This is a genomic window from Streptomyces sp. HD, assembly GCF_028369295.1.
Lineage (GTDB): Bacteria > Actinomycetota > Actinomycetes > Streptomycetales > Streptomycetaceae > Streptomyces.
Genome location: NZ_JAQMYP010000063.1, coordinates 1 through 57026, shown reverse-complemented (window position 1 = coordinate 57026; position 57026 = coordinate 1). Strand labels below are relative to the sequence as shown.

54 protein-coding genes are annotated in these 57026 nt (G+C 70.7%); 35 read left to right on the top strand and 19 right to left on the bottom strand.

The features are described 5' to 3' along the window. Positions 1-108: 108 nt before the first annotated feature. Positions 109-1923: an ABC transporter substrate-binding protein gene (locus tag POF73_RS39990; protein WP_272124309.1), complete on the bottom strand. Its 1815-nt coding sequence runs from the start codon at positions 1921-1923 to the stop codon at positions 109-111. A 253-nt stretch (positions 1924-2176) separates the two neighbouring features. Then, positions 2177-2716: a hypothetical protein gene (locus POF73_RS39985; RefSeq protein ID WP_272124308.1), complete on the bottom strand. Its 540-nt coding sequence runs from the start codon at positions 2714-2716 to the stop codon at positions 2177-2179. A gap of 452 nt (positions 2717-3168) precedes the next feature. On the opposite strand from POF73_RS39985, the gene POF73_RS39980 reads away from it, so the two are divergent. From POF73_RS39980 to POF73_RS39950, 7 genes are all read left to right on the top strand, one after another. Beyond that, the gene (locus POF73_RS39980; RefSeq protein WP_272124307.1) at positions 3169-3477 is read left to right on the top strand and encodes a helix-turn-helix domain-containing protein; all 309 of its coding nucleotides are present in this window, start codon (positions 3169-3171) and stop codon (positions 3475-3477) included. Between the two features lie 165 nt (positions 3478-3642). Beyond that, positions 3643-5268, top strand: a complete 1626-nt coding sequence (locus tag POF73_RS39975; RefSeq protein WP_272124306.1) for a peptide ABC transporter substrate-binding protein — start codon at positions 3643-3645, stop codon at positions 5266-5268. Between the two features lie 7 nt (positions 5269-5275). Further along, a complete protein-coding gene (locus tag POF73_RS39970; RefSeq protein WP_272124305.1) occupies positions 5276-6199 on the top strand; it encodes an ABC transporter permease in 924 nt (307 codons plus the stop codon). Continuing rightward, a complete protein-coding gene (locus tag POF73_RS39965; protein ID WP_272124304.1) occupies positions 6192-7205 on the top strand; it encodes an ABC transporter permease in 1014 nt (337 codons plus the stop codon). Before POF73_RS39970 ends, POF73_RS39965 begins: the two co-directional genes overlap by 8 nt. A gap of 9 nt (positions 7206-7214) precedes the next feature. After that, positions 7215-8189: an ABC transporter ATP-binding protein gene (locus tag POF73_RS39960; protein ID WP_272124303.1), complete on the top strand. Its 975-nt coding sequence runs from the start codon at positions 7215-7217 to the stop codon at positions 8187-8189. After that, on the top strand, positions 8182-9177 hold the full coding sequence (locus POF73_RS39955) for an ABC transporter ATP-binding protein (RefSeq protein WP_272124302.1): 996 nt from the start codon (positions 8182-8184) through the stop codon (positions 9175-9177). Before POF73_RS39960 ends, POF73_RS39955 begins: the two co-directional genes overlap by 8 nt. Positions 9178-9481: 304 nt before the next feature. Then, positions 9482-10057 carry a hypothetical protein gene (locus tag POF73_RS39950; protein ID WP_272124301.1) on the top strand — a complete coding sequence of 192 codons (576 nt, stop codon included), beginning with the start codon at positions 9482-9484 and terminating at the stop codon, positions 10055-10057. Between the two features lie 79 nt (positions 10058-10136). Here POF73_RS39950 and POF73_RS39945 read toward each other — a convergent pair whose 3' ends face one another. Further along, positions 10137-12254, bottom strand: coding sequence for a S9 family peptidase (locus POF73_RS39945; protein WP_272124300.1), 2118 nt, complete (start codon positions 12252-12254; stop codon positions 10137-10139). A 177-nt stretch (positions 12255-12431) separates the two neighbouring features. Between POF73_RS39945 and POF73_RS39940 the strand changes: the two genes are divergently transcribed. From POF73_RS39940 to POF73_RS39905, 8 genes are all read left to right on the top strand, one after another. Beyond that, positions 12432-12626, top strand: coding sequence for a hypothetical protein (locus POF73_RS39940; RefSeq protein ID WP_272124299.1), 195 nt, complete (start codon positions 12432-12434; stop codon positions 12624-12626). Positions 12627-12656: 30 nt separating this feature from the next. Next, positions 12657-13520, top strand: a complete 864-nt coding sequence (mshB, locus tag POF73_RS39935; protein WP_272124298.1) for an N-acetyl-1-D-myo-inositol-2-amino-2-deoxy-alpha-D-glucopyranoside deacetylase — start codon at positions 12657-12659, stop codon at positions 13518-13520. Then, a complete protein-coding gene (locus tag POF73_RS39930; protein ID WP_272124297.1) occupies positions 13517-13918 on the top strand; it encodes a DUF6113 family protein in 402 nt (133 codons plus the stop codon). Before mshB ends, POF73_RS39930 begins: the two co-directional genes overlap by 4 nt. Before the next feature lie 160 nt (positions 13919-14078). After that, positions 14079-16619, top strand: a complete 2541-nt coding sequence (locus POF73_RS39925; protein WP_443049723.1) for a hypothetical protein — start codon at positions 14079-14081, stop codon at positions 16617-16619. Between the two features lie 351 nt (positions 16620-16970). Further along, entirely contained in the window at positions 16971-17900 is a 930-nt protein-coding gene (locus POF73_RS39920; protein ID WP_272124295.1) for an ABC transporter ATP-binding protein, read from the top strand. Then, complete coding sequence (locus POF73_RS39915; protein WP_272124294.1) at positions 17897-18655, top strand: ABC transporter permease; 759 nt, start codon at positions 17897-17899, stop codon at positions 18653-18655. Before POF73_RS39920 ends, POF73_RS39915 begins: the two co-directional genes overlap by 4 nt. Positions 18656-18660: 5 nt before the next feature. Beyond that, the gene (locus POF73_RS39910; protein ID WP_272124312.1) at positions 18661-19884 is read left to right on the top strand and encodes a sensor histidine kinase; all 1224 of its coding nucleotides are present in this window, start codon (positions 18661-18663) and stop codon (positions 19882-19884) included. Continuing rightward, on the top strand, positions 19881-20495 hold the full coding sequence (locus POF73_RS39905) for a response regulator transcription factor (RefSeq protein WP_272124293.1): 615 nt from the start codon (positions 19881-19883) through the stop codon (positions 20493-20495). Before POF73_RS39910 ends, POF73_RS39905 begins: the two co-directional genes overlap by 4 nt. Positions 20496-20584: 89 nt before the next feature. On the opposite strand, the gene POF73_RS39900 is transcribed toward POF73_RS39905, so the two are convergent. Together POF73_RS39900 and POF73_RS39895 are read right to left on the bottom strand one after the other, a co-directional pair. After that, the gene (locus POF73_RS39900; RefSeq protein ID WP_272124292.1) at positions 20585-21436 is read right to left on the bottom strand and encodes a transglutaminase-like domain-containing protein; all 852 of its coding nucleotides are present in this window, start codon (positions 21434-21436) and stop codon (positions 20585-20587) included. A 39-nt stretch (positions 21437-21475) separates the two neighbouring features. Continuing rightward, positions 21476-22468: a GNAT family N-acetyltransferase gene (locus POF73_RS39895; RefSeq protein WP_272124291.1), complete on the bottom strand. Its 993-nt coding sequence runs from the start codon at positions 22466-22468 to the stop codon at positions 21476-21478. Positions 22469-22608: 140 nt separating this feature from the next. Here POF73_RS39895 and fdxA point away from each other — a divergent pair, with 140 nt between their 5' ends. Next, positions 22609-22929 carry a ferredoxin gene (fdxA, locus tag POF73_RS39890; RefSeq protein ID WP_030961637.1) on the top strand — a complete coding sequence of 107 codons (321 nt, stop codon included), beginning with the start codon at positions 22609-22611 and terminating at the stop codon, positions 22927-22929. A gap of 120 nt (positions 22930-23049) precedes the next feature. After that, positions 23050-24192 (top strand): bifunctional succinyldiaminopimelate transaminase/glutamate-prephenate aminotransferase, encoded by a 1143-nt coding sequence (locus POF73_RS39885; RefSeq protein ID WP_272124290.1) that lies wholly within the window; start codon positions 23050-23052, stop codon positions 24190-24192. Between the two features lie 83 nt (positions 24193-24275). Here POF73_RS39885 and POF73_RS39880 read toward each other — a convergent pair whose 3' ends face one another. Then, positions 24276-24749 (bottom strand): ATP-binding protein, encoded by a 474-nt coding sequence (locus tag POF73_RS39880; protein WP_272124289.1) that lies wholly within the window; start codon positions 24747-24749, stop codon positions 24276-24278. Positions 24750-25083: 334 nt separating this feature from the next. Further along, a complete protein-coding gene (locus POF73_RS39875) occupies positions 25084-26064 on the bottom strand; it encodes a heavy metal transporter (RefSeq protein ID WP_443049722.1) in 981 nt (326 codons plus the stop codon). 96 nt (positions 26065-26160) lie between these two features. Between POF73_RS39875 and dapE the strand changes: the two genes are divergently transcribed. Continuing rightward, complete coding sequence (gene dapE / locus POF73_RS39870; RefSeq protein ID WP_272124287.1) at positions 26161-27240, top strand: succinyl-diaminopimelate desuccinylase; 1080 nt, start codon at positions 26161-26163, stop codon at positions 27238-27240. A gap of 216 nt (positions 27241-27456) precedes the next feature. Beyond that, positions 27457-28215, top strand: coding sequence for a TIGR00730 family Rossman fold protein (locus POF73_RS39865; protein WP_272124286.1), 759 nt, complete (start codon positions 27457-27459; stop codon positions 28213-28215). 302 nt (positions 28216-28517) lie between these two features. Here the strand turns inward: POF73_RS39865 and folP are convergent, their stop codons facing one another. After that, entirely contained in the window at positions 28518-29378 is an 861-nt protein-coding gene (gene folP, locus POF73_RS39860) for a dihydropteroate synthase (RefSeq protein ID WP_272124285.1), read from the bottom strand. Positions 29379-29522: 144 nt separating this feature from the next. Between folP and POF73_RS39855 the strand changes: the two genes are divergently transcribed. After that, positions 29523-29912, top strand: a complete 390-nt coding sequence (locus POF73_RS39855) for a DivIVA domain-containing protein (RefSeq protein WP_272124311.1) — start codon at positions 29523-29525, stop codon at positions 29910-29912. Then, the gene (locus tag POF73_RS39850) at positions 29909-30496 is read left to right on the top strand and encodes a DNA-3-methyladenine glycosylase I (RefSeq protein ID WP_272124284.1); all 588 of its coding nucleotides are present in this window, start codon (positions 29909-29911) and stop codon (positions 30494-30496) included. Before POF73_RS39855 ends, POF73_RS39850 begins: the two co-directional genes overlap by 4 nt. A 69-nt stretch (positions 30497-30565) precedes the next feature. Here the strand turns inward: POF73_RS39850 and POF73_RS39845 are convergent, their stop codons facing one another. Continuing rightward, entirely contained in the window at positions 30566-31369 is an 804-nt protein-coding gene (locus POF73_RS39845) for an enoyl-CoA hydratase/isomerase family protein (protein ID WP_272124283.1), read from the bottom strand. 66 nt (positions 31370-31435) lie between these two features. Between POF73_RS39845 and POF73_RS39840 the strand changes: the two genes are divergently transcribed. Together POF73_RS39840 and POF73_RS39835 are read left to right on the top strand one after the other, a co-directional pair. Then, complete coding sequence (locus tag POF73_RS39840; RefSeq protein WP_272124282.1) at positions 31436-31600, top strand: hypothetical protein; 165 nt, start codon at positions 31436-31438, stop codon at positions 31598-31600. A 146-nt stretch (positions 31601-31746) separates the two neighbouring features. After that, on the top strand, positions 31747-31914 hold the full coding sequence (locus POF73_RS39835; RefSeq protein WP_003966491.1) for a DUF3117 domain-containing protein: 168 nt from the start codon (positions 31747-31749) through the stop codon (positions 31912-31914). Between the two features lie 117 nt (positions 31915-32031). On the opposite strand, the gene POF73_RS39830 is transcribed toward POF73_RS39835, so the two are convergent. Beyond that, the gene (locus POF73_RS39830; protein WP_334313662.1) at positions 32032-32730 is read right to left on the bottom strand and encodes an O-methyltransferase; all 699 of its coding nucleotides are present in this window, start codon (positions 32728-32730) and stop codon (positions 32032-32034) included. 235 nt (positions 32731-32965) lie between these two features. Here POF73_RS39830 and sigE point away from each other — a divergent pair, with 235 nt between their 5' ends. From sigE to POF73_RS39805, 5 genes are all read left to right on the top strand, one after another. Further along, entirely contained in the window at positions 32966-33664 is a 699-nt protein-coding gene (gene sigE / locus POF73_RS39825) for an RNA polymerase sigma factor SigE (protein ID WP_107903137.1), read from the top strand. Then, positions 33661-34632, top strand: a complete 972-nt coding sequence (locus POF73_RS39820) for an anti-sigma factor family protein (RefSeq protein ID WP_272124269.1) — start codon at positions 33661-33663, stop codon at positions 34630-34632. Before sigE ends, POF73_RS39820 begins: the two co-directional genes overlap by 4 nt. 1510 nt (positions 34633-36142) lie before the next feature. After that, entirely contained in the window at positions 36143-37885 is a 1743-nt protein-coding gene (locus tag POF73_RS46400) for a trypsin-like peptidase domain-containing protein (protein WP_443049724.1), read from the top strand. Between the two features lie 225 nt (positions 37886-38110). Beyond that, positions 38111-38572 carry a sec-independent translocase gene (locus POF73_RS39810; RefSeq protein WP_272124267.1) on the top strand — a complete coding sequence of 154 codons (462 nt, stop codon included), beginning with the start codon at positions 38111-38113 and terminating at the stop codon, positions 38570-38572. A gap of 239 nt (positions 38573-38811) precedes the next feature. Further along, positions 38812-39480 (top strand): hypothetical protein, encoded by a 669-nt coding sequence (locus POF73_RS39805; RefSeq protein ID WP_272124266.1) that lies wholly within the window; start codon positions 38812-38814, stop codon positions 39478-39480. Positions 39481-39636: 156 nt separating this feature from the next. Here POF73_RS39805 and POF73_RS39800 read toward each other — a convergent pair whose 3' ends face one another. Genes POF73_RS39800 through POF73_RS39790 form a run of 3 tightly spaced genes read right to left on the bottom strand, consistent with a single transcriptional unit; the run spans position 39637 to position 42689 of the window. After that, positions 39637-40770 (bottom strand): Mrp/NBP35 family ATP-binding protein, encoded by a 1134-nt coding sequence (locus POF73_RS39800; protein ID WP_272124265.1) that lies wholly within the window; start codon positions 40768-40770, stop codon positions 39637-39639. Positions 40771-40813: 43 nt separating this feature from the next. Further along, positions 40814-41410, bottom strand: a complete 597-nt coding sequence (locus POF73_RS39795; protein WP_272124264.1) for a DUF1003 domain-containing protein — start codon at positions 41408-41410, stop codon at positions 40814-40816. Then, positions 41400-42689 carry a magnesium transporter MgtE N-terminal domain-containing protein gene (locus POF73_RS39790; RefSeq protein WP_272124263.1) on the bottom strand — a complete coding sequence of 430 codons (1290 nt, stop codon included), beginning with the start codon at positions 42687-42689 and terminating at the stop codon, positions 41400-41402. The genes POF73_RS39795 and POF73_RS39790 overlap by 11 nt, the downstream gene beginning before the upstream one ends. Before the next feature lie 234 nt (positions 42690-42923). Here POF73_RS39790 and POF73_RS39785 point away from each other — a divergent pair, with 234 nt between their 5' ends. Further along, a complete protein-coding gene (locus tag POF73_RS39785) occupies positions 42924-43676 on the top strand; it encodes a hypothetical protein (protein WP_272124262.1) in 753 nt (250 codons plus the stop codon). A gap of 79 nt (positions 43677-43755) precedes the next feature. Here the strand turns inward: POF73_RS39785 and POF73_RS39780 are convergent, their stop codons facing one another. Together POF73_RS39780 and POF73_RS39775 are read right to left on the bottom strand one after the other, a co-directional pair. Then, a complete protein-coding gene (locus POF73_RS39780; protein ID WP_272124260.1) occupies positions 43756-44271 on the bottom strand; it encodes a hypothetical protein in 516 nt (171 codons plus the stop codon). Between the two features lie 32 nt (positions 44272-44303). Next, on the bottom strand, positions 44304-45419 hold the full coding sequence (locus POF73_RS39775) for a magnesium and cobalt transport protein CorA (RefSeq protein WP_272124259.1): 1116 nt from the start codon (positions 45417-45419) through the stop codon (positions 44304-44306). A 507-nt stretch (positions 45420-45926) separates the two neighbouring features. Between POF73_RS39775 and POF73_RS39770 the strand changes: the two genes are divergently transcribed. Continuing rightward, positions 45927-46511, top strand: coding sequence for a suppressor of fused domain protein (locus POF73_RS39770; RefSeq protein WP_272124258.1), 585 nt, complete (start codon positions 45927-45929; stop codon positions 46509-46511). 30 nt (positions 46512-46541) lie between these two features. Here the strand turns inward: POF73_RS39770 and POF73_RS39765 are convergent, their stop codons facing one another. After that, on the bottom strand, positions 46542-47753 hold the full coding sequence (locus POF73_RS39765; RefSeq protein ID WP_272124256.1) for an MFS transporter: 1212 nt from the start codon (positions 47751-47753) through the stop codon (positions 46542-46544). 125 nt (positions 47754-47878) lie between these two features. Here POF73_RS39765 and POF73_RS39760 point away from each other — a divergent pair, with 125 nt between their 5' ends. The 3 genes from POF73_RS39760 to POF73_RS39750 all read left to right on the top strand — a co-directional run bounded on the left by POF73_RS39760 (position 47879) and on the right by POF73_RS39750 (position 50255). Next, on the top strand, positions 47879-48520 hold the full coding sequence (locus tag POF73_RS39760; protein WP_272124254.1) for a DUF6758 family protein: 642 nt from the start codon (positions 47879-47881) through the stop codon (positions 48518-48520). Positions 48521-48734: 214 nt separating this feature from the next. Further along, positions 48735-49592, top strand: coding sequence for a PHP domain-containing protein (locus tag POF73_RS39755; protein WP_272124253.1), 858 nt, complete (start codon positions 48735-48737; stop codon positions 49590-49592). A gap of 57 nt (positions 49593-49649) precedes the next feature. Further along, positions 49650-50255 carry a MarC family protein gene (locus POF73_RS39750; protein WP_272124252.1) on the top strand — a complete coding sequence of 202 codons (606 nt, stop codon included), beginning with the start codon at positions 49650-49652 and terminating at the stop codon, positions 50253-50255. Between the two features lie 77 nt (positions 50256-50332). Here the strand turns inward: POF73_RS39750 and POF73_RS39745 are convergent, their stop codons facing one another. Beyond that, the gene (locus tag POF73_RS39745; protein WP_093906763.1) at positions 50333-50485 is read right to left on the bottom strand and encodes a hypothetical protein; all 153 of its coding nucleotides are present in this window, start codon (positions 50483-50485) and stop codon (positions 50333-50335) included. 206 nt (positions 50486-50691) lie between these two features. Between POF73_RS39745 and POF73_RS39740 the strand changes: the two genes are divergently transcribed. Next, a complete protein-coding gene (locus POF73_RS39740; RefSeq protein WP_272124251.1) occupies positions 50692-51585 on the top strand; it encodes an NYN domain-containing protein in 894 nt (297 codons plus the stop codon). A 9-nt stretch (positions 51586-51594) separates the two neighbouring features. Here POF73_RS39740 and POF73_RS39735 read toward each other — a convergent pair whose 3' ends face one another. Next, positions 51595-52518, bottom strand: a complete 924-nt coding sequence (locus POF73_RS39735; protein WP_272124250.1) for an alpha/beta fold hydrolase — start codon at positions 52516-52518, stop codon at positions 51595-51597. Positions 52519-53123: 605 nt separating this feature from the next. Next, a complete protein-coding gene (locus tag POF73_RS39730; protein ID WP_272124249.1) occupies positions 53124-55724 on the bottom strand; it encodes a DEAD/DEAH box helicase in 2601 nt (866 codons plus the stop codon). Positions 55725-56205: 481 nt separating this feature from the next. Here POF73_RS39730 and POF73_RS39725 point away from each other — a divergent pair, with 481 nt between their 5' ends. After that, on the top strand, positions 56206-56961 hold the full coding sequence (locus tag POF73_RS39725; protein ID WP_272124248.1) for a ferritin-like fold-containing protein: 756 nt from the start codon (positions 56206-56208) through the stop codon (positions 56959-56961). Positions 56962-57026 lie beyond the last annotated feature (65 nt).

Genomic DNA, 57026 nt, shown 5'->3' with positions numbered 1-57026 from the left:
GGGGGGGGGGGGGGGGCGGGGGGGGCCCCCCCCCCCCCCCCCCCCCCCCCCCCCCCCCCCGGCGGCCTCGACGGCCGCGGGGGATGGTGCTTCGGCGGTCATGGGCGGCTACTCGCGGTCCTCTGCGGTGGCCCGGCGGCGCAGCGCGAAGAACACACCCGCGCCGACGAGGACGACGGCACCCGCGACGACCCCGATGACGACGCCCGCCGAGCCGGAGCCGCCGGAGGAGCCGTCGGAGTCCGCCGGGGTCGCCGACCACCAACTCCAGTAGCCGTCCTGCCCGTAGATGTTGCCGGCCTTCGCGGGCATCGTCGTGATCGACTTGATCTGGTCCGTGCGGTAGGCCTCGACCGCGTTCGGGTACGCCATGACGTTCATGTACCCGAGGTCGTAGAGCCGTGACTCCATCTGCTTGACGATGTCCGCCCGTTTGGCGGCGTCGTATTCGGCGAGCTGCTTCGCGTACAGGTCGTCGTACTTCTTGTCGCAGATGAAGTTGTCGGTCGCGCCGGTGTCCTTCGGGGTCGCGGGCAGGGCTGCGCAGGTGTGGATCGACAGCACGAAGTCCGGGTCGGGGTTGACGGACCAGCCGTCGAAGGCGAGGTCGTAGTTGCCCGCGAGCCAGGGATCGCTGACGTTGTCCAGGCAGTCCAGGGTCACGCCGATGCCCAGCTTGCCCCACCACTCCTTCAGGTACTGCCCTATGGCCTTGTCGTTGGAGTCGGTGGCGTGGCACAGGACGCGGTAGTCGATCGGCTTGCCGTCCTTGCCGACGCGCTTGCCGTCGCCGTTCTTCTTGTAGCCCGCCTGGTCGAGGAGTTGGCCGGCCTGGGCGGGGTCGTAGGCGAGTTCCTGCCCGTCCGTCGGCTTCCAGAAGTACGGGGCGAAGCGGGGCGGGATGTACCCGGCGCCCTGCTGCGCGTACCCCTGGAACACCTTGTCGATGATGGTCTTGCGGTCGACCGCCATGAACAGGGCGTGCCGTACCCGCTGGTCCAGCAGGGAGGGGTCGCCGTTGCCCATCTTCTGGCCGTTCCTGGCCTTGGCCCCCGGGTTGACGGCGAGGGCGTAGAAGCGGCGGCCGGGGGCGTCGTTGACGTGGATGTTCTTCTCGCCCTTGAGGGAGGCCGCCTGAGCGGGCGTCAGCGCGGGCGCCCCGGCGACGAAGGAGACCTCACCCTTGCGCAGGGCGGCGACCGCCGCGTCCTGGTCCTTGTAGTAGCGGAAGACCAGCTCGTCGAACTTCGGTGCCCCGCGCCAGAAGTCCTTGTTGGCCTTCAGCCGCACATAGCTGTCGGGCTTGTAGTCGGTGAGGACGAACGGCCCGTTCCCGACGATGGGGAACTTCTTGTCGTTGTTGAACTCCGAGAAGTCGCCGACCTTCTCCCAGACGTGCTTCGGCACGATCGGCACGTCCAGCGCCGTCATCGTGGCCTGCGGCTTCTTCAGCTCGATGACCAGCTCGGTCGGGCTCGGGGCGGTCACCTTGCGGAAGTTGGCGACGAAGCTGCCGTTGGCGGTGGCCGCGTCCTCGTCGGTCATCATCTTGTTGAACGTCCACGCCGCGTCCTCGGCGGTGGCCTGCTGCCCGTCCGACCACTTCGAGTCCTTGCGGATCGTGTACGTCCAGGTCAGCTTGTCCGGCGACGACTTCCACTCGGTCGCCAGGGCCGGGACGGCGTGGCCGTCCCCCGGGTCGTAGTTGGTGAGGTACTCGTACATCAGCCGGTGGACGCTGGTGCTGAGGAGCCGCGACGCCAGGAAGGGGCTCAGCGAGTCGACGCTCTGTGCGACCGCGACGGTGAGCACCTTGTCGCCGTCCGCGGCCGCCGCCTGCTGCGGCACGAGTCCGGCGGACAGCGTCAGGACGGCGGCTCCGGCGGCGGCCAGCCGGGGGATTCGGGGACGTGCTCTGTTCATAGAACGTGACCTCGCGTCATCGCTCGCACCGGGACGGCCAGTTGGGTGAGTGTGTCTACCAGTGGCTGTCTGCACGCGTCAACGACCCTTGAAACCCTTGCGGCCTGCGAAAACGAGATGAAGACGGGAATTGCCCACCTCATTGGCGTAGACCGCTGAAGCGCTGCTGGTGGAGCCCTGACGGTGGTCGGAACAGGTGCCGGTGAGCATGCGAACGGCCCGCCGGGAATTCCGGCGGGCCGTCCTCATCGGGCTAGGCCCACTCCAGGCCCCAGACGCTGTTGTTCTTCTTCACCGGAGCGGTGACCCACCTGGACCACAGGGTCTTCTCGTGGTAGTTGCAGTGGCCGTCGTAGTAGTACGAGTACTTCGTGCCCTTGAACTTCTTGGACTCGTGGAACAGGGTCAGGCGGACCTTGGTCTTGCCTGCCTTGTTCTTGACCGGGAGCGTGTACGTCCAGCTGTCGGTCCAGGTCCAGGACCCGCCGACCGTCACACTGAACGACGTGCTCGCCTTGGCGAGCAGGACGCCGGCCTCGGTCCCGAGACCCGCGGTGCCGCTGACGCTGATGGAGGCCGTCGAGGTGTCGTTGTAGCCGACGGTGCCGCCGCTGTTGTCGTACACCCACTGGCTGTGCAGGCTGGTCGGCTCGCTGACCGTGGACTTGTTGGTGATCCGGTAGCCCGTTCCGGGGCTCGGAGCGCATCCGGCGGAGGCGGGCGCGGCCGCGCCTGCCACCACACCGCCGGCGAGCAGGGTGGAGATGATCGTGGAGCTTACGAGCTTCCGCACGGGAAGAGTCCCCTTCGGTTGGTCAGTCCGTTGGCCATGACGCCGTGGCAAGGGAAGAAACCACGCATCAGACCCCCGTCAGATGTCTCAAGCGGCCCTTGTCGGGTGGCAGCTGAGCCACCCGCGGAGGCGTCGAGCAGAAGATCCACCACGATCCGGTGAGTTGGCAACTGCGATGCGCCATGCCGAGGTGTGCAAATGCTTTGACGGCGCCGTTTTTTGGCGGACAAACCCCCCAAAGAGATGGACTCGGTTCCGTGAATTGCCGGTTGTCAGGTGATTGGTCACCATATTCGGGCTGAGTAATGTGAGGTGGGTCACGAAAAATAGGGGATATGTATTCCGCGGCATAATTGCTGTGTGAATTTTCAAATTTTGCTCAAGAAGGGAACCTCTCCGCGCTTCCGCCTGTCTTTCCGGCGCTGAGGTGTCGAACGGGGAGAGTGAATTGCATGGTCGCGTCGACTGAACGCGGTTCGGGCGCTTCCCGCGGCGGGGATGCCTGGGACCGGCTCGGCAAGCCCCTCGGTGTGGCGGTGCGTACCAGGCGGGTGCAGCTGGGGCTGACGCAGCAACGTCTCGCGGCGCGGGCGGGCATGAGTCAGGGTGCACTGTCGCGGCTTGAGCACGGGAAGGCGGTTCCCACGCTGCCGTTGCTGGAGCGGCTGGCGCGCGTCATGGCGGCGAACCTGCTGATCTCCCTGTCGCCGCACGGTGACGTCCGGGTGGCCTTCGGCTCCGAGGCGGAGCCGGGCTCGTGAGGGGGCCCGGGCATCGACGCCCCTCCTTTGGGTGAGCTCTCCCGCTAACGGGTGCCCTGAAAGTGCTTCAAGTGACCTCTGTGGCGATATTTGCCGGTAATGGATCAGTGCTTCGGCGCTGGCGCCACAGCGCTCACTGACAGCGCACTCACGAGGAGGCACGCCATGCGCGGAGCCACGCACGCCCGATGGGCCGCATGCGCGATGGCGGTCGCGCTCGCCGCGACGGCCTGCGGAGGCGGCGGCGACACCGGCGGTGACACCGGCGCGGTGCTCAGCTCCTCCTGGACCGACCCGCAGAACCCACTGGAGCCGGCCAACACCAACGAGGTGCAGGGCGGCAAGGTGCTCTCCATGATCTTCCGGGGGCTCAAGCAGTACGACCCGAAGACCGGCGAGGCCGAGGACATGCTCGCCGAGCGGATCGAGACCACCGACTCACGGAACTACACCATCACCCTCAAGGACGGCTGGACCTTCAGCGACGGCGAGAAGGTCACCGCCAAGTCCTTCGTGGACGCCTGGAACTACGGGGCGAGCCTGAAGAACAACCAGAAGAACGCCTACTTCTTCGGCTACATCGACGGCTACGACCAGGTCCACCCGGAGCAGGGCGCACAGCGCGCCGAGACGATGAGCGGCCTGAAGGTCGTCGACGACCGCACCTTCACCGTCAGGCTCAGCCAGAAGTTCTCCGGCTTCCCCGACACCCTCGGCTACAACGCCTTCGTGCCGCTGCCCCGGGCGTTCTTCGACGACCACGCCGGCTGGCTCGCCAAGCCCGTCGGCAACGGGCCGTACGCCGTGGAGTCGTACACCAAGGGCTCCGAGATGCGGCTGACGAAATGGGCCGACTACCCGGGTGAGGACGCGGCCCGCAACGCGGGCGTCGCCCTCAAGGTCTACACGGACAACAACACGGCCTACACCGACCTGCTGGCCGGCAACCTCGACCTCGTCGACGACGTACCGGCCCAGCAGCTGAAGAACGTCCGCGGCGATCTCGGCGACCGCTATCTGAACACCCCGGCCGGCATCATCCAGACCCTGGCCTTCCCCTACTACGACAAGAACTGGAACAAGGCGGGCTCGGTCAAGGTCCGCCAGGGCCTGTCCCGGGCGATCGACCGCGAGCAGATCACCGAGACCATCTTTCAGAAGACCCGCACCCCGGCCACCGACTGGACCTCTCCCGTCCTGGGCAAGGACGGTGGCTACAAGGCGGGGCTGTGCGGCCAGTGGTGCCAGTACGACGCCGCCGCGGCCAAGAAGCTGATCAAGGAGGGGGGCGGGCTGCCCGGCGGCCAGGTGAAGATCACGTACAACGCGGACACCGGCTCCCACAAGCTGTGGGTGGACGCCGTCTGCAACTCCATCAACAACGCCCTGGACAACGACCGGGCCTGCGTCGGCAACCCGATCGGCACCTTCGCCGACTTCCGCAGCAAGTCCACGACCCAGAAGCTCTCCGGACCCTTCCGGGCGGGCTGGCAGATGGACTACCCCCTCACCCAGAACTTCCTCCAGCCGCTCTACTACACGGACGCCTCCTCCAACGACGGCAAGTGGTCGAGCCCGGAGTTCGACAAGCTGGTCGACGAGGCGAACGCCGAGACCGACCCCGCGAAGGCCGTGGAGATGTTCCAGAAGGCCGAGGAGGTCGTCCGGGACAACATGGCGGCCATCCCGCTCTGGTACCAGAACGGCAGCGCCGGCTGGTCGGAGCGGCTGTCGAACGTGGCCCTCAACCCGTTCAGCGTGCCGGTCTACGACCAGATCAAGGTCGGCTGAGCCCGCCATGGGGCAGTACGTCGTCCGGCGCCTGCTGCAGATGGTCCCGGTGTTCATCGGGGCGACCCTGCTGATCTTCCTCATGGTGAACGTGATGGGCGACCCCGTCGCGGGCCTGTGCGGCGACCGGCAGTGCGACCCGGCGACGGCCGCCCAGCTGCGCAGGGAGTTCGGCCTCGACAAGCCGGTGTGGCAGCAATACCTGACCTACATGGGGAACGTCTTCACCGGGGACTTCGGTACGGCGTTCAACGGCCAGGAAGTCACCGAGCTGATGTCGACGGCCTTCCCGGTCACCCTCCGCCTCACGATCGTGGCGATCGTCTTCGAGGTCGCCATCGGCATCACGCTGGGCGTCATCACCGGCCTGCGCCGCGGCCGCCCGGTGGACACGGGCGTACTCCTCGCCACCCTGGTGGTGATCTCCGTCCCCACCTTCGTCACCGGCCTGCTGCTCCAGCTGCTGCTCGGCGTCGAATGGGGCTGGATCCGCCCGTCGGTCTCCACGGCCGCCCCCTTCTCGGAACTGCTCCTGCCGGGCCTGGTCCTGGCCTCGGTCTCCCTCGCGTACGTCACCCGGCTGACCCGCACCTCCATCGCGGAGAACCGCCGCTCCGACTACGTCCGTACCGCGATCGCGAAGGGCCTGCCCAGAAGCCGGGTCGTGACGCGGCACCTGCTGCGCAACTCCCTCATCCCGGTCGTCACCTTCATCGGCGCCGACATCGGCTTCCTCATGGGCGGGGCCATCGTCACCGAGCGGATCTTCAACATCCATGGCGTCGGCTACCAGCTCTACCAGGGCATCCTGCGCCAGAACACCCAGACGGTCGTCGGCTTCGTGACGGTCCTGGTCCTCGTCTTCCTCCTCTGCAACCTGGTCGTCGACCTGCTCTACGCCGTACTCGACCCGAGGATCCGCTATGCCTGAGCAGCCGTTCCACTCCGAGGGGGCGCTGGCCGGCAGCGGCACGGGCGCCGCGACGCACCTGACGGCGGGCGAGGCGGAAACAGCCGAACGCCGTGGGCCTGCCCCCTCGGACGTCCTGCCCCCCGCCGAACCGGATCCCACGGCCGCCGCACCGACCGACCGCCCCCGCAGCCTCTGGTCCGACGCCTGGCGGGACCTGCGCCGCAACCCGGTCTTCCTGGTCTCGGCCCTGATCATCCTCTTCCTTCTGGTCATCGCGGTCTTCCCCGCGACGATCGCCTCCGGCAGCCCCCTGAAGTGCGACCTCGCCAAAGCCCAACAGGGCTCCGCGCCGGGCCACCCCTTCGGCTACGACGGCCAGGGCTGCGACGTCTACACGCGCACGGTGTACGGCGCCCGTACGTCCGTCGCGGTCGGAGTCTGCGCGACGCTCGGGGTCGCGGTCCTGGGCTCGGTGCTGGGGGCGCTGGCCGGCTTCTTCGGCGGCCTGTGGGACTCGCTCCTGTCCCGCGTCACCGACGTCTTCTTCGCGATCCCGGTGGTCCTCGGCGGCCTGGTCCTCCTCTCGGTGGTGACCAGCAACTCGGTCTGGCCGGTGATCGGCTTCATCGTGCTGCTCGGCTGGCCGCAGCTCTCCCGCATCGCCCGCGGCGCGGTCATCACGGCCAAACAGAACGACTACGTGCAGGCCGCCCGCGCCCTGGGCGCCTCCAACTCCCGCATCCTGCTCCGCCACATCGCGCCCAACGCGGTGGCCCCGGTGATCGTGGTCGCGACCATCGCGCTGGGCACGTACATCGCGTTGGAGGCGACCCTGTCCTACCTGGGCGTGGGCCTGAAACCCCCGAGCGTCTCCTGGGGCATCGACATCTCGGCGGCCTCCCCGTACATCCGCAACGCCCCCCACGCCCTTCTGTGGCCCTCGGGCGCCCTGGCGGTCACGGTGCTGGCCTTCATCATGCTGGGCGACGCGGTACGGGACGCCCTCGACCCGAAGCTGAGGTGACCCGGCGTCATGCTGCTCGAAGTGCGGGATCTGCAGGTGGAGTTCCGGACCCGGGACGGGGTCGCCAAGGCGGTCAACGGCGTCAGTTACGGCGTGGCGGCCGGGGAGACGCTCGCCGTGCTGGGGGAGTCCGGGTCCGGGAAGTCGGTCACCGCGCAGGCGGTGATGGGGATTCTGGACATGCCGCCGGGGCGGGTCACCGGCGGTGAGGTCCTCTTCCAGGGGCGGGACCTGCTGAAGCTGAAGGAGGACGAGCGGCGCAGGGTCCGTGGCGCCGAGATGGCGATGATCTTTCAGGACGCGCTGTCGTCGCTCAATCCCGTACTGACCGTCGGGGACCAGCTCGGCGAGATGTTCGTCGTGCACCGGGGGATGTCGCGGAAGGACGCCCGCGCGAAGGCCGTCGAGCTGATGGACCGCGTGCGCATCCCGGCCGCCAAGGAACGCGTCGGGCAGTACCCCCACCAGTTCTCCGGCGGTATGCGCCAGCGCATCATGATCGCGATGGCCCTCGCCCTCGAACCGGCCCTCATCATCGCCGACGAGCCCACCACCGCCCTCGACGTCACCGTCCAGGCCCAGGTCATGGATCTGCTCGCGGAGTTGCAGCGCGAGTACAACATGGGCCTCATCCTGATCACCCACGACCTCGGTGTCGTGGCGGACGTCGCCGACCGGATCGCCGTGATGTACGCGGGCCGGATCGTCGAGTCGGCCCCGGTCCACGACATCTACAAGGCGCCCGCCCACCCGTACACCCGGGGCCTGCTGGACTCCATCCCGCGCCTGGACCACAAGGGCCGGGAGCTCTACGCCATCAAGGGCCTGCCACCCAACCTCATGGACATCCCGCGGGGCTGCGCCTTCCACCCCCGCTGCCCGATGGCCCGGGACCTGTGCCGCACCGATGCGCCTGCGCTGTACGAGGTCTCCGAAGTCCGGGGCAGCGCCTGCCACTTCTGGAGGGAGTGCCTGAATGGCTGAGGCGATTCTGCAGGTCAGCGGGCTCGTCAAGCACTACCCGCTCACCCGGGGCATCCTGTTCAGGAAACAGGTCGGCTCCGTGAAGGCCGTCGACGGCGTCGACTTCACCCTGCACCGCGGCGAAACCCTCGGCATCGTCGGCGAGTCCGGCTGCGGCAAGTCGACGGTCGCCAAACTGCTGGTCAACCTGGAGCGCCCGACGGCCGGTTCGATCAAGTACAAGGGCGAGGACATCACCAAGCTGTCCGGGCGTGCGCTGAAGGCGGTCCGCCGGAACATCCAGATGGTGTTCCAGGATCCGTACACCTCGCTCAACCCGCGTATGACGGTGGGCGACATCATCGGGGAGCCGTACGAGATCCACCCCGAGGTGGCTCCGAAGGGGGACCGGCGCCGCAAGGTGCAGGAGCTCCTGGACGTCGTCGGTCTCAACCCGGAGTACATCAACCGCTACCCGCACCAGTTCTCCGGCGGCCAGCGCCAGCGCATCGGCATCGCCAGGGGCTTGGCCCTGCGCCCGGAGGTCATCGTCGCCGACGAGCCGGTCTCCGCGCTGGACGTGTCGGTCCAGGCACAGGTCATCAACCTGATGGAGCGCCTGCAGAACGAGTTCGACCTGTCCTACGTCTTCATCGCCCACGACCTGTCGATCGTCCGGCACATCTCCGACCGGGTCGGCGTGATGTACCTCGGACGGATCGTGGAGATCGGCGGGGACACCGAGATCTACGACCGTCCCACGCACCCCTACACCCAGGCTCTGCTCTCCGCGGTCCCCGTGCCGGACCCCGAGGCCCGCGAGCACCGCAAGCGCCTCATCCTCAGCGGCGACGTGCCGTCCCCGACGAGCATCCCCTCCGGCTGCCGCTTCCGCACCCGCTGCTGGAAGGCCCAGGAGCGCTGCGAACTGGAGGAGCCGGCGCACCTCCCGGTCGGCTCGGCAGCGGGACACCAGTCGGCCTGCCACTTCGCGGAGGTGGCCGCATAGCCGCACAAACAGACATCAACTGCGTTAACACGCAGGCAACTCGGTCGACCCGACACCGATATACGGACGCGTCAGGCTGAACAACGTACGGCCGTGCGGGTGCCGTGAACGAGCCGGGGTGCGCCATGTCACCCCGGCTCGTTGCCGTGTGGACATCATGTGAAGTCACCGCGCCCACTGTGTGTGAACACAAACACGCTTTCTGTTCGATGTGAGAGCTGTTAGGTTCTCCTGTGACTGGCGGGGGGCCTGATAGTTGACCACGTCACCCCCTGTGCATTTACCTACATGGGGGATTTTTCGCATGCGCGCAAAGAACGCGTTCCGCTCTGTCCTGGCCGTTTCCGCTCTGGCGCTGATCGGCACCTCAGTGCCGGGCCAGGCGGTCGCCGCCGCCGACACGACGTCGGCCGTCGCGCCCGCCGCGGCCGTCGTCCAGGCCCACGACCTCACCTTCGCCTCGCAGGCGTCCAAGACCGCCCGCTCCATCGTGTCCGCCAACCCGAAGGCCGCCGCCCGTGCCGCGACGGTGTGCGGCGCGGGTTACACCCAGATCCTGACGGCGAAGCGGCTGCCGAACGACAGCACCCGGTACGCGACCGTCTACGTGTACACCGACGGCTCCACCACCGGTCCCCGCATCTACGACAAGCCGACCTGCGGCGTCCTGCACAACGAGACCGGCTCCGCCCAGTACATGGGCATCCGGCTGAAGGACAACTACACCGACACCCCGCACGACGAGGACTTCGGCACGTTCAGCACCTACGCCGGCCCCGTCCGCCAGAAGAAGGGCTACTGCGGCGAGGTGTACTCGTACATGAAGAAGGGCGGCCGGGTCGTCATCGACAACGTCTCCTCGGTCGGCACCTGCAACTGACCTCCTCCGCAAAAGGATTCACCTTCACCGCGCCGTCGCCGGATGCCCTGGCGACGGCGCGGTCGGCCGTGCCGCCAGTTCAGTTCGGCCCCAGTGACCGCTTCAGGAAGTCCACCTGGAGCAGCAGCAGATTCTCCGCGACCTGCTCCTGCGGGGTCATATGGGTCACCCCGGACAGCGGCAGCACCTCGTGCGGGCGGCCGGCGGCGAGCAGGGCGGAGGACAGGCGCAGGGCGTGGGCGACCACCACGTTGTCGTCGGCCAGGCCGTGCACGATCATCAGCGGCCGGTGCGGCTCGGCGGGGGAGGAGAGCCCGTCGTCGGTGACGAGGGAGCTCTTCGCGTACGACTCCGGCCGCTCGGCGGGGTCGCCCAGGTACCGCTCCGTGTAGTGCGTGTCGTACAGCCGCCAGTCGGCCACCGGTGCGCCCGCGATGCCCGCGCGGAAGACGTCCGGTCGGCGCAGCACCGCGAGCCCGGCCAGCCACCCCCCGTACGACCAGCCGCGGATGGCCACCCTGGAGAGATCCAGGGGGTGGGACTTCGCGAGGTCCTGGAGCGCGTCGATCTGGTCGTCGAGGGAGACGGTGAAGTCCCCGTGGACGGCCTTCTCCCAGGCGGGGGAGCGGCCCGGCGTACCGCGCCCGTCCGCGACGACCACCGCGAACCCCTGGTCGGCGAACCACTGCGAGGTGAGGTGGGCGTTGTGCGCGGCGACCACCCGGGCGCCGTGCGGTCCCCCGTAGGGATCCAGCAAAACCGGCAGCGGGGTGTCACCGGCGTAGTCCCGAGGCATAAGCACAGCGCACGGGATGCGGCGTGCGCCCCCCTCGGTGAGAGTCACGCGCGGGGCCGGACCGGGATCTTCGGCATGGGAATGGACGGTCGCCATCAGCTTTCCGTCGCGCAGGACCTGGACCTCGGCCCCGGGCCGGTCGAGTGCGTAGGACACGAGCACCGTCACACCCCCGGCGCGGACCGCCGAGTGCACACCGGGCTTCTGCGACACGCGCTCCACGCCGAGCTCGTTCACCCGGTACACATGCACTTCGCCGATCTCGGGCTCGGCCGCGGCCTCACCCGCCGACGCCGAGACCAGTACGTCGTCGTCGGAGACGTCCAGCACCGTGCGCACATGCAACTGCGGTCCGGTCAGCGGGCGTTCACCCACCGCCAGTACCCGCGCCCCACCCTCGTCCGCGATGCGCACCAGCTGCCCGGAGGGGCTCCAGCAGGGGACACCGACGAACAGTTCCAGCCATTGTGGATCTTCGTCGGCGTGCACCATCCGCGTCGCCCCCGTCGCCGGGTCCACGGCCAGGAACAACTGGCTGCGTTGATCCCGCGCCTGGACGAGCAGCAGTGGCGCACCCGCCGCTGACCAGTGCACTCGTGCCAGATAGGGGTACCTGGAGCGGTCCCACGCGACCTCGGTGCGGACCCCGTCCAGGCCGATCACGAACAGCCGCACCTCCGCGTTCCCGGTCCCCGCCGCCGGATACGCCACGCGCTGCGGCTCGGCCTCCGGACGCGCCGGATCGGAGATCCACCACCGGCGCACCGGCGTGTCGTCCGCGCGCGCCACGAGCAACCGGTCCGACTCCGGGCCCCACCAAAAGCCCCGATAGCGCCCCATCTCCTCGGCCGCCACGAACTCGGCCAACCCATAGGTGACACCGTCCGACTCCGGCCCGGCGAGCGCACGGTCCCCCTCGCCCTCGGCGCCCACCACCCGCAGGGCGCCCTGTGCGACGTACGCGATGTGCCGCCCGTCGGGGGACGGACGCGGGTCGATCACCGGCCCCGGGACCGGGAGTTCACGTGCCGTCCCGGCCCGTAGCTCCGCCGTGAAGAGCCGCCCTGACAAGGCAAAAGACGCCAACTCGACGGCGTTGTCGGTGGCGTGGGCGACGATGCCGGCCCCGGCCTCGCGGATGCGCTCGCGCCGGGCCCGCTCCTCGGGCGGGAGGTCTTCCGAGGCGCCGCCCAGCAGGGTGCGCGGGTCGGCCGCCACGCGCTCCCCGCCGTCCGCCGTGTCGAGCACCCAGAGCGAATTCGCCGGGTCCGTACCGGAGGACGAGCGCAGGAACACGACACGGCTGCCGTCGGGCGCCACCGTGAACGCGCGCGGCGCGCCGAGAGTGAACCTCTGGGTGCGGGCGTGCCGGCGTGGGAAGGAGACAGGCTCGGTCGTCATGCCCCGACCATATTGGCCAGTGCGCCCCCTTGTGCGGCTGTGCGCCGATCGATGCGCACGTACGGATAGTTATGATCACAACCGCATAGTGGGTATGAACCTGCTGGCTGTTGCATGGATTTATCTGCCCCCATAGTCCGTTCCCCCCGCGCTTGGGATTCTTGGAGGTGAGCCGCCGTGGCACTCTCGATTTCGGCGGTTGTGCTGCTGGCGATCATCGTCTTCCTGCTGATCAAGAAGTCAGGACTGAAGGCGGCTCATGCGGTCGTCTGCATGCTGCTCGGGTTCTACCTGGCGTCCTCGACCGTCGCTCCCACCATCAGTGAGCTGACGACGAACATCGCGGGCATGATCGGCAGCATCAAGTTCTGAGCCGCGCCGTCTCCTCGTAGGGTGGGGGCCATGACGGACCTGCCCGCCCGACGTCTGCTCCTGGTGCACGCGCACCCGGACGACGAGTCGATCAACAACGGCGCGACCATGGCCAAGTACGCGGCCGAGGGTGCCCATGTGACCCTGGTCACCTGCACCCTCGGTGAGCACGGCGAGGTCATTCCCCCCGAGCTTCAGTACCTGACCGGCACCGACCTCGGCGAACACCGCCTGGCCGAGCTCACCGCCGCGATGCGCGAGCTCGGCGTCGAGGACTTCCGTCTCCTGGGCGCACAGGGCCGCTACGAGGACTCGGGGATGATGGGCCTCGCCGACAACGACGACCCGGCCAGCCTCTGGCAGGCGGACGTCGACGACGCGGCCCGGGCGCTCGTCGAGGTGATCCTGGAGGTACGCCCCCAGGTCCTCGTCACCTATGACCCCGACGGCGGATACGGCCACCCCGACCACATCCAGGCCCACCGCATCGCCACGCGCGCGGCCGAGCTGGCCGACGAGGCCGGCTGGCGGATCCCCAGGATCTACTGGAACCGTGTCCCGCGCACCGTCGCCGACGAGGCCTTCGCCCGGCTTCAGGCCGATCTGCCCGGACTGCCCTTCGGCAAGCCCGCCTCCGTCGACGACGTACCGGGCGTGGTCGCCGACGAGCGCATCACCACCGTGATCGACGGCACCGCCCATGCCGCCGCCAAGGCCGCCGCGATGCGCGCGCACGCCACGCAGATCGAGGTCGCGCCCGGCGGACGGTACTTCGCACTCTCCAACGAACTCGCACAACCCCTCTTCACCACCGAGTACTACGAGTTGGTGCGCGGGGAGCGCGGGGCGGGGACAGAGGCCGATCTGTTCGCCGGGATCGAGGGGGCGTCATGAGCTCGATGCTCGCCCAGCCGCTGAAGCGGCCCTCCGGCCCACGGGTCCTCGCCTGCATCGGGCTCTTCGTGCTCGGCGCCGTCGTCGGGATGGCCGGGGCGCTGGTGCAGCCCGCGTGGTTCCCGGGCGGCCTGCTGCTCGCCCTCGCGGGCGAGGCCGGGGTCTGTCTCGGCGGCGCCCGGGCGACGGGCAGCCGGGCCGGGGCCGTCGCACCCGCCGGCGGCTGGATGATCGCCGTCATCCTGCTCACCGCCAGCCGTCCGGAGGGCGACTTCGTCTTCGGCACAGGGGCCGCTTCCTATCTCTTCCTGCTCGGCGGCATGGCTGTGGCTGTGATCTGCGCCACCCTCGCCCCGGTGCGGCAACCGAACGGCGACGGCGTCCGACTTGCCAAGTGACGTACCACTTCTCCACGACGTACTCGTGCGAGTCCCGTGTGGGTTTCCCAGGCGGTCGTGGGATGCGGGCCAGACGTGGCCAGTATGGTGGTGCGCGCCGCCGAGCCGCCCGCAGCAATGAGGTCGAATCGGGCGGTGGAGCCAACCGGGAGAACCTGCCTTGAGTCGTGAAACTGACACTCCGTCCTCCGGGCCCAACGGGCACGGCGGAGCCGCATACCCCTCGGGCACGCCGCCGTACGGGACCCCCATGGCTTCCGACGGTGGTGCGGACGCGGGCCGTTCGGCCTCACAGCCGGAGGAACGCAAGACCGAGACCACGCTGACGACCCGGATCCGGATCAACATCCCCGGATCGCGGCCCATTCCGCCGGTCGTCGTGCGCAAGCCCGTCGCCGAGGCCGAGTCCTCCGGCGGCAGCGCGGACACCGAGCCGCCGGCGCCGTCCGCTCCCACGTCCACGTCCATGGGCACCGCCGAGCCCCCGGCCGAGCCCGGGGCGCAGACGGAGGAGAAGACGAGCGACTGGTTCGCGCCCCGCAAGTCATCGGGGCCCAAGGGCGGTCAGGGCGGAGCGGCCACCAACGGGGCCGGTATGCCCGGCGGTTCGGGCCCCGGTCCGAGCGGTCCCGGCGGCCCGGGCGCGGGCGCCCCGCCCGCCGGTCCGGGTGCCGGTGCCGGTGCGCCCGGCGGTGCGCGTCCCGGTGCGGGACGGCCCGGCGGTGTCGTCGGCTCCATGGGCGCGCCGGGCGGATCACGCTCCGGCGGCACGAAGGGCGCGGGACTCCCCGGCGCGACCGGCGGCCCCGTGGCTCCCGGGCACGGCGGCGGCACCGGTTCCTTCGACGTGACCGAGGCACTGGCCGCGAGCGGCATGGGCAACGGCAACGGTTCCCGCCCCGGCGGCGAGGCACGCCGCGACGACCTGCCGTACTTCTCGGAGAACGGCAACGGCGGCCCGAACGGCCAGGGCGGCCCGAACGGCTACGGCGCCCCGGACTTCGACCCCTCCGCCGACTTCAACGCCCCGAACGGCTTCGACGGCTCCGGTGACTTCGGTGACTTCGGCGGCCCGGGCGACTTCGGCGGCCAGGGCGGCCCGCAGGGCCCCGCGGGCCCGACGGCCGGTCCGGTCACCGGCGACGGCCCGTCGATGCCGCCGGTCCCCGGTGGCGGGCCGGGCGGACTCGGTGGGCCTGGTGGCCCCGGCGGCTCCGGTGCCCCCGGTCGTCCGGGCGGTCCGGGCGGTTCCGGTATCTCCGCCGGTCCGGGCGGGCCGAGCGGTCCTGGTTCCGGTATCTCCGCGGGCCCGAGCAGCCGGCCCGGCGGTCCGGGCAGCGGCCTGGGCGGTCCCGGCGGCCCCGCAGGTCCCGTCGGCCCGGGTGGTCCTCCCGGACCCGCAGGCCCGGGTGGCCTGGGCGCCTCCGGCATCTCGGCGGGCCCCGGCGGCCCCGCAGGACCGGCAGGCCCCGGCGCCTCCCCGCACGCCGCGGGCCGCGGCCCCGGCGGAGGCATGAGCGACGACACCGCCATCCTCACCCCGCAGAAGCCGGCCCCCGAGCCGGGCACCCCGCACTACGGCGGCGTCGCCGACAACGTCTCCGGCCACACCGTCACCAGCGGCATCCCCGTCGTCCCGCCCGGCGCCCAGAACGGCCCCTTCGGCCCGGGTGCCACCGACGGACCGGTGCCGCACACGCCCCCGAAGCTGCCCGAACCGGACACCTCGGACGCCCCGGCCGCCCGCGCGCCCAAGAAGAAGGGCCGCAACAAGCTGGCGCTGGTCGGCGGCGGAGTGATCGTCCTCGCCGGTGGCGTCTACGGCGCCGGCCTGCTGATGGCCCACTCCGACGTGCCCAAGGGCACCACCGTGCTCGGCGTCGACATCGGCGGCGGCACCCGGGACGAAGCGGTCAAGAAGCTCAACGACGCCTTCGACAAGCAGGTCAGCAAGCCGCTGAAGCTGTCGGTGGACGGCAAGACCGTCACGCTGGCACCGGACCAGGCCGGGCTCCAGTTCGACATGCAGCAGACCGTCAGCAAGGCCGCGACCAGCGACTACAACCCGGTCTCCGTCATCGGCTCGCTCTTCGGCAACCACCGTGTCGTCGACCCGGTCATGCCCACCGACGAGGAGAAGCTGCACGCCGCCCTGGAGGAGGCCTCCGGCGGCTCCGGCTCGGTGACCGAGGGCACGGTCTCCTTCAAGTCCGGCAAGGCGGTCGCCGTGTACGGCAAGGCCGGCAAGGGCATCGACGTCGCCGGGTCGACCACCGCGGTCGAGGAGGCGTACCGCACCCAGGTCGAGTCGGGTACGTCCACCCCGGTGAAGGTCGCGACGACCACCCGGCAGCCGACGGTGACGAACGCCGAGGTCGACCGGTTCATGAAGGAGTTCGCCCAGCCGGCGATGGCCAACAAGGTCACGGTGCAGACGGACGCCGCGCACAGCATCCCGTTCGGCGCCCTGTCCCTGCCGAAGATCCTCGGCGTCAAGGCCGTCGACGGCAAGCTCGTGGACACGTACGACCTCAAGGCGCTCAAGGAGGCGTACGGCGCCACCTTCGACGGTGTGCAGGTCAACGGCGCCAGCGGCAAGCGTGACGTCCTGCCCGAGGACGTCGCCTCCGCCCTGCGCAAGGCGCTGCGCGGCAAGTCGGCGGCGGAGCGCGTCGTCACCATCGACACCAACCCGAGCTAGGGCCTGTCCGGCGGATCAGGCCGGCTGCAGGAAGCAGTGCGGACCGGCCAAGCCGAGCGGGGTCTGGTGCGTGCAGCTGCAAGGCGGAGGAGGGCGGCGACGCGGAGCGTCGGCAACCGACGACAACGCGGCTGGGGGTCCCCCCTCTGGGGGAGCGCGTGCCAGACCCCGCGACGCCGGCATGATCCGCCGGACAGGCCCTAGTGCACACCGCTCGGACGAGAGGGGGCACCCGGCACGCGCCGGGTGCCCCCTCTCGTCGTAGGGCACCCGGCGTATGACATCTGTCATCCGGCAGTCAGGACCGCCGACACTGCCGGGCGCAGGGCCCCGGCGGCCACCCTGGAGCACATGACAACGACAGCCGTGAAAACGGCGACTCCGGTGGTCGGATTCGACCGGGTGAGCAAGAGCTACGGGAGCGTACGGGCCGTCGACGGGCTGACACTCGCGCTGAACCCGGGGGAGACCGTGGCCCTGCTGGGCCCGAACGGGGCCGGCAAGTCGACCACGCTCGACCTGCTGCTCGGCCTCAAGCAGCCCGACAGCGGCACTGTGCGGATCTTCGGCACCGGCCCGCGCGAGGCCATCGTCGCCGGGCGGGTGGGCGCCATGCTGCAGAGCGGCGGGCTGATGGACGAGGTCACCGTCGCCGAACTGGTCCGGCTCGCCTGCGATCTGCACCCGAGGCCGTACAAGGTCTCCGACGTGCTGAGCCGCGCCGGCATCGCGCAGATCGCCGACCGCAAGGTCGACAAGCTCTCCGGCGGCCAGGCCCAGCGCGTCCGCTTCGCCCTCGCGACCGCCGGCGACAGCGACCTGATCGTCCTGGACGAGCCGACCACCGGCATGGACGTCACCACCCGCCAGGCCTTCTGGGCCACCATGCGTGAACAGGCCGACCAGGGGCGGACCGTGCTGTTCGCCACGCACTACCTGGAGGAGGCCGACGCCATAGCCGACCGTGTGCTGGTGCTGCACCGGGGCCGGCTGCTGGCCGACGGCTCGGCGGCCGAGATCAAGGCGAAGGCGGGGGCGCGGCGCATCTCCTTCGAGCTGGACGCCACGGACCTCGACGAGACCGCGCTGCGCGCACTGCCCTTCCTGACCCGCCTCGACGTGGCAGGCGGCACCGTCCGCATCCAGTCCTCCGACGCCGACGCCACCGTCCATGCCCTCTACGGCAGCGGCCTCTACCCCCGCAACCTCGAAGTCGCCGGGCTCGGCCTGGAGCAGGCGTTCGTGGCCATCACCGAGGCCGAGGAGGCCCGCAACCGATGATGAATACATTTGCTTCGCGGAGCCTCATCAGGCTGGAACTGACCCGCGCCCTGCGCAACCGCAAATTCCTGTTCTTCTCCGTGCTGTACCCGTCGCTGCTGTTCCTGCTCATAGCGGGCAGCGCCGACAGCACCACCAAGATCGACGGGACGGGCCTGACCCTCCCGACGTACATGATGGTCTCCATGGCCTCCTTCGGCGCCCTCACCGCCGTCCTGATGGGCAACAGCGAGCGCATCGCCAAGGAGCGGGAGGGCGGCTGGGTACGGCAGTTGCGGCTGACGACCCTGCCGGGGCACGGCTACGTCCTCGCGAAGACGGCCGGGTCGGCCGTGGTCAGCCTGCCGTCGATCGTGATCGTCTTCGCCGTCGCCGCGACCGTGAAGGGCGTACGCCTGGACGCCTGGCAGTGGCTCGCCCTCACCGGCGCCATCTGGGCCGGCAGCCTGGTCTTCGCCGCGCTCGGTGTGGCCCTCGGCTACCTCGCCAGCGGGGACGCGGTCCGCCCGATCACGATGATCACCTACTTCGGCCTGTCCATCCTCGGCGGCCTGTGGATGCCGACCACGACCTTCCCGTCCTGGTTGCAGGAGATCGCCAAGTGGGTGCCCACCCACGCGTACGCTGCCGTGGGGCAGGCGATCGAACAGAGCCAGGCCCCGCATGCCAAGGACATCGCCGTCCTCGCCGTCTTCTTCGCCCTGTTCACCGGCGGCGCGGCCTGGCTGTACCGGAAGGACACGCTGAAGGCGTGAGCAAGATGTGGGAAGACCTGCGGTTGGACGGGCACCGGGCGGAGTGGCGGATACGCGTGGGAGAGCCACCCCGCAACCGGGCCGAGCTGCGACGCAAGGTGCTGTGGATCGGCGTCTGGCTCGTGTTCCTCAGCTCGCCGGTGAAGGATCTGCTCTCCGGGCGGCACACCACCGCCGGCACCGCGGCGGGCTGGCTCGGCCTCGCGGCCTTCGTCGGGGTGTATCTGTCGCTGGTCTTCCGGAACATGGGCAAGCCGTTCACCGGACGGCGTGTCGTCGTCCTCATCCTGGCCCTCGGCGCGCTGGCCACCGTGCTGTGCCTCACCCTCGGCGGCCACTGGCTGGGCCTCTACTGCTATGTCTCCGTCGCCTGCGGGTCCACCCTCCCGCTGCGACTGGCCTACGGCGCGATCCCGGCCACGACCGGCCTGATGCTGCTCGTCGGCAGCCAGGTCGACCGGGAGGAAGCCCAGAGCCTGGCACTGCTGGTGCTGCTCATCGGATTCGCCATGACCGGCATCGGCCAACTGGTCCGTACGACGATCGAGTTGCGCCAGGCCAGGGCCACCGTCGCCCAGCTCGCCGCCAACGAGGAGCGTCTGCGCCTCGCCCGCGACCTGCACGACCTCCTCGGTCACTCCCTCTCGCTCATCACCCTGAAGAGCGAGCTCGCGGGCCGTATGCTCCCGGCCCACCCCGACAAGGCAGCCCAGCAGGTCGCCGACATCGAACAGGTCAGCCGCCAGGCCCTGGTCGACGTCCGCGAGGCCGTCACCGGCTACCGGCGCCGCCGCCTCGCCGCCGAACTGGCGGGCGCCCAGCTCGCCCTGACGGCGGCCGGAGTGGCGGCCGAGCTGCCCGCCGAACCCGACCTCACCGGTGTCCCCGAGGAGAGCGAGACGGCCCTCGCCTGGGCCCTGCGCGAGGCGGTCACCAACGTCGTACGGCACAGCGGCGCCCGGCGCTGCACGGTGGAACTCCAGCACCGCCAGACCCTCGACGGCCCCGTCCTCGAACTCTCCGTCGAGGACGACGGCTCGGGCAGCCCGGGCAGCGGTCCCGGCAGTGGTCTGACGGGCCTGACGGAACGCCTCGCGAAGGCGGGCGGGGCCCTGGAGGCGGGCGGCATCAGGCGCGGCTTCCGCCTGACCGCCCGCGTCCCGGCCGTCCCGACCGCCGCGGCCGCGGCCGTGGCCTCGACCTCGGCCGACGTAGGATCCCCGTCATGAGCACGCCGATCAAGGTTCTCCTGGCCGAGGACCAGTCGATGGTCCGTGAGGCGCTGGCCGCCCTGCTCGGCCTGGAGGACGACATCGAGGTCGTCGCCCAGGCGGCCCGCGGCGACGAGGTCCTGGCGGCGGCCCGTGAGCACGACGTGGACGTGGCCCTCCTGGACATCGAGATGCCCGGCGCGACCGGCATCGAGGCGGCGGCCCTCCTGCACACGGAACTCCCGGCCGTGAAGCTGGTCATCCTCACCACCTTCGGCCGCCCCGGCTACCTCCGCAGCGCGATGGAGGCGGGCGCCGACGCCTTCCTGGTCAAGGACGCCCCCGCGGCCCAGCTGGCCGAGGCGGTCCGAAAGGTACTGGCGGGCGAGCGCGTCATCGACCCCACCCTGGCGGCAGCGGCCCTGGCAGACGGCGCCAACCCCCTCACCGACCGCGAACGAGAGGTCCTCAGAGCAGCCGAGGACGGATCCACCAACGCCGAACTCGCAGCGGCCCTCCATCTGTCCCAGGGCACGGTCCGCAACTACCTCTCGACAGCAATCCAAAAACTCGCGGTACGAAACCGGGCGGAGGCGGTACGGATCGCACGAGAAAAGGGCTGGCTGTAGCCCCTTCAGGGGCGCGGGGAACTGCGCGAACAGCCACGACGCACCCGCAGTCGCGCAACCACACATGCCCCTACGGCGAACCGGCGAACTCAGTTGAGCAACGCCCGAGCAGCCCGAGCCTCCCCCCGCACCCGCTCCGCCGCCCCCTCATCCACCGCACTGATCAACTCCGCGTAGGCCTCCAACTCCACGGCCCCATCGACGAAGTCCCCCCGCTGGACAAGCAACTGCGCCCGCTCGAACCGCAACCGAGCCGGATGAGACGGCAGCGACAACGACAACTCCACCGCCCACAGCGCGACATCCGTCCGCTCGGGCCGCGCCGCCGCCCACGCCCGCACGTTGTTCAGAATCCGCAGCACCACGTCCAACGGATCCGCCGGCGTCAGCATCGACGGATGCAGCGCCGCCCCCGTGGCCCCCGCCACCAGCAACTCCGTGTCGCTCCCGGTCAGCACCCGCCCCCCGGCGAAGGGATCGGCGAGCACCTGCTCGTCGGTCGGCCCGAACCCCACCACGAAGTGCCCGGGCAGCGCGACCCCGTACACCGGCGCCCCCGCCCGCCGGGCGACCTCCATCCAGAGCACCGACAACAGGATCGGCAGCCCCTTGCGCCGCTCCAGCACCTGGTGCAGCAACGACGACTCCAGCCGCTGATAGTCCGCGGGCGCCCCGCGAAACCCGTACCGCTCCCCGAGCAGCTCCCGCAGCGCGACCGCCCAGGCCCGCGGCCCGCCGGGCCGGAACGGCAGCTGCCCCGCCAGCGCGTCCAGCTCGACCTGTGCCGCGTCCATGCGCGTCTCGTCCAGCGCGCCGTCCGCCTCGGCCCCGACCAGCAGACACAGCAGGGACAGATCGGGCCGCTCGGACCGTGCCTCTTCGGCGAACCGCTGCCGTAGCTCGGCGGAACGTTCGGGGGGTGGGGGGTACAGGGGGCGCATAGCTGGGTCGTGCCCTTTCACGGCGATCGGTACTGCTGCTCAGGCTGATCGATAGTGGTGGTACGCGTGATGCGCGGTGAAGCCCATCCCGGCGTACAGCCCCCGCGCCCCCGCGTTCTCCGTCTCGACCTGCAACCACGCCGCCGACGCCCCCTCGTCGAGGGCCCGCCGGGCCAGCGCGGCCATCACCCGGGTGGCCAGCCCCTGCCGCCGTAGCGCCGGGTCGACCTCCACGGCGGCGAACCCGGCCCACCGCCCGTCCACGACACACCGCCCGATCGCGGCGGGCGCACCGCCGGCCGCACCGGGAACCGTCGCGAACCACACCGACGGCCCGCTCGCCAGCACCTTCAGGGCCACCTCGCTCACCCCCTTGCGCTGATACCGCCCGAGCCAAGCCTCGTCCGCCTCCCGGGAGAGCACCACCCCGGCGCCCTCGTCCCGGTCGGCGATCGGCGCCAGCGCCCCGATCCACATCTCGGCGGACACCTCCCGCACCCACCCGAGCCGCTCCAGCTCCGCGCAGAGCAGCTCCTGAGTGCCCTCGGCGCCGGTCGCGGTCTGGACGTACGCGGGGAGCCCACGGTCGCCGTACCAGCGCCGTACGGCGTCGAGCGCGGCCGGAAGGGGCAGCCCGGGGTCGCCGAGCGGCAGCGCGGAGTTGGCCCGGCGGGTGAAGCCGGACGCGGCCCGCAGTTCCCACTCGCCGAGCCGCTCGCTCTCCACCGGCCGCCACGCGCGCGTGGCGACATGCGCGAGTTCCTCGTACGAGGCGGAGGGGCCCCGGCGCCGGGCCGGAGTGGCCGGCACCACCTTGCCCGCGACCAGCGACGCTTCCGGGATATGGACGGTCTCGCCGCTCTTCCGTGTGATCAGCAGCACACCCTCGTCCCATGATGCGAGAACACCCACCGTGTCGGTGAATTTCTCACCCGGAGCCTCAGGATCGTTCAGGCGGCGTACGGAGACTCGTTTACCCACGTCAGCAGCGGTGATACGGACCTCAAGGCGCCCCGTCGCAGAGATTTCCACAGGTCAGTTCACCCCTCCTGTTCGGATCATGCCCAAGAACGGAGATACTAGGGGCGGGCATCGACGACGCCGCGCTCCCGCGCGCCAGGCGGCGGAGCCTGAGGAGGCTCGCCAGCGCCCTATCGAGGAGGAACGACAGCGTGACCTACGTCATCGCGCAGCCTTGTGTCGACGTCAAGGACAAGGCGTGCATCGAGGAGTGCCCGGTCGACTGCATCTACGAGGGCTCCCGGTCCTTGTACATCCACCCGGACGAATGCGTCGACTGCGGAGCCTGTGAGCCGGTCTGCCCGGTCGAGGCGATCTTCTACGAGGACGACACTCCGGAGGAGTGGAAGGACTACTACAAGGCGAACGTCGAGTTCTTCGACGAGCTCGGCTCCCCCGGCGGCGCCAGCAAGCTGGGTCTGATCGAGCGGGACCACCCGTTCATCGCCGCGCTTCCGCCGCAGGCCGAGTAGTCCGCACCCGGCGACCCGCAGAGCGTGCCGCCTCGGTCCTGTACGGCCTGATCGCCTTGATCGCCGTACGGGACCGAGGCGTTGCCGTATCCGGCAGTACCAGAAAGTGAGCGAGATTCCGTGTCCGCAGTCTCCGACCGCCCACCCGTCGCCCGCCACCACCCTTCCAAGGAGTCGCTGCGCGACCGCCTGCCGGACTTCCCCTGGGACAAGCTGGAGCCGTACAAGAAGACGGCCGCCGCGCACCCGGACGGCATCGTCGACCTCTCCGTCGGCACACCGGTCGACCCGGTCCCCGAGCTGATCCAGAAGGCGCTGATCGACGCGGCGGACTCCCCGGGCTATCCGACGGTCTGGGGCACCCCGGCGCTGCGCGACGCGATCACCGGCTGGGTGGAGCGCCGCCTGGGCGCCCGCGAGGTCACCCACCGCCACGTCCTGCCGATCGTCGGCTCCAAGGAGCTGGTCGCCTGGCTCCCCACCCAGCTGGGCCTCGGCCCGGGTGACAGGGTGGCGTACCCGCGCCTGGCGTACCCCACGTACGAGGTCGGCGCCCGTCTGGCCCGCGCGGACTACGAGGTGTACGACGACCCGACGGAGCTGGACCCGGCGGGCCTGATGCTCCTGTGGCTGAACTCGCCGTCGAACCCGACGGGCAAGGTGCTGTCGAAGGACGAACTGACGAGGATCGTCGCCTGGGCCCGTGAGCACGGCGTCCTGCTCTTCTCCGACGAGTGCTACCTGGAGCTGGGCTGGGAGGCCGACCCGGTCTCGGTCCTGCACCCGGACGTGAACGGCGGCTCGTACGACGGCATCGTCGCGGTGCACAGCCTGTCCAAGCGCTCCAACCTGGCCGGCTACCGCGCCGCGTTCCTGGCCGGCGACCCCGCGGTCCTGTCGCCCCTCCTGGAGATCCGCAAGCACGGCGGCATGATGACGTCGGCCCCGACTCAGGCGGCGGTCATCGCGGCCCTCGGCGACGACGAGCACGTCCGCGTCCAGCGCGACCGGTACGCGGCCCGCCGCAAGGCCCTGCGCGCGGCCCTGGAAGCCCACGGCTTCCGCATCGAGCACAGCGAGGCCAGCCTCTACCTCTGGGCCACCCGCGGCGAGTCCTGCTGGACGACCGTCGCCCACCTGGCCGACCTGGGCATCCTGGCGGCCCCGGGCGACTTCTACGGCGAGGCCGGCGCCCAGCACGTACGCGTGGCGTTCACGGCGACGGACGAGAGGGTCGCTGAGGCGGTACGGCGCCTGGCGTAGCGCCTCCCCGGGCACACGAAAGCCGACGGGGTTCAGGGAACTCCCTGAACCCCGCCGGCGGTTCGACCCGAGGGATCGGCCGATCAGCCGATCGGCAGGGCCTGGACGGGCAGCGACCCGGTCTTCGGCGTGTTCTGGGTGGCCGTTCCGGCCGCGTCGCCGAGGACGGTGCCGACCGTGCCGGCCACGCCACCCGCGGTCTCCTGCGCCGCGGGCGTCGCCTTCTTCGCGACCTTGCTGCCGGTCTTTGCCGCGGTCGGCACCGCCTTCTTCGCGGCCTTGCCACCGGTCTTGGTCACGTTGCCGCTGGCCTTCGTCGCGGTCGGCAGCGCCTTGTCGACCGCGGTGTCCACGGCACCACCCGCGATGCCGGCGGCCTGCTGCGTCGCGCCGTCGACGACGGTCGCGTTGTCCACGGCGGTCAGCCCGCCGACCTTCGAGGCGTCGGGCAGTTCGGGGGCCGCGCTGGCGGAGCCGGCCGCACCGACCCCGGCAGCCGCTCCGGCAGCGACGAGCAGCGCGGCACGGGCGATCCGGCGAGTCAGGGGGAGGGACATGATGCTCCTTCGACGGGTAAGTCGGATGAGAACGATGAAGTGTCCGACTGCGCCCGGCAGTTGACCGACTGGCTGTTGATCTCCGGGCTCGGACGCAGTGACTACCGCTCGAAGCCCCCGAAGGTTGCGGCGCGCCAACGTAAAGAGTTGGTAATGCGTCGCATTATCGCCTGCGGATAAAAAGGGTCAAAAGGAGCCGGGTTGGAAACCCTGCCGAATCCTTACAGCCCTTTGTCCTCAAGGGTTTTAACGGATTCGGGGGTGGTCGCAGCAAATCCTGCCCACACGGTCACCGGTCGATGCCTCGGGTAACCCGAGGGGGCGAGTCCCCGAACTAGTGAGTGGTGACGATGCGGACCGAGTCCGGCCCGCTGCTCTCCGCCTCCGCCGCACCCGGCGCCGTGCTCGCCCGCCACCGGCTGTCGGTGTTCCCGGCGATCCAGTCCCGTCCGGCGTACGACACCCGCTGGATGTGCAGATCGGACGCGTTGGCCACGGCCCAGTGGGCGAGCTGCCAGCCGCGCTCGTGGGCGCCGCTCCCGGTGCCGGAACCCCGCTCGCCCGACACGGGCAGCACGATGGTCCGCCCGTCGCTCTCGATCACGGTGGGAGCGGGGGTGGGCCTGGCCTTCGCGCTGCCCACCTCGGCGGCGGCCGACTGGAGCGCGTCCTGCCCGAAGTCCCGTACGAGAGCGGCCCGCACGGAGTCCGTGCCGCCGGCCGAGCTGGTGCCGGGGAGCCCTTCGCAGGTCAGCGTCGCGGCGGAGCGCCCGGTGAGGGCGGCGGCCAGCAGCGTCGCGTCCGGCTCGTGCTTGGCGTACGCCTCCGGGAAACCGCTGCGCTGGACGCGCTGGGCGGCGACGGTGAGCGGCAGCTCGGTGTAGCCGCGGACCTTGACCAGGTGCTCGTAGAAGATGCCGGACGCGTAGATCGGGTCCTGGATCTCCTTCTCCGTGCCCCAGCCCTGCGAGGGCCGCTGCTGGAAGAGCCCCAGTGAGTCGCGGTCGCCATGGCCGATGTTGCGCAGTCCCGACTCCTGCAGCGCGGTGGCCAGCGCGATCGTCACGGCCCGCTCGGGCAGCTTGCGGCCGGTGCCTACGGCGGCGATCGTCGCCGCGTTCACCGCCTGCTCCGGCGTGAACTCGTACCGGGCGCCGTCGCCCTTGCCCGAGACGACCGCGCAGCCCGGTGTCCCCGGGCCTCCGGTGACGTACTGCACCGCGAGATACCCCGCGACAGCGAGCAGGACCATGAAGGCCGCCCCGCGACGCAGGAGGCGGCCACGACGTTTCGGAGAGGGTGACGGCTCTGGCACGCCCTACAAGGTAGCTGAGGTTACTGGGGGGTATGTGCGCAGTTGAAAATCGGTGGGAAAAGTGAGGTGACGCTCTGGCGGGTTAGGGTCGACGCCATGGCTGACACCTCCCTTGACCTCACGCTGGACGCCGCGAAGCTCACCGCCCGGCTCGTGGACTTCCCCTCCGAGAGTGGTACGGAACAGCCCCTCGCGGACGCCATCGAGACCGCCCTGCGCGCCCTGCCGCATCTGACCGTCGAGCGGTACGGGAACAACGTCCTGGCGCGGACGAGCCTGGGCCGGCCGGAGCGGGTGATCCTCGCCGGCCACATCGACACCGTGCCGATCGCGGACAACGTCCCGTCGCGGCTGGACGAGGACGGCGTCCTGTGGGGCTGCGGCACCTGCGACATGAAGTCGGGCGTCGCGGTCCAGCTCCGCATCGCCGAGACCGTCCCGGCTCCCAACCGCGACCTGACCTTCGTCTTCTACGACAACGAAGAGGTGGCCGCCGACCTCAACGGCCTCAAGCACATCGCCGAGCAGCGGCCCGAGTGGCTGGAGGGCGACTTCGCGGTGCTGCTGGAGCCGTCGGACGGCGAAGTGGAGGGCGGCTGCCAGGGCACGCTCCGCGTCCTGCTCAGGACCAAGGGGGAGCGCGCCCACTCCGCGCGCGGCTGGATGGGCTCGAACGCGATCCACGCGGCGGCCCCGATCCTGGCCCGCCTGGCCTCGTACGAACCCCGCTACCCGGTGATCGACGGCCTGGAGTACCGGGAGGGCCTGAACGCGGTCGGCATCTCGGGTGGCGTGGCCGGCAACGTCATCCCGGACGAATGCGTCGTCACCGTCAACTTCCGCTACGCGCCCGACCGCACGGAGGAGGAGGCCATCGCGCACGTCCGCGAGGTCTTCGCCGACTGCGGCGTCGAGGAGTTCGTGGTCGAGGACCACAGCGGCGGCGCGCTGCCCGGGCTCTCCCACCCGGCGGCAGCGGCGTTCATGAAGGCGGTCGGAGGCGTTCCGCGCCCCAAGTACGGCTGGACGGACGTCTCCCGCTTCTCCTCCCTGGGTATCCCGGCGGTGAACTACGGCCCCGGCAATCCGCACTTGGCGCACAAGCGGGACGAAAGGGTGGAGACGGCGAAGGTGCTGGCGGGGGAGGAGCGGCTGCGGGCGTGGCTCACGCAGTAGTGCGGGGGTGACGGGCGCCGTTTGGAATGCCCCTCGGGTGCCACTTGGGATGGAGCTGGGCATGGCGCTCGGGAGCTCGGCATGGCGCGTGGGACGGCGCTTGGGGCGGCGCTTCATGGCGGTCATGCACATGTACCCCGTCCGTAACCCTGGTGGATCTACGCTGAGGTGGAACGACCTGCAAGACCCGCAGGCCCCGCAGTGGAGGGAGCGCACATGGCTACCGGTAACCCCGAGGGGAAGAAGCAGCCACCGTCGGAACAGCGCCTGGGACCGGTCCTGCGGAGGCGGGGCCAGGTGACGGCGAGCACGACCGACCAGCGGTTGCTGGACGCGGGCGGCCCCTCGGACTGGGTCCACACGGACCCCTGGCGCGTCCTCCGTATCCAGTCGGAGTTCATCGAGGGCTTCGGCACACTCGCCGAACTCCCGGCGGCGATCAGCGTGTTCGGTTCCGCGCGCACACCGGCCGACTCTCCCGAGTACGACGCCGGGGTGCGCCTCGGCCGAGGGCTGGTCGAGGCCGGGTTCGCGGTGATCACCGGCGGTGGGCCCGGCGCCATGGAGGCGGCGAACAAGGGCGCGTGCGAGGCGGGTGGCGTCTCGGTCGGCCTCGGTATCGAGCTGCCCTTCGAACAGGGGCTCAACCCGTACGTCGACATCGGCCTGAACTTCCGGTACTTCTTCGTCCGCAAGATGATGTTCGTCAAGTACGCCCAGGGCTTCGTGGTCCTCCCCGGCGGCCTCGGCACCCTCGACGAACTCTTCGAGGCCCTCACACTGGTCCAGACCCAGAAGGTCACCCGCTTCCCGATCGTCCTGTTCGGCAGCGAGTACTGGGGCGGCCTGATCGACTGGCTGAAGAACACGCTGATCGCCCAGGGCAAGGCGGCGGAGACCGACCTGCTCCTGTTCCACGTCACGGACGACGTCGACGAGGCGGTGGCCCTGGTGTCCAAGGAGGCGGGCCGCTAGCGCTGGGCTTGAGCGGAAGTGGCGCCGGGCGTTCCCGGAAGGGCACCGCCGCTCGGGCCACTGTCCAGGGGGCTCCGCCCCCTGGACCCCGAGCGACCCCGAGTCTTTGCCCACCCACTCCCCGACTCGGTCTCTCAAGAGGCCGGCCTTGAGGTACTCAGCCCGTCCGGCGTTTGAGGACAAGGCCCTTCAGGGGACGGAGTGGGGGTCTGGGGGCGGCAGCCCCCAGAAGCCCCCCGGGGTCGAATGGGCCGAGCCCCTGGGGGACGGGACGGGTAGGGGCGGCGGGGGCGAGGAAAGCCCTACGCCAACCCCCGTCGCGCCACCGCCGGAACCCGATGCCCCGCGATGGACGCCACCATGTCCAGCACCTGCCGCGTCTCCGCCACCTCATGCACCCGATACACCTGTGCCCCCAACCACGCCGACACCGCGGTCGTGGCGAGCGTCCCCACCACCCGCTCCTTCACCGGCCTGTCCAACGTCTCCCCGACGAAGTCCTTGTTGGACAGCGACACCAACACCGGCCACCCCGTCTCCACCATCTCCCCCAACCGCCGGGTCGCCTCAAGACTGTGCCGAGTGTTCTTCCCGAAGTCGTGTCCCGGGTCGATCATGATCGACTCCCGGGGCACCCCCAGCGCCAACGCCCGCTCGGCCAACCCCAGGGTCACCCGCAGAATGTCGCCCATGACGTCGTCGTACGTCACCCGATGCGGCCGAGTACGAGGCTCCGCGCCCCCGGCATGCGTACACACCAGCCCCGCCCCGTACCGCGCGGCAACCTCCGCCAGCTCCGGTTCCACCCCACCCCACGCATCGTTCAGCAGATCCGCCCCCGCCTCGCACACGGCCTCGCCGACAGCCGCCCGCCACGTGTCGACGCTGATCACGACGTCAGGGAACCGCCGCCGCACCTCGGCCACGAACCCGACCGTCCGCCGCGCCTCCTCCTCGGCGGTCACCTCTTCCCCCGGCCCGGCCTTCACCCCACCGATGTCGATGATGGCGGCGCCCTCCGCCACGGCCTGCTCCACGCGCGCGAGGGCCGGCTCGTCACGGAACGTCGACCCCTGGTCGTAGAAGGAGTCCGGGGTCCGGTTCACGATCGCCATGATCACTGGCTCGTGCGTGTCGAACTCACGCGTGCCCAGCCTGAGCATCCGCTGTGACCTCTCCTAGTACGTCCTGGCAAGTCGCCGCTGTTCGGCCGCCTGCGACCCTAACTGTCAGAGTCGCATGGCACGATCGGACACTGACACACTCGACCGCTCGCATTCACCGACCGTGGGGGCCCAGCGATGGTTATGTTCTTGTTCCTGGTCGTCGCGCTGGCCGTCGTGGTCGCCGCGGTGACCCTCGCCGTGGTGGGCGGCGGCGAGGGCGACGGCCCGCTGCCGGAGGCCGCGCCCGAGCGGCTCCAGGACCCGCTGCCGCCGGACCGCCCGCTCGACCGCGCCGACATCGACAGCCTCCGCTTCCCCCTCGCCGCCCGCGGCTACCGCATGTCCGACGTCGACGACGCCCTCAGCCGCCTCGCCGCCGAGCTCGCCGAGCGGGACGCCCGGATCGCCGACCTGGAGTCCGCGCTGGCCGGCGCCCAGGCCTCACCCGGCAGCCGTGTGCCAGGTCATGTGTCGGGTCACGGTTCGGGCCATGTCTCGATGGAGAAGCCCGGGCCGGAGGACCAGCAGTGAGCGACGGCACGGTCATCGCCGGCCCGGACGGCGCGCTGCGCTGCCCCTGGGCCCTGTCCACTGCGGACTACGTGACGTACCACGACGAGGAGTGGGGCCGCCCGGTCCACGGCGACGACGCCCTCTACGAACGCCTCAGCCTGGAGGCCTTCCAGTCGGGCCTGTCCTGGATCACGATCCTGCGCCGCCGCGAGGGCTTCCGTACCGCCTTCGCCGGCTTCGAGATCGCCAAGGTCGCCACCTTCACGGACACCGACAAGGACCACCTCCTCACCGACGAGGGCATCATCCGCAACCGCGCCAAGATCGACGCGACGATCGCCAACGCACGCGTGCTGGCCGACTGGGCCCCAGGCGACCTGGACGACCTGATCTGGTCCCACGCCCCGGACCCGACCACCCGCCCGGTCCCCAAGGTCCTGGGAGACGTCCCCGCGGTCACTCCGGAATCAACGGCTCTGTCGAAGGCCCTGAAGAAGCGGGGCCTGCGCTTTGTGGGCCCGACGACGGCATACGCCCTGATGCAGGCGTGCGGTCTGGTGGACGACCACCTGGAATCCTGCGTCGCGAGAAGCGCCCCTTAAGGGGGCGCGGGGAACTGCGCGACCAGCCACATCGGACCCGCAGCCCCCAACGGTGCTACCGCCCCGAGCTCATCGGCCCAAATACTTGGGCTTTTCCTTGTTCACAAAGGCCTGCACGGCGATCGCATGGTCCTCCGAGGCCCCCGCCCGAGTCTGCAGCTCGTCCTCCTTCTCCAACGTCTCCTCAAGAGAGTGCGACAGCCCGAACGCCACCGCCTCCTTGATCGCCCCATAAGCCACCGTCGGTCCCTCGGCCAACGCCCGCGCCACCTTCTCGGCCTCGCCGCGCAGCGATTCCGCAGGCACCAGCCGGTTCGCGATACCGAGCTCGTACGCCTCCTGCGCCTTGATGTTCCGCGGGAAGAGCAGCAGATCGGCAGCGCGCCCCGGCCCCACCACCCGCGGCAGGGTCCACGAGATCCCGGAGTCCGCGGTCAGCGCGACACCGGCGAACGACGTATTGAAGGCGGCCGTATCCGCGACCACCCGATAGTCCGCGGCCAGCGCGAACCCGAAGCCCGCCCCGGCCGCGACCCCGTTCACCCCGGCCACCACGGGCTTCGCCATCCCGGCCAGCGCCTGCACGATCGGGTTGTAGTGCTCCCGCACCGTGTTCATGGTCTGCCGCGACCCGGTCTCCCGGTCGGTGATCAGCAGCCCGATGTGCTCCTTCAGGTCCTGTCCCACACAGAACGCCCGCTCCCCGGCCGCGGTCAGCAGCACGGCCCGTACGGCGTCGTCGCCGGCCGCGGCCTGCACCGCCTCCCGCAGGGCGACCTTGGCAGCGACGTTCAGCGCGTTCATCGCCTCGGGGCGGTTCAGCGTGATCGTCGCGAGTCCGTCGCTCACCTCGTAGAGCACGGTGTCGGCCATGACGTATCCCCTCCGGCTTTCGCGGATCGGGCGTACTCGTCGGTACGCACTTGTCTGAAGGACAGCATGGCGGAGATCACCGGCAACGGCCCTGACCGGACGTGTGACCTGCGTCAAAGAATTCTCGTCCGGTTCTGTTCGACCTGGGTGCGTGCGGTGGCGCAGTATCGCAGTCACATCGCCGAATTGAGTGGTTTTGCTCGCGCGCGTTGCCCAAGCGATGCCGACTGATGTTGGTCATCGGGTCCTGAGATGCGGGATAATGGCTTGGAAGCAATGTGTTCGATGCCGGTGTCGCGTGTCTCATGCCAGATGCGCGTGCCCTCCATGGGGCCGTCGGCTTTGACTATGAGCTGGTTTCAGGAAGGGGAACGAGCATGGCGGCCATGAAGCCGCGGACGGGTGATGGCCCGCTCGAGGTGACCAAGGAGGGGCGGGGCATCGTCATGCGCGTTCCGCTCGAAGGCGGCGGTCGGCTCGTCGTCGAGCTGACCCCGGACGAGGCCGACGCGCTCGGCGACGCCCTCAAGAAGGTCGTCGGCTGACGCGGCAGCGACCCTACCCTTTCGGCGACCCCGGTATCCCACATGGTGCCGGGGTCGCTGCTTTTGCGGTACGACCCTGGCGCACGGTCCGCACGGTCCGCACGGTCTGCCGTACGGTCATCGCTTGACCGCGCACAGCAGCCCGTCCCCGACCGGCAGCAGCGACGGAACCAGCTCCTGGCTCTCGCGCACCGCGCGCAGCAGCTCCCGGATACGTATGACCTCGGTGGGCTGCGGACCCGAATCGACGGTGCGGCCGTTGGCGAAGACGCCCTCGAAGACGACGAGGCCACCCGGACGCAGCAGGCGCAACGATTCAGCGAGATAGTCGAGAAACTCCAGCCGGTCACCGTCGCAGAAGACCAGGTCGTAGCCGGCGTCCGCGAGGCGGGGCAGGACGTCCAGGGCCCGGCCCGGGATGAAGCGGGCGCGGTTGCTGGCGAAGCCGGCGGCGCGGAAGGCCTGGCGGGCGAACTGCTGGTGCTCGGGCTCGGGGTCGACGGTGGTCAGGACGCCGTCGGGGCGCATGCCGTGCAGGAGGTGGATGCCGGAGACGCCGGTGCCGGTGCCGATCTCCGCCACCGCCTTCGCGTCCACCGAGGCGGCCAGCAATCGCAGCGCGGAGCCCGTGCCGGGCGACACCGAGCGCAGCCCCGCCTCGCGGGCCCGGTCCCGGGCCCAGCGCAGGACATCGTCCTCGGCGACGTAGGCGTCGGCGAACGCCCAGCTCGTCTGCCGGTTGCCGGTAATGACCCTCTCCTGTCCCCGTGGTTGCCTGGGCGTGACTGTATCCGCTGCGGGCGGGAACCCGCAGATGGGACCGGGCGTTTAGAAGGGTGGGAAGACGAGCGGGGGGACACAGTTGGATCACGATGACGAGCGAGACCGCGAGCAAGTGCTGACGCAGGCCCACCAGCCGTATCAGCCCAGATCAAATTCTCGTAAAACCGCTTATCCGGAGCTAACGGGCGAGGTGGCTATGGTAGGGGCTCCACTGGACACCACCAGAGCCGACAGGGGAGGTGCGGCTGCGCCTGTGGATCGGGGAGGAGTGCTACGGCGCTTTCTCGGATCGGCGGGCAGGCCGAAATCCGTGAACGACACCGCTGACCACAGCCACGCCGGCGACTTCGCCCAGACCGCGACCTTCTCCACCGACGCGGACGGGCAGGCGTGGACTCCGCCCACCTGGGAGGAGATCGTCAGCACGCACAGCGGCCGCGTCTACCGACTGGCGTACCGTCTCACCGGCAATCAGCACGACGCCGAGGACCTGACACAAGAGGTCTTCGTCCGCGTCTTCCGCTCCCTGTCCACATACACGCCGGGCACCTTCGAGGGCTGGCTGCACCGCATCACCACCAACCTCTTCCTGGACATGGTCCGCCGCAAGCAGCGCATCCGTTTCGACGCGCTGGGCGAGGACGCGGCCGAGCGGCTGCCCAGCAAGGAGCCCACGCCCCAGCAGGTCTTCAACGACGCGCACTTCGACGCCGACGTCCAGCAGGCCCTGGACACCCTCGCGCCCGAGTTCCGCGCCGCGGTCGTTCTGTGCGACATCGAAGGACTGTCGTACGAGGAGATCGCCGCGACCCTGGGCGTCAAGCTCGGCACCGTCCGGTCCCGTATCCACCGCGGCCGCTCGCAGCTGCGCAAGGCCCTCGCCCACCGCTCGCCGGAGGCGCGCGCCGAGCGCCGCTCCTTCGTGCCACGTGTGGCCGCTCTGGGGGGAGGGGGCGCGACCGCGTGAGTGGCTCCCGACCCAACCCCGCCGAAAGGCTCCTGGCAGAGCAGCATCTGGGAGACCGACTCTCCGCCCTCGTCGACGGAGAGCTCGGTCATGAGACGCGCGAGCGCGTCCTGGCCCACCTGGCGACCTGCGCCAAGTGCAAGGCCGAAGTGGACGCCCAGCGCCGACTGAAGAACGTCTTCGCGGAGGCGGCCCCGCCGCCTCCCTCCGAGAGTTTCCTGGCCCGCCTTCAGGGCCTCCCCGGGGGAGGTGACCTGGACGGCGGCGGCTCGCCGCTCGGCGGGGGAGGATTCGGCGGACTGTCCGAACGGCCCGGCACCACCGGGGTGTTCGGGGTGAAGCGCGACCGCTTCGAGTTCGGATACGTCCCGTCGCGTTCGCACGCCCCCGCGCTCCCCGCCTCGGACGGCGGCTTCCGCACCCATCCCGTGGGCCGTCAGGACGTCGACCGCTCCGGGTCCTCTCGTATGAGGTTCGCGCTGGTCGCGGCGGGCGCGGTGTCCCTGGCGGCCATCTCGCTGGGTGGCGTCACGACGAGCGTGCCGACCGACACGGAGGCACGCGGCGGCTCGGGCGGCAGCAATGTGACGCCGGCCCGGACCCAGGGCAGCGGCAACACGACGACACCCGAGCACCAGCGCCGCCGTGCGCTCGGCCCGCTGCTCGCTCAGGCACGGGGAGAGGGGACGCCCGACACCCCGGTGACGTCGATCGAGGCATCGGCTCCCCTTCTGCCCGGGATGCCGGCCCAGCCGGCCGCCGACGAGGAGATCCACACCCTGACGGCAGCCGTGGTGGCCGGTGCGGCCGCCATGTCCCCGCTGATACGCCCGCTCAGCGCGACCACGCCGCTCACCCTGACCTCGTGGTCCAAGGCCCCCGAGGTCACGGCGACGCCCGACCTGCGCGTCGCACCCGTCTCCGACGCGACGTCGTCCCCCTCCATCTCTCCTGCCACCGAGCGCTGACCCGGCCTCTGCGCAGCGGCCGACGAACCTGATTGAATCCGGGGTGGGCCGCGCCCTGGCCCTACGGCCGGGCGCGGGGGTTCGATGAACTGCGGCCGCCGTTGTCGCCGCGTGCCGGATCGGGGAGGTAGCACGGGGTCGCCGGTTTCCTGAGGGAACTTGAGCGCGACAGCGCAGAGTTGAGTAGGCATTCGGGCGCCGGGACGTTCCCGGTGGCGGCCTGCCGGGGACCAGGGTTGGGAAGCCGGCAGACCGAAACCGTCCCCTGTCGGCCGCGGAATGAGCGGAATTCGCGGGTGGAGCGGAATGGCGGCCGATCGGCTGGGCTGCCCGGCCGCGCTCCGGTCGGACCCCGTCCTACTTGGAGCAACGGTCAGCAGCGAGTAGGAAGCAGAGCATGAACGAGGGGAAGCCCGCGAAGGCGAAGTGGTGGAACCGGCCCCGGCCGCAGGAGCCCTCGGCCCGGGCGGAGGACACCGAGCCGACGCCGGACGCGATGAGCGGGGCGGGGACGCCGGACGCGATGGGTGGGGCGGGGACGCCGGACGCGATGGGTGGGGCGGGGACGCCGGGCACACCGGCCCCGACGGGCCACCCGACACCGGGACCGACCGATGGCCCGGGCCTCGGAGGCGTCAGGGACGGCGACTTCGAACTGGCGCGGCCCGCTGCGCGGGTGAGCGACGCCGGGGTGCCGGCCGAGGGCGACACCGAGAAGGACACCGAGGGCGACTTCGAGCTGGCGCGGCCCAGTGCGGGCGGCGGCAGCGGTGGCGGTGGCGGTGGCGAGGTGCCGTCGGACGAGAGCGACTTCGAGCTTCGTCAGCCTGCTGCGAGCGGTGGCGCCGCTGGTGGTGACGTTGCTGGTGGTGACGTTGCTTCCACCCAGGGCGACTTCGAGCTGGCGCGGCCCGCTGCGGTGTCTGCGGCTGGGCCGTCGACGCGTGACGCGGGCGAGGCTGCGGGTGCGAGTGCCGGTGCGGGGGCCGGTGCCGACGCGGGCGTGGGTGCAGCGGCCGGTGTGGGTGCGGGCGTGGGTGCCGGGACCGGCGACGACGCCCGGGTTGCCGCTGCCCCGGTGGAGTCCGCCGACGCACGCCCCAAGCCCCTGCACGACCCCGACCCCTACAGCACGCCGCCCTACGGCGAGCCCGGCCCCTGGGCGCCCGCTCCGCCGGTCCAGCACCCGGCGACCACGCCCACGCACGGGACGGCCGTACCGACGCCGCCACCGACCGCACACGGCACGCCGACGCCCCCGGCAGCCCCGGCCCCGGCCGCCGCCGCAACTGCTCCGGCACCGAACACGGCTCGCGACACTTCCGCCCCGCCCCACGTGTCCGGTGCGCCTGCAGCCCCGGCTTCGGTCCCGGCGTCCGGCGCTCCGGCAGCCCCGGCTCCGCCCCACGTGTCCGGCGCTCCGGCAGCCCCGGCTCCGGTCCTGGCGTCTGGCGTTCCCGTCCCGGCTCCGCCCCACGTGTCCGGCGCTCCGGCAGCCCCGGCTCCGGTCCTGGCGTCTGGCGTTCCCGTCCCGGGCCCGCCCCAGGCGTCCGGCGCTCCGGCAGCCCCGGCTCCGGTCCTGGCGTCTGGCGTTCCCGTCCCGGGCCCGCCCCAGGCGTCCGGCGCTCCGGCAGCCCCGGCTCCGGTCCCGGCGTCTGGCGTTCCCGCCCCCGCCCCCGGCGTTCCGGCCCCGGCTCAGACCCTCGCCCCCGCCCCCGGCATTCCGGCCCCGGCTCAGACCCCCGCCCCCGGCGTTCCAGCCCCCACCCCGGCCCCAGGCGTGCTCGCCCAGAACCCAGCCCTCGAATCTCCCGTCCCGGGCGCGACCCCCACCATCCCCACCCAGCCGGCACCCCCAGCAGCCGACACGCTCACCCAGGCCGTCCAGGCCGTCCAGGCCCACGACACCCCTACCAACACCACCCAGACTCACAGCACCCCCACCCCCACCTCCGGCGCCCCCACCCCAGGTATCCCCGCCCCCGCCACCCAAGCCCCTCCCACCCAAACAACCCCCGCCTACGCCGACGCCCCACCTCCCGCCAATCCTTGGCAGAACTACGACCCCTGGGCCTCCACCCCCCACCCCGCCGCCCCCTTCCAGCAGAACGGTGCCGCTGTCGTCACCGAGGAGCAGCGGCGTAAGCGGGGCCGGAAGGTGATCCTGGTCGGGGTTCTGCTGATCGCGCTCGTGTCCGGTGGCGTCGGCGGTGTCGTGGGGGCGTATCTCGAACGCAACGGTGGTGTGGGGGACGTGGAGCTGCCGCAGGCACAGGCGGAGCCCACCGCGCGGGCGCCGGGCAGTGTCGCCGGGATCGCCGCTCGCGCCCTGCCCAGCGTCGTGACGCTGCATGTGAGCGGGAGCGAGGAGCAGGGCACCGGGACCGGGTTCGTACTCGACGACCGTGGTCACATCCTCACCAACAACCACGTCGTGGAACCCGCCGGGAGCGACGGCGAGATATCGGTGACCTTCCACAGCGGGGACACCGCCAAGGCCACCGTCGTGGGGCGCGACAGCGGATACGACCTGGCGGTCGTCAAGGTCAGCGGCGTCAGCGGCCTCAAGCCCCTGCCGCTGGGCAACTCCGACAACGTCCAGGTCGGCGACCCCGTCGTCGCCATCGGCGCCCCGTACGACCTGGAAGGCACCGTCACCGCCGGCATCATCAGCGCCAAGGAGCGGCCCATCACGGCCGGCGGCGAGGGCGGGGACGGGAGCGACGTGTCGTATGTGGACGCGCTGCAGACCGACGCCCCCATCAATCCCGGCAACTCCGGCGGCCCGCTCCTCGACGCCCGGGCCCGGGTCGTCGGCATCAACTCCGCCATCCGTTCGGCCGACAGCGGCTCCGACCTCGACAGCGGCCAGTCCGGCTCCATCGGCCTCGGCTTCGCCATCCCGGTCAACCAGGCCAAGCGCGTCGCCGAGGAGCTGATCAACACCGGCAAGGCCGCCCACCCGGTCATCGGCGTCACCCTCGACATGGACTACAGCGGCGACGGAGCCCGCGTGGGCACCAAGGGCAGCGACGGCGGCTCCGCGGTCACACGGGGCGGGCCCGGCGACAAGGCCGGCATCGAGCAGGGCGACGTCATCACCGCGGTCGACGGCCAGCGCGTCCACTCCGGTGAGGAACTCATCGTCAAGACACGCGCCCACCGCCCCGGCGATCACCTGGAGCTCACCCTGGAGCGGGGCGGCAAGGAGATCACGATCTCGCTGACGCTCGGCTCGGCGAGCGGCGGCTGAGACTCACACAAAGCTCACAGTGCAGCCCACGAGACGGCCCCGTAGGGGCCCCGACAAGGCAAACAACCCGGAAAACCGCACGCCCACCCGCATTCGGAGGCCTCGGGACAGTACCGGTCGTAGCGGATCGCCGGGTACCGTGGATCCGGCCCGGACCACAGAAGACCCGCGATCGACCACCGTGGGCCGAGAGCCGAGGACCGAGGACATCGCAAGGAGCTTCAGGTGTTCAATGACATAGGACCGCTTGAGCTGGTGGCGCTCGTAGTCCTAGCCGTGCTCGTCTTCGGTCCGGACAAGCTCCCGAAGCTCATCCAGGACGTCACGCGGACGATTCGCAAGATCCGTGAGTTCTCGGAGGGGGCCAAGCAGGACATCCGGCAGGAACTCGGGCCGGAGTTCAAGGACTTCGAGTTCGAGGACCTCAACCCCAAGACGTTCATCCGCAAGCAGTTGGACAACGACGACCTGGGGCTCAAGGAGATCCGCAACGGCTTCGACATGAAGAAGGAAATGGCCGAGGTCGCCGACGCCGTCCACGGCCGTGAGTCGGAGTCGTCGGCGTCCGGCTCGTCCGCTTCGGGCTCTTCGTCCGCCTCGGGTTCCTCCGGCGGCAGCATCGACATGACGAAGAAGCCCGAGAATGCTCGGGACGACCGTCCGCCCTTCGACGCGGACGCCACCTGAGCCGTACGAAAGCCGTACGAACACACGGGCGGAGCACCGCTCGTACGTGACGCTTCTCATACTCCGCCCGGGTCGCACACGGCCTGAACCCGCTCCCCGCGCGCCTCGCGCGCCGGGCGCTTTCCATACTGCTCGTAGTGGTGTGGTTATGCTGCCGAGTTGTTGTGCGGACCGGACGAGTACGCCCGAAGGGGGGCGGGCCGGGCCGGTCCGTCGAGAGCTAGGAGGCGTCCGGGCACATGGAGACGACGAGTCAGACGACGAGTCGGGCAGTCGCGCAGGCGCCGGCCGCGGAGAGCGGACAGCAGGTCCCCTCCGCCCGGCGCACGGTGGACGGCTACCTGTTGGCGCCCTTCCCGTGGTACGGCCTCGACGAGGCCTTCACGGGGCCGCGCTGGCTGATGCAGGTCGGCATGGCGGCCGACGGGGCCGTGGAACACGGGTCGATCGGGCACGGTGACGAGCCCTCCGTACGGAACGAGGCGTCGGAGGACCGGGAGAAGTTCGCGGTCGTGGTGACCGTCGCCGCGAATCCGTCCCGCAGGAGCCCCGACGGTACGGGGCTGCTGGAGGCGACGTCGGTTTCCTCGGCGGCGTGGCTCGCGGGAGTGGGGCTGCTGTCGTTCACCTGGCCCGGCCAGATGGATCACTCGCTGCGGGACGACTGGCTGGAGCAGCAGACGGAGACGGCGTGGGCCCTGGCCGACGATCTTGACGGGCCGGCCTGGTCGACGCTGTCACTGCCCGTGGACGGGGTGCCCACGCCCTTCCACTACCGGGAGTCCGAGTTCGGCTGGGTGCTCGCCGGGTCCACTCAGGAGGGGGTGCACGTGGGGGCGTACGGGAGAGGGATGAGCGCGTACGGTCTTGCGTTCGCCATGATCAAGGACATCGCCGCGTACGCCTAGCCGGCGGGGCCGAGCCGGAAAAATGGGGCGCCGTTGGGATTCGGCGCCCCTTCGCCGTAGGGCTTGACGAGGGTTCGGCGGTCGCGCGTGCGTCGTGGCTTGTCGCGCACACGCGGCGGAGCCGCAAATCGATACAGCCCCGCGCCCCTGGGGTTCTTAGAACTTGTTCTTCGGAGTGATCCCCAAAGACAGTCCCGAAAGGCCCCTCTGCCGTCCGCCCAGCTTGCCCGCGATCGCTCGCAGTGCCGAGCCCGCCGGGCTGTCCGGGTCCGTCAGGACCACCGGCTTGCCCTCGTCGCCGCCCTCGCGGAGGCGGACGTCGATCGGGATGTTGCCGAGGACCGGGACGTTCGCGCCCGTGGTGCGGGTGAGGCCGTCGGCGACCACCTGGCCGCCGCCCGTGCCGAAGACGTCGACCATCTCGTCGCAGTGCGGGCAGGGCAGGCCGGACATGTTCTCGACGACGCCGACGATCTTCTGGTGGGTCTGGACGGCGATCGAGCCGGCCCGCTCGGCGACCTCGGCGGCGGCCTGCTGCGGGGTCGTCACGACCAGGATCTCGGCGTTCGGGACCAGCTGGGCGACGGAGATCGCGATGTCACCGGTGCCGGGCGGCAGGTCGAGGAGCAGGACGTCCAGGTCGCCCCAGTACACGTCCGCCAGGAACTGCTGGAGCGCGCGGTGAAGCATCGGGCCGCGCCAGACGACGGGTGCGTTGCCCGGCGTGAACATGCCGATGGAGATGACCTTCACGCCGTTCGCGGACGGCGGCATGATCATGTTCTCGACCTGGGTCGGACGGCCGTCGGCGCCCAGCATGCGCGGCACGCTGTGGCCGTAGATGTCGGCGTCGACCACGCCCACCTTCAGACCGTCGGCCGCCATCGCCGCCGCCAAGTTGACCGTGACGGACGACTTGCCGACACCGCCCTTGCCGGAGGCGACCGCGTAGACGCGGGTCAGGCTGCCCGGCTTGGCGAAGGGGACCTCGCGCTCGGCGGTGCCGCCGCGCAGGGCGTTCGCCAGCTCCTTGCGCTGTTCGTCGCTCATCACGTCGAGCGTGACGTCGACGCCTGTGACGCCCTCGACCGCGGAGACCGCGTCCGTCACGCGCTGCGTGATCGTCTCGCGCATCGGGCAGCCGGAGACCGTCAGGTACACGGTGACCGCGACCGCTCCGTCCGCACCGATGTCGACCGACTTGACCATCCCGAGCTCGGTGATGGGGCGGTTGATCTCGGGGTCGTTCACCGTCGCCAGTGCTTCACGCACCGCGTCTTCCGTAGCCATAAGGACGATGGTACGGCGCGGTAGCCATGCCCCGGAAAGCCTGTCAGCGGTCGTCTACGTCACGTCCGTGCGACCGATCTGCCGGGAATACCCCGTGCTCGTGGTGACCGTTGTGCCGGTCCTCCAGCTCCTTCATCACATCCTGCAGCTCCGAGCGCATCCAGTCGCGGGTCGCGACCTCCCCGAGCCCGATGCGCAGCGCGGCGATCTCGCGGGTCAGGTACTCGGTGTCGGCGATGGACCGCTCGTTCTGCCTACGGTCCTGTTCGAGATTGACCCGGTCGCGGTCGTCCTGCCGGTTCTGCGCGAGCAGGATCAGCGGGGCGGCGTAGGAGGCCTGCAGGGACAGGACCAGGGTGAGAAAGATGAACGGGTACTCGTCCCAGCGCAGGTCGCTCGGTGCGGCGATGTTCCACAGCACCCACACGACGATCACGACCGTCATCCAGACGAGGAACCGCCCGGTGCCGATGAAGCGCGCGACGCGCTCCGAGAGCCGCCCGAAGGCCTCCGGGTCCCACTCGGGCAGGATCCGGCGGCGCGGCGGACGGGGCTGGTCGAGCCGGGTGCGAGGCCCCCGGGAGGCCGCGGTCGCGCCCGACACCACGCGCTCGCGTCCGCCCTCGCGCTCAGGAGCCATGGGCGGCCACCCCCTCGCCCTCGTCCAGGTGGAACTCCGTCTCCCGCCAGTCCTCGGGCAGCAGGTGGTCCAGTACGTCGTCCACGGTCACCGCGCCCAGCAGCGACCCGGACTCGTCCACGACGGGCGCCGCGACCATGTCGTACGTCGCGAAGAACCCGGCGACGACGGGCAGCGTGGCATCCGGATCCAGGGCTTCGAGGGCCTCGTCGAGCAGCGAGCTGACCAGGGTGTACGGCGGGTCGCGCAGCAGGCGCTGGAAGTGGACCGTGCCGAGGTACTTGCCGGTCGGCGTCTCGTCGGGCGGGCGGCAGACGTAGACCTGGGCGGCGAGGGCGGGGGAGAGGTCGGGGTTGCGGACGCGGGCGAGGGCGTCGGCGACGGTGGCGTCGGGGCGCAGGATGATCGGTTCCGTCGTCATCAGACCGCCGGCCGTGTGCTCCTCGTACGCCATCAGGCGGCGCATGTCGGCCGCGTCGGCGGGCTGCATCAGGCTCAGCAGCCGCTCCTGGTCGTCCTCCGGGAGCTCGCCGAGCAGGTCGGCCGCGTCGTCCGGGTCCATGGCCTCCAGGACGTCCGCGGCGCGCTCCTCCTTCAGCTTGCCGAGGATCTCGATCTGGTCGTCCTCCGGAAGCTCTTCGAGTACGTCGGCGAGGCGGTCGTCGTCGAGGGCCGCGGCGACCTCGGCCCGGCGCTTGGGGGAGAGGTGGTGCAGGACGTTGGCGAGGTCGGCGGGGCGCAGCTGCTCGAAGGTGGCCAGCAGGCTCTCGGCGCCCTGCCCTTTCTCCTCCGCGGAGAAGCCGGTGACGGCAGACCACTCGACCGTCAGCGACTCGCCCTTGGCGCGTCGGAAGGTACCGCTCCTGCCGCCCTTGCGTACGAACACTTTGTCGATCTCCCAGTCCCGGCGGGCCGGCAGCTGGTGCACCGACAGGTCGAGTACGGTGACCTCCTCGCCGGTCTCGACGAGCGTCACGCGCCGGTCGAGCAGTTCGCCGAAGACGAGGCGCTCGGTGGGACGCTGCTCGAAGCGGCGGACGTTGAGCACGCCGGTGGTGATGACCTGGCCGGACTCGATGCTGGTCACGCGGGTCATGGGCAGGAAGATGCGGCGCCGGGTACTGAGCTCGACGACGAGGCCGAGCAGCCGCGGAGGGCGCCGGGCGACGCGCAGCATGACGACCAGATCGCGGACCCGGCCCACCTGGTCGCCGTTCGGGTCGAAGGCGGCGACGCCGGCGAGGTGCGAGACGAAGACCCGGGGAGCGCCGGCTGCCATGGCTGAGGCTCCTTTGCATGCGAGTGCGGTGTTGCCGTACTGCCGTGTTGCTGTGCGGTTCCGCGGACTGTGCCGCATTTCCGAATTGCCCGCTCGGGTGGGCTTCAGGCTAGCCCGTCCGGATCCGATATGCCCTGGTGAGCGGTCCGGACGGACTGGCTCCGCCGGGGCCGTGCGGCCCGGGTACGCTGCGGTACGCCGCTCACGTCACTCGACAGAAAGGCAGTCCCACCTGTGACTGCGATTCCCCAGGGTCGTACTCGACGGGCCGCGCTCTTGAGCGCCCTCTGCGCCCTGGTCGTGTCGGGGACGGGGCTGACGGGATGCAGCGAGGACCCCGACGAGGGCACCAACGGGGTGGGCAAGCTGCCGGCCGCCGAGATCCAGCGCAAGTCCCGCGCGGCAGCCGACTCCGCGACGGCGGTGCGGCTGTCCGGGAGCGTGGCGACCAGCGGGCGTACCTACAAGCTCGACATGCAGCTGAAGGCCGACGGCGCGACGGGGTCGGTCACCGCGCAGGGGGCGACGTTCCAGTTGCTGCGGATCGGCGAGCAGCTGTATCTGAAGGCGGACGCCGGTTTCTGGAGCCATGCGGACGGGGCGGCCGGCGGCAAGGCGGACGCGGCTGTCGCGGACAAGCTGGGCGGCAAGTTCGTGCGGGTGCCGCAGGGCGATCCGTCGTACAAGAAGTTCAGCGGCTTCACGGAGAAGGACGTGCTCCTCGACGGTCTGCTGACCCTGCACGGCACCCTGGCCACCGACGGCCACCACGAGCAGGCGGGCACTCGCACCATCCGCATCACCGGCGACAAGGGTTCCGGCGGCACCCTCGACGTCTCCCTGGAGGGCACCCCCTACCCCCTCAGCCTGACCCGGGCGGGCGGCGCGGGCACCCTGACCTTCGCGTCCTGGGGCGAGGACTTCGCCCTGGAGCAGCCGGGCAAGGACGAGACGGTGGACTACGGCAAGCAACTGCCGACGTCCTGACCGACGCCGGACGGGCGGTGGCAGTGCGCCCCGGCGGCGCCGGAGGTGCGCCGGGCGGCGCGCGAACAGCCGACAAGCCCTAGCGGCGCCGCTTCTTCTTCTTCAGCAGCAGCCGCGGAAGCCCGGCGGGGATCGGCTGACGGGTCGTCGCCGGGGAGGGCAGCGGCGCCTCGGCCAAGGAGTCGTCCGGCAGTGCGGCGGTGGTGCCCGTCGGTTCCAGGCGCAGCACCCGGCACTCGCGGGCCCAGCGGGCCGGCATGGCCTCGCCGTCGGGGGCGTTGAGGCGCTTGCCCTTCAGCTCGGCGACCGTCGCCTCCCACTGCTCGGAGCCGGAGCTGAGCTCGACGACCTTCGCCGACCAGGAGACCAGCCGGCCGCCCTTGTCCTTGCTGCGGACCGTCACCTCGGCCCCGGCACCGTCGGCCAGCCCCGTCAGCGGCTGCTCGCCCGGGCCGTCGCCCACGAGGCACGCGGCACCCTCGTGCCACACGTGCCACAGGGCACGGGCCGGGTGACCGGGCGCCTTGACCCAGATGAGGCCGGACTTCTTGGTGGCCTCCTCGACGAGGGCCTGGTCGAGCAGCTCGCTTGTCATGGCCCAAGCCTATCCAGCCGTGTCCGGGCCGGTCAGAGCCATCCGTTGCGCTTGAGCGTGCGGTGGATGCCCAGACAGATGGCGACCGTGACGCTCATGATCACCGGGTAGCCGTACTTCCAGTGCGTCTCGGGCATGTAGTCGAAGTTCATGCCGTACACACCGCAGACCATCGTCGGTACGGCGATGATCGCGGCCCACGAGGTGATCTTCCGCATGTCCTCGTTCTGCGCGACCGACGCCTGCGCGAGGTTGGCCTGGAGGATCGAGTTGAGGAGCTCGTCGAAGCCGACGACCTGTTCGTGCACGCGCGCGACGTGGTCGGCGACATCGCGGAAGTACTTCTGGATGTCCGGGTCGATCAGCCGCATCGGCCGCTCGCTCAGCAACTGCATGGGGCGCAGCAGCGGCGCCACGGCGCGCTTGAACTCCAGGACCTCGCGCTTGAGTTGGTAGATCCGGCCCGCGTCCGTACCGCGCGGCGTGCCCTTGCGGCCCGGCGAGAAGACCTCGGTCTCCACCTCGTCGATGTCGTCCTGCACGGCGTCGGCGACCGCGACGTACCCGTCGACGACGTGGTCGGCGATCGCGTGCAGCACGGCCGACGGGCCCTTGGCGAGCAGCTCGGGGTCGTCCTGCAGCCGGTGCCTGAGGGCCCGCAGCGAGCCCTGCCCGCCGTGCCGGACGGTGATGAAGAAGTCCCGTCCGGTGAAGCACATGACCTCGCCGGTCTCGACGATCTCGCTGTTGGCGGTGAGTTCGTCGTGCTCGACGTAGTGGATGGTCTTGAAGACGGTGAACAGGGAGTCGTCGTAGCGCTCCAGCTTCGGCCGCTGGTGGGCCTGGACCGCGTCCTCGACGGCCAGCGGGTGCAGTCCGAACTCACCGGCGATACCGGAGAATTCGGCCTCGGTCGGCTCGTGCAGGCCGATCCACACGAACCCCCCGTCCCGCCGCACCTGGCGCATCGCCTCGTGCGGGGTCAGCGGCTTGGGGGTCTCGACCCGGGCGCCGTTTCGGTAGACGGCGCAGTCGACGACGGCCGAGGGCGTCCCGGGGGCGCGGGTGGTGTCGTAGGCGCCGTTGTCCTTGCGCAGCGAGACGCGGGACGGGCGGACCACGGCACGCAGGTCGCGGATCATCGACATGAGCAGGCTCCTTCGCAACGGGCAACGAAGCGGGTAGGGCCACAGCTCGGTTGGAACTGCCCGGAATGGGGACGTCCTGACCTCAGGATGTTTGGCACGTCCACAAAGCGGGGAGCACCGCACCGTTGCGGTGGTGGGCTTCGTTGCTGATTCAGATCGGACCGATCAGGCAAAGCGAAACGAAGTGCTCTTCCGTGGGAGGACGCGAGCGTGAAAGGACGGCGGTCAGCCGGAGCGGAACAGCCGGATCAGCTACATCAGCGGCGGGAAGAGCGAGTGGTACTGCACGGTCGACTTCGATCCATGACAGCCCCACCTCCTCCGGCCGGTCCCTCGTGAGGGACGTTCCATACCCCGTGTGGGGTTCCCCGTAGGGGAGTTTTCATCAGCGTTGGGACTCGATCGCGACGCTTCTGCGTGCTGCCCCGAACACCGGGCAAGAGTATCAGCCGACTGAAGTGTCAAGGCGCTGCTTTGCCCGGTACTGACGAGTTCTATGCTCGCGGCATGGCTGATGTTCTTCCACTGGTCGAGGCCCGGTTGCGCACCGCGCTGGGCGAACCGGACGCTCGCGCGGCGGTCACCTTCCTCGGTACGGACCGCATCGAGGTGCTCCGTTTCCAGGACGGGGACATCGTCCGCTACGCCACGCTCGGCATGTCCGCGCAGCCCATGAGCGACCCCACGGCGATGGTCGCCGACCCGGTCAAGGGCCCCCGCGTTGAGCTGGTCCTCTCGGTCCGCCCGGGCCCGGCCGACACCGACAAGGTGCTCCGCCCGCTCGCCGTACTTGCCGCGTCCCCGCAGGTCGAGGGCGTGATCGTGGCCCCCGGCGCCTCGCTCGACGTCGGCGAGCCGCTGTGGCCCGGCGCCCCATTCACCTCGGTCCTGGTGGCCGAACCGGGCGGCCTGGTCGAGGACCTGGAACTCGACGAGCCCCTCGACCCGGTCCGATTCCTGCCGTTGCTGCCGATGACCCCGAACGAGGCCGCCTGGAAGCGCGTCCACGGCGCCCAGGCCCTCCAGGAACGCTGGCTGACGAGCGGGACGGACCTGCGGGACCCCGCCCGCACATCCGTCCCGCTGGGGTGAGGAACCTCACCAACCGGTGGCCGAAAACTGTCAGTTGGCGAACACGGTGACACTGTCCTCCGTCGCATGCCGCGTCACCAGTTCCTCGGCATCGTGCGCGAGCGCCTTCCGCCGTACGACGACCACGACGGCGCCCGCGACGGCGGTGACCGCCGCCACCACGAACGGCAGGCGGACGCTGCCGGTCCACTCCTCGATCCTCGGCGCGAAGAAGGGCGCGGCCGCCGCCGCGAACCAGCGCACGAAGTTGTAGCCCGCGCTCGCCACGGGGCGCGGCGCGTCCGAGACGCCGAGCGCCAGCTCCGTGTAGACGGTGTTGTTCACGCCGATGAACGCGCCGGACAGGATCGTGCAGACGACGGCGGTGGCGTGGTCGCCGTACCCGAGGACCAGTACGTCCACGGCGAGCAGCACCAGCGACCCGCCCAGCACGTTGAGCGAGCCGAACCGCTCCTGCATGCGCGGGGCCACGATCACCGAGAACACGGCGAGCAGCACACCCCAGGCGAAGAACACCGCGCCCGACCGGTAGGGGCTCATGTCCAGCACGAACGGCGTGAAGGCCAGCACGGTGAAGAACGTGTAGTTGTAGAAGAACGCCGAGACCGCCGCCGACGCCAGACCGCCGTGGCCGAGCGCCCTGATCGGGTCAAGGATCGAGGTCTTGCGGGCCGGCTTCGGCTGCTCCTTCAGGAACACCGCGATGCACAGGAAGCCGACGGCCATCAGGAAGGCCGTACCGAAGAACGGGTAGCGCCAGCTGGCGTCTCCGAGCAGTGCGCCCAGCAGCGGGCCGCAGGCCATGCCGAGGCCGAGGGCGGACTCGTACAGCAGGATCGCCGCCGCACTGCCGCCCGCCGCCGCGCCGACGATGACCGCGAGGGCCGTGGAGACGAAGAGCGCGTTGCCGAGCCCCCAGCCCGCCCGGAACCCGACCAGTTCGCCGACCGAGCCGGACGTGCCCGCGAGCCCGGCGAAGACGACCACGAACGCGAGGCCGAGCAGCAGGGTCCTGCGGCCGCCGATCCGGCTGGAGACGAAGCCGGTGAGCAGCATCGCCACGGCGGTGATGAGGAAGTACGAGGTGAAGAGCAGGGAGACCTGGCCGGGTGTGGCGTGCAGGCCGCCGGCGATGGACGGCAGGATCGGGTCGACGAGTCCGATGCCCATGAAGGCGACGACGGACGCGCCGGCGGTCGCCCACACGGCCTTCGGCTGCCGCAGCAGAGATGTAGATGGCATATACACATATTAAGTTAGGTAGGCTAAATAATGCAAAGGGCATCCGGTTGCCTCGGCGAGCGGGTTCCGCCCGGACGGGTGATCGTCCTTGACGTGACGCACCTGGGGTAGGACCGTGGGGCCCTATGAGGGGCGAACCCAGTTGCCCGAAGTGTGGTGGCCGGGTCAGGGCTCCCGGACTATTCGCCGACACCTGGCAATGCGATGTGCACGGCACCGTTCATCCGGTGCAGCCCGTGATCCCGCCCAGCGTCGAGGCCCTCAGTGTCGTGGTGCATCGCACACGGGTGCCGGTGTGGATGCCGTGGCCGCTGCCGATCGGCTGGCTGTTCACGGGTGTCGCCAGCGCCGGCGACGACCGCAGCGGTGGCCGCGCGACCGCCGTGGCCTGCTCCGGGCCGGGGCCGCTCGGCGGTATGGGCGAGATGATCCTGGTCGCCGAGGAACTCAGTGTCGGTCTCGGTGCGCGTTACGCGGGCATCGACGGCCCGGACCCGGGGCCGTACCTGAACGTCGAGAAGCCGCCCCAGGCCAAGGTCCTCGCCGCCGGGCGGCCGACGCCGCTGTGGCATGTGTCGGGCACGCCCGACGATCGTGCCGTGTTCGCGGGGGAGGCGCTCGGGATGTGGCTGTGGGCGGTCATGTGGCCCGAGCAGTCCGGGCTGTTGATGTACGACGAGCTGGTGCTGACGGATCTGCGGGATGCGGGGGCCGAGGTGGATCTGGTGCCGTGCGGGGCGTTGTCACCGCGCTTGCTTGAGCCGTAGCGCCTACGAGGGTGGGGCGTTCCGTTCGCGGGCGGCTGCGGGTTGTCTGTGGCCGGTCGCGCCCACGCGGCGGAGCCGCATATCGATACAGCCCCGCGCCCCCGGGTGGGTTGATGTAAGGGGTGCTTGGCTGTGCGGGTGTGACAGTGGTCGTTGAAAATACGGTTATCCTTGGGCGTCCCCTTCTGTGTCGTCATCGTCTGGAGTTCGCGTCGTGCGTATCGATCTGCACACCCACTCCACCGCTTCCGACGGCACGGACACGCCGGCCGAGCTGGTGCGCAATGCCGCTGCCGCCGGTCTGGACGTCGTGGCGCTCACCGATCACGACACCACCCGTGGGTACGCCGAGGCCGTCGCCGCGCTGCCGGAGGGGCTGACGCTCGTCGCCGGGGCCGAGCTGTCCTGTCGTATCGACGGCGTCAGCATGCACATGTTGGCCTACCTGTTCGACCCGGAGGAGCCGGCGCTGCTCGCCGAGCGGGAGCTGGTGCGGGACGACCGGGTGCCCCGGGCCCAGGGCATGGTCGCCAAGCTCAACGCGCTGGGCGTGCCCGTCACCTGGGAGCAGGTGCTGAGGATCGCCGGTGACGGCTCGGTCGGGCGGCCGCATGTCGCCTCCGCGCTGGTCGAGCTCGGGGTCGTACCGACCGTGGGCGACGCCTTCACCGAGGACTGGCTGGCCGACGGCGGGCGGGCCTACGTGGAGAAGCACGAGACCGATCCCTTCGAGGCGATCCGGCTGGTCAAGGCCGCGGGCGGGGTGACCGTGTTCGCGCATCCCGCCGCGAGCAAGCGGGGCCGTACGGTGCCGGAGTCCGCGATCGCCGAGATGGCCGCGGCCGGGCTCGACGGCATCGAGGTCGATCACATGGACCACGACCCCGACACGCGTGCACGGCTGCGCGGACTCGCGAAGGAGTTCGGGCTGCTGGCGACCGGGTCCAGTGACTACCACGGCAGCCGCAAGACCTGCGTGCTCGGCGAGTACACGACGGATCCCGAGGTGTACGGCGAGATCACCCGGCGGGCGACCGGGGCGTTCCCGGTGCCGGGGACCGGCGGGGCCTGACAGTCAGCTCGCCGTCGTCCCCGTATCCGCACCTCTTCCCGCAAGGCCCCATCAGTCATGTTCGACGTCGCCGTCTTCGGCTCCCTTTTCCTGACCCTTTTCGTCATCATGGATCCCCCCGGGATCACCCCGATCTTCCTCGCCCTGACCGCCGGCCGCCCCGGCAAGGTGCAGAAGCGGATGGCCTTCCAGGCCGTCTGCGTGGCGGGCGGTGTGATCACGGTCTTCGGCCTCCTCGGCCACCAGATCCTCAACTATCTGCACGTCTCCGTCCCCGCGCTGATGATCGCGGGCGGGCTGCTGCTTCTGCTGATCGCGCTCGACCTGCTCACCGGCAAGACGGACGAGCCGAAGCAGACCAAGGACGTCAACGTCGCCCTGGTGCCGCTGGGCATGCCGCTGCTGGCCGGGCCGGGTGCGATCGTGTCCGTCATCCTCGCCGTGCAGAAGGCCGACAGCGCGGCCACGCAGGTGTCGGTGTGGGCGGCGATCCTCGCCATCCATGTCGTGCTGTGGCTCGTGATGCGGTACTCGCTGCTGATCATCCGGGTGATCAAGGACGGCGGCGTGGTCCTGGTGACGAGGCTCGCCGGCATGATGCTGTCGGCGATCGCCGTGCAGCAGATCATCAACGGCGTCACGCAGGTGATCCAGGGCGCCTGAGCCGGAAGCATGCGCGAAGCCCCCGTACGGCATGTGCCGTACGGGGGCTTCGAAGCTTCTGCGGTGATCCGCGTCTGTTATGAGGCCGTGGTCTCGGCCGGTCGGATCCACAGCCGCTGTCCGATCGCGGCGGCCTGCTGAACGATCCGGTTGACGGAGGCGGCGTCCACGACGGTGCTGTCCACGGGCGTGCCGTCGACCTCGTCGAGTCGCATGATTTCGAAGCGCATGGCTTCTCCCTTCGTCTGGTCATCCTCCTGAGGAGAACTACTTGGTTACACATGGAGTCAACGAGCTTCGTGTTACAAACATTCCCTACGCTAAAGAAATTTTTCGAACGGCTAACTACTGACCGGTAAGTGGTTGCTGAGGGATCAAGGCGAGACTGACCGGGACCGGTTGTGTTCGCAGCGTGACCGCCGGGACAATGGAGGCGATGAACGACGACCTCGCGGCGCTCGCCGCCCGCATCGACCACACCAACGAGCTGCTGCAACGCATGCTCGCCGAGGTGGCGAAGACGCCCTCCACCCATGCGATCTTCGTCGACGCGGGCTACCTCTACGCAGCCGCGGGACGGCTGGTCGCCGGGACCGAGGACCGACGCGCCTTCGACCTGGACGCCGAGGGGCTGATCGAGGCGCTGATCGACCGGGCGCGCACGATCTTCGCGGACAGCAGGCTGCTGCGGGTCTACTGGTACGACGGTGCGCGGCGCCGTATCCACACGGCGGAGCAGCAGTCGATCGCCGAGCTTCCCGATGTGAAGGTCCGGCTGGGCAACCTCAATGCCAACAACCAGCAGAAGGGCGTCGACTCCCTGATCCGGACCGACCTGGAGTCCCTGGCCAGACACCGCGCCATCAGCGACGCGGCACTGCTCGGTGGCGACGAGGACCTGGTGTCGGCGGTCGAGGCGGCGCAGGGCTACGGCGCCCGCGTGCACCTGTGGGGCATCGAGGCGCCGGAGGGCCGCAACCAGGCCGAGCCCCTGCTCTGGGAGGTCGACAGCCAGCGCACCTTCGACCTCGAATTCTTCAAGCCGTACGTCTCCCGGCGCACCGCCGCCGCATACGAGGCGGCGGGGGCTCGGCCGACGCGGGAGGACGTCCGGTTCGTCGGCGCGCAGATCGCGGCCAAGTGGCTCGCGGCGCGCGGGCGGGAGTCACTCGTCGAGCTGCTGCCCGGCCACCCCTACCTCCCCGGGTCGGTCGACCAGGATCTGCTGGTGGAGGCGGAGGGGCTGCTGCAGTACTCGCTGCGCGGGCAGGCGGATCTGCGGCGGGCGTTGCGGGACGGGTTCTGGGAGCACCTGCAGGCGCAGTACTAGCAGCCGGCGTTACTGGCCGGCGGCACTGGTCGGAGGCGGGCCGGCCGGGCTCTCGGTGTCCTCGACACTGTCCCAGAAGTCGGCCACGGCCTGGGCGGTGGGCAGGGGTTGGTCGGCGTTGGGGGAGTGCTCGGCGCCGGGGATGATCGTGCGGCGGGCCTTCAGCCGTGCCGCCATGTCGTCCAGGACCGGGACCGGCCAGGTGTCGTCGCTGGCGCCCGACAGGACGTGGAACGGCAGCGGGAGAGCGGCGAGTTCGTCCACGAGGTCCGGCTCCGTGGTCAACTGGCGTCCCGTGGCGAGGAGTTGCGCGGGCTTCGTGCCGAGCCAGCGGCGCCGCAGCAGTTCCTCGCCGCCGATGCCGCGTGCCGGGCCGCCGACCTCCTCGGGCGGACCCATGGCGCGGATCGCCTCCCAGGTCTCGGCCATCGTCATCACCCCGAGCGCGTCCCTCAGCAGCTTCACGCGCTGCTGCTGGGAGTCGGAGATCTGGGCAGGTCCCGACGCCATGAGGGTGAGCGACCGGAACGGCGTGTGGTCGAGCAGCACGGCCGCACGGGCGATCTGGCCGCCCAGGGAGTGACCGAAGAGGTGGAGCGGGGTGTTGCGGGCGCCGAGCGCCGCCGCCTGGGCCAGCACGTCCCTGGCCAACTCGCCCCGCGCGTAGGCGGATTCGTCGTCCTCCGGTCCGTCCGACTCGTGCTGTCCGCGCCCGTCCACGGCGACGGTGCGGTAGCCGCGCTCCGCCAGCGGTTCGTGCATCAGCGTGAAGTCCTCCTTGCTGCCGGTGAATCCGGGGAGCAGGAGGGCGAGGCCTCGGGCCTCGACGCCGGGTGCGGCGGGGTGATCGACGACGGCGAACGTGCCGCGGGGAGTGTGGAGGCGGTAGGCGCGGGCGTTCGGGGGTGGGGTGAAGGTGGGTTGGGAGCTCACGGGGGGAGGGTAGCGGGTGGGGGTGTGGAGCGGGGCGGCGAGTGGGGGCGGGGAGGCGGGGGCGGCGGTGGGTGGGAACTGTGGCTGGAGTCGGTGCCTGAGTGGTCCTGAGGTTGGTGCCTGGGGTGGTCTTGGCCCCCTGGGCCTCGGTCTGTGCATGCGGGGCCTGCTGGGCGGTGGCTGGTGCTTGTCCGTAGCGCATGCCGGGTGGGTTGAGGTGGTGGCTGGGGTCTGTCTGTGTGCTCGTGGGGCGGGCTGAGGTGGTGGCCGGTGCCTGTGCGTGTGCACGTGGGGCGGGCTGAGGTGGTGGCCGGTGCCTGTGCGTGTGCACGTGGGGCGGGCTGAGGTGGTGGCCGGTGCCTGTGCGTGTGCACGTGGGGCGGGCTGAGGTGGTGGCCGGTGCCTGTGCGTGGGCATGTGCGGCGGGCTGAGGTGGTGGCCGGGGTCTGTCTGTGTGCTCGCGGGGCGGGCTGAGTCGGTGGCCGGTGCCTGTGCGTGGTGTGTGCCGGGCTCGCTGGATGTTGCGGGCCGGAAGGTGGGAGCGTCCCCGGCAACGCCGACGGCCCGGCCCCGTGTGATGCGGGACCGGGCCGTCGTACGGGAGATCAGCTCTCCGCGGGCTCCACTGCGGCCGTCGCCTTACGGGTGCGGCGCACCTTGGGCTTGGCCTCGGCCGTGGCGTCGGCGGCCTCCACGGTCGCTGCGGCCTTGCGGGTACGGCGGCGCGGCGCGGGCGCGTCGGCCGACGGCTCCTGGGTGGCCTGGGCCGGGATGTCCGCGGCCGGGGCGGCGGACGCCGCGGTCTTGCGGGTGCGGCGTGCCTTGGGCTTCGCCTCGGCGGCCTCGGTGGTGCCTTCGGCCGTGTCGACGGCGGTCTCCGCGGCGGCCGTGGCCTTGCGGGTGCGCCGAGGCTTGGCCTCGGCGGCCTCCGGCTCCTGGGCGGTCGCGGCGGCCTTGCGCGTACGACGCGGCTTCGCCTCCGTGCCTTCGGCCGTGTCGACGGCGGCCTCGGCGGACGCCGCGGTCTTGCGGGTGCGGCGTGCCTTGGGCTTGGTCTCCGCGGCCTCGGTGGTGCCTTCGGCCGTGTCGACCGCGGTCTCCGCAGCGGCCGTGGCCTTGCGGGTACGGCGTGCCTTGGGCTTCGCCTCGGCGGCCTCGGCGGCCTCGGTGGTGCCTTCGGCCGTGTCGACCGCGGTCTCTGCGGCTGCCGTCGCCTTGCGGGTGCGGCGTGCCTTGGGCTTGGCCTCGGCTGCCTCCGGCTCCGCGGTCGGCTGGGCCGGGATGTCCGCGGTTTCGACGGATGCCGCGGTCTTGCGGGTGCGGCGCGTCTTGGGCTTCGCCTCGGCGGCCTCGGCGGTGCCTTCGGCCGTGTCGACTGCGGTCTCTGCGGCAGCCGTTGCCTTGCGGGTGCGGCGGCGCGGCTTGGCGGCGGGAGCCGCGTCGTCCGACGCCTGCGGAGCGGCCGTGGCCGTCTCGGACGCCTTCACGGCTTCCGACGCCTGCACGGACTCCGACACCTTTACGGACTCCGACGCCTGCACGGGCTCCGAGGTCGTCGTGGCCAACAAGGTCTCGGCGCGATCCGTGGCCTCCGCCGAAGTCGCCTTCGACTCCGCCGACTTGCGCGTACGGCGGCGGCGCGGCTTGGCCGGGGTCTCCGCGGCGGTGTCAAGGGCGGGGCCCTCCGCCGTCGTGACCGCTGCCTCCGCGGCGTCCGTGGAGGTGGCCGTCACCGCAGCGGGCTGCTCCGCCGACGCCCCGCCGCGGGTGCGGCGACGGCGGCGCGGGGTGCGAGGTCCGGTGACGGACTCGGCCGTGACGCTCTCGGCGATCCCGGCGGTCTCCTCCGGGCTGCCGGAACCGGCCGCGGGCGCCGACGTGGTGTCCAGCGCAGCCCCGCCGCGCGTGCGGCGACGGCGACGCGGCGTACGTGCCGAGTGCTCACGGTCCGACGAGGACGAACGGGACTCGTCCCGGCCGCCCCGGCCACCGCGACCGCGCGCACCGCGTCCGCCGGTCTCGCCGAGGTCCTCCAGCTCCTCCGCCCCGAGCCCGGCGCGCGTGCGCTCCGAACGCGGCAGGACACCCTTGGTGCCCGCGGGGATGCTCAGCTCCTCGAAGAGGTGCGGGGAGGTGGAGTACGTCTCCGGCGGGTCGTTGAAGTTCAGCTCCAGCGCCTTGTTGATCAGCTGCCAGCGCGGGATGTCGTCCCAGTCGACGAGGGTGATCGCGATGCCCTTGGCGCCCGCGCGGCCGGTGCGGCCGATGCGGTGCAGGTACGTCTTCTCCTCTTCCGGCGACTGGTAGTTGATGACGTGCGTCACGCCCTCGACGTCGATGCCGCGGGCGGCGACGTCGGTGCAGACGAGGACGTCCACCTTGCCGTTTCGGAAGGCGCGCAGCGCCTGCTCGCGGGCGCCCTGGCCGAGGTCGCCGTGAACCGCGCCGGCGGCGAAACCACGCTGCTGGAGCTGGTCGGCGAGGTCGGCCGCCGTGCGCTTCGTACGGCAGAAGACCATGGCCAGTCCCCGGCCGTCGGCCTGCAGTATGCGCGCGACCATCTCGGGCTTGTCCATGTTGTGCGCGCGGTAGACGAACTGCGCGGTGTTCGCGACCGTCGCGCCCTCGTCGTCCGGCGCCGTGGCGCGGATGTGGGTGGGCTGCGACATGTAACGGCGCGCGAGACCGATGACCGCGCCCGGCATGGTCGCCGAGAACAGCATGGTCTGGCGGCGGGCCGGCAGCATGTTGATGATCTTCTCGACGTCGGGCAGGAAGCCCAGGTCGAGCATCTCGTCGGCCTCGTCGAGGACGAGCGCCTTGATGTGCTTGAGGTTGAGCTTCTTCTGGCCAGCGAGGTCCAGCAGCCGGCCCGGGGTGCCGACGATCACGTCGACGCCCTTCTTGAGGGCCTCGACCTGCGGCTCGTAGGCCCGGCCGCCGTAGATGGCGAGAACACGGACGTTACGCACCTTGCCCGCGGTCAGCAGGTCGTTGGTGACCTGCGTGCACAGCTCGCGCGTGGGGACGACGACGAGGGCCTGCGGGGCGTCGGTGAGGGACTCGGGCTGGGCGCGGCCGGCCTCCACGTCGGCGGGGACGGTGACGCGCTCCAGGAGCGGGAGACCGAAGCCCAGCGTCTTGCCGGTGCCGGTCTTGGCCTGGCCGATGACGTCCGTGCCGGAAAGGGCGACGGGGAGGGTCATCTCCTGGATGGGGAAGGGGTTGATGATGCCGACGGCTTCAAGGGCCTCGGCGGTCTCGGGAAGGATTCCGAGCTCTCGGAAAGTCGTAGTCAGGGTGCTGCCTCTTCTGTGTACGCGGTGCGAGGCGAGCGAGGGGGTCGTTGACGGACCGTGCCGGGGACGTCGGCTGCCTTACGGGCTGGCCGTAGGGCACGGGACCACTGCCGACGCTCTAGCGCTCGTACCGCTGAGGGTGTCCCTCCGGTCGCCGTACGCACAGTGCCGTACGGCCGGGGAGGGCTGTCGGGTCGGAGCCGATCGGGCCACCGACCGGGCATCCTCATAACGCGCGGCCCGTCGAGTACGTCTGAATACTCAGCGGGCGCATTACCACCATACCCCGGAAACGCGCACATGCGATGGCCGAATTGGTCACGTAGTCGTCGTCACAGTGATTGACCAGGGACTTCCGGGACGCGGCGAGCGGGCTATTGTGCGCTTCATGACGACGCCTGACAACACCTCTGACGCCTCCGACACTACTGACACCACCGTCGAGCACACCGGGGTCGCCGCCCAGGACTGGGCGCAGGCCTCCGCCGATCCGCAGTACCGGGCCGCTGTCGTGGACCTGCTCGGCGCGCTGGCCTACGGGGAGCTGGCGGCGTTCGAGCGGCTGGCGGAGGACGCCAAGCTGGCGCCGACGCTGGCGGACAAGGCGGAGCTGGCCAAGATGGCGTCGGCCGAGTTCCACCACTACGAGAAGCTGCGGGACCGGCTGACGGAGATCGGGGCGGAGCCGACGGAGGCCATGGAGCCGTTCGTCGCCGCGCTGGACGGGTTCCACCGGCAGACGGCGCCGTCGGACTGGCTGGAGGGGCTTGTCAAGGCGTACGTCGGCGACTCGATCGCCAGCGACTTCTACCGGGAGGTCGCGGCACGCCTCGATTCGGACTCGCGGGGCCTGGTGCTGGCCGTGCTCGACGACACGGGGCACGCCTCGTTCGCCGTGGAGAAGGTGCGGGCCGCCATCGACGCCGATCCGCGAGTGGGCGGGCGGCTCGCGCTGTGGGCCCGGCGGCTGATGGGGGAGGCGCTCTCGCAGTCGCAGCGGGTGGTCGCCGACCGGGACGCGCTGTCCACGATGCTCGTGGGCGGGGTCGCGGACGGGTTCGATCTCGCCGAGGTCGGGAGGATGTTCTCGCGGATCACCGAGGCTCACACGAAGCGGATGGCCGCACTGGGGCTTGCGGCGTAGGTTTCCTGCCACCTGCCACCTGCCACCTGCCACCTGCCACCTGCCACCTGCCACCTGCCACCTGC

Excerpts from the sequence above, each read along its gene's own strand:
- POF73_RS39775 (WP_272124259.1), bottom strand. The coding sequence starts at position 45,419 with ATGTCGATGATCCGCGACCTGCGTGCCGTGGTCCGCCCGTCCCGCGTC.
- mshB (WP_272124298.1), top strand. The coding sequence starts at position 12,657 with ATGACGGACCTGCCCGCCCGACGTCTGCTCCTGGTGCACGCGCACCCG.
- POF73_RS39900 (WP_272124292.1), bottom strand. The coding sequence starts at position 21,436 with ATGCGCCCCCTGTACCCCCCACCCCCCGAACGTTCCGCCGAGCTACGG.
- POF73_RS39915 (WP_272124294.1), top strand. The coding sequence starts at position 17,897 with ATGATGAATACATTTGCTTCGCGGAGCCTCATCAGGCTGGAACTGACC.
- dapE (WP_272124287.1), top strand. The coding sequence starts at position 26,161 with ATGGCTGACACCTCCCTTGACCTCACGCTGGACGCCGCGAAGCTCACC.
- POF73_RS39930 (WP_272124297.1), top strand. The coding sequence starts at position 13,517 with ATGAGCTCGATGCTCGCCCAGCCGCTGAAGCGGCCCTCCGGCCCACGG.
- POF73_RS39880 (WP_272124289.1), bottom strand. The coding sequence starts at position 24,749 with ATGTCCCTCCCCCTGACTCGCCGGATCGCCCGTGCCGCGCTGCTCGTC.
- POF73_RS39840 (WP_272124282.1), top strand. The coding sequence starts at position 31,436 with ATGGCGGAGATCACCGGCAACGGCCCTGACCGGACGTGTGACCTGCGT.
- POF73_RS39770 (WP_272124258.1), top strand. The coding sequence starts at position 45,927 with ATGGCTGATGTTCTTCCACTGGTCGAGGCCCGGTTGCGCACCGCGCTG.
- POF73_RS39945 (WP_272124300.1), bottom strand. The coding sequence starts at position 12,254 with ATGACGACCGAGCCTGTCTCCTTCCCACGCCGGCACGCCCGCACCCAG.
- POF73_RS39765 (WP_272124256.1), bottom strand. The coding sequence starts at position 47,753 with ATGCCATCTACATCTCTGCTGCGGCAGCCGAAGGCCGTGTGGGCGACC.
- POF73_RS39955 (WP_272124302.1), top strand. The coding sequence starts at position 8,182 with ATGGCTGAGGCGATTCTGCAGGTCAGCGGGCTCGTCAAGCACTACCCG.
- POF73_RS39960 (WP_272124303.1), top strand. The coding sequence starts at position 7,215 with ATGCTGCTCGAAGTGCGGGATCTGCAGGTGGAGTTCCGGACCCGGGAC.
- POF73_RS39970 (WP_272124305.1), top strand. The coding sequence starts at position 5,276 with ATGGGGCAGTACGTCGTCCGGCGCCTGCTGCAGATGGTCCCGGTGTTC.
- POF73_RS39980 (WP_272124307.1), top strand. The coding sequence starts at position 3,169 with ATGGTCGCGTCGACTGAACGCGGTTCGGGCGCTTCCCGCGGCGGGGAT.
- POF73_RS39910 (WP_272124312.1), top strand. The coding sequence starts at position 18,661 with ATGTGGGAAGACCTGCGGTTGGACGGGCACCGGGCGGAGTGGCGGATA.
- POF73_RS39730 (WP_272124249.1), bottom strand. The coding sequence starts at position 55,724 with ATGACCCTCCCCGTCGCCCTTTCCGGCACGGACGTCATCGGCCAGGCC.
- POF73_RS39950 (WP_272124301.1), top strand. The coding sequence starts at position 9,482 with ATGCGCGCAAAGAACGCGTTCCGCTCTGTCCTGGCCGTTTCCGCTCTG.
- POF73_RS39805 (WP_272124266.1), top strand. The coding sequence starts at position 38,812 with ATGGAGACGACGAGTCAGACGACGAGTCGGGCAGTCGCGCAGGCGCCG.
- POF73_RS39745 (WP_093906763.1), bottom strand. The coding sequence starts at position 50,485 with ATGCGCTTCGAAATCATGCGACTCGACGAGGTCGACGGCACGCCCGTG.
- POF73_RS39750 (WP_272124252.1), top strand. The coding sequence starts at position 49,650 with ATGTTCGACGTCGCCGTCTTCGGCTCCCTTTTCCTGACCCTTTTCGTC.
- POF73_RS39905 (WP_272124293.1), top strand. The coding sequence starts at position 19,881 with ATGAGCACGCCGATCAAGGTTCTCCTGGCCGAGGACCAGTCGATGGTC.
- POF73_RS39865 (WP_272124286.1), top strand. The coding sequence starts at position 27,457 with ATGGCTACCGGTAACCCCGAGGGGAAGAAGCAGCCACCGTCGGAACAG.
- POF73_RS39740 (WP_272124251.1), top strand. The coding sequence starts at position 50,692 with ATGAACGACGACCTCGCGGCGCTCGCCGCCCGCATCGACCACACCAAC.
- POF73_RS39760 (WP_272124254.1), top strand. The coding sequence starts at position 47,879 with ATGAGGGGCGAACCCAGTTGCCCGAAGTGTGGTGGCCGGGTCAGGGCT.
- POF73_RS39790 (WP_272124263.1), bottom strand. The coding sequence starts at position 42,689 with ATGGCAGCCGGCGCTCCCCGGGTCTTCGTCTCGCACCTCGCCGGCGTC.
- POF73_RS39965 (WP_272124304.1), top strand. The coding sequence starts at position 6,192 with ATGCCTGAGCAGCCGTTCCACTCCGAGGGGGCGCTGGCCGGCAGCGGC.
- POF73_RS39975 (WP_272124306.1), top strand. The coding sequence starts at position 3,643 with ATGCGCGGAGCCACGCACGCCCGATGGGCCGCATGCGCGATGGCGGTC.
- POF73_RS39800 (WP_272124265.1), bottom strand. The coding sequence starts at position 40,770 with ATGGCTACGGAAGACGCGGTGCGTGAAGCACTGGCGACGGTGAACGAC.
- POF73_RS39795 (WP_272124264.1), bottom strand. The coding sequence starts at position 41,410 with ATGGCTCCTGAGCGCGAGGGCGGACGCGAGCGCGTGGTGTCGGGCGCG.
- POF73_RS39780 (WP_272124260.1), bottom strand. The coding sequence starts at position 44,271 with ATGACAAGCGAGCTGCTCGACCAGGCCCTCGTCGAGGAGGCCACCAAG.
- POF73_RS39845 (WP_272124283.1), bottom strand. The coding sequence starts at position 31,369 with ATGGCCGACACCGTGCTCTACGAGGTGAGCGACGGACTCGCGACGATC.
- POF73_RS39855 (WP_272124311.1), top strand. The coding sequence starts at position 29,523 with ATGTTCTTGTTCCTGGTCGTCGCGCTGGCCGTCGTGGTCGCCGCGGTG.
- POF73_RS39920 (WP_272124295.1), top strand. The coding sequence starts at position 16,971 with ATGACAACGACAGCCGTGAAAACGGCGACTCCGGTGGTCGGATTCGAC.
- folP (WP_272124285.1), bottom strand. The coding sequence starts at position 29,378 with ATGCTCAGGCTGGGCACGCGTGAGTTCGACACGCACGAGCCAGTGATC.
- POF73_RS39835 (WP_003966491.1), top strand. The coding sequence starts at position 31,747 with ATGGCGGCCATGAAGCCGCGGACGGGTGATGGCCCGCTCGAGGTGACC.
- POF73_RS39725 (WP_272124248.1), top strand. The coding sequence starts at position 56,206 with ATGACGACGCCTGACAACACCTCTGACGCCTCCGACACTACTGACACC.
- POF73_RS39990 (WP_272124309.1), bottom strand. The coding sequence starts at position 1,923 with ATGAACAGAGCACGTCCCCGAATCCCCCGGCTGGCCGCCGCCGGAGCC.